Origin of the sequence: Anabaena catenula FACHB-362 (assembly GCF_014698735.1) — a bacterium.
GTDB classification, from domain to species: Bacteria; Cyanobacteriota; Cyanobacteriia; order Cyanobacteriales; family Nostocaceae; genus Anabaena; species Anabaena variabilis_A.
The window spans coordinates 1-45,654 of sequence record NZ_JACJTQ010000042.1 but is presented as its reverse complement, the minus strand read 5'-3'; the positions used below and the strand labels follow the sequence as shown (position 1 = coordinate 45,654).

Sequence of the window (45,654 nt, the reverse complement as noted above, 5' to 3'; positions counted from 1 at the left end):
GGCATCTCTAACGCTTATTTTAGCGTACCAGCCAGCTACCTTTGCATTGGGGCATCTCACTTTTAAAAGCAGTGGCAGTAACACTTTAGCTATTTCCGGAGATGTCTATTGCATTTGCAATATTTCGGCATTTATTTGCAACAAGCTGATTTTTTCTCGAAACCCGTATAATTCGGCTGCTACTAGGAAACTACCATTTTGTAGCCATTCCAGCAGTTCTATCATATTTTCTTCAGTAGGTTCTATGCCACCAAAGCCAGATAGTAGATGTTTGAGAATTCTTTCTAAACTGGGTCCTCTACCACCAGCTTTAGGTTTACGCCAATGGTTATTAACTTTGACACCATAAGGAACAGTAGCACTATCAAGGTAAGCTACTGGTTGTCCCCCTGAAAAAGCATAACCTTGGGGTTGCTTAATCCGGCGTTCCCACTCAGCAGCTAAAGTATATTTGGGACAACTGGGATGGGCTGGGTGATAACGAAGTAACTCACGGTTAAGACAGCCACGAGTGCGAATTTCATCAAGCAAGCAACGGCAAATATATTCTAAATGCTCTTGCGAAACACCAAGATATCTAGCAATGTCTGCGCCTTGTGTCTGCACATATTCATCTAGGCGATGGTACTTAATTTGCACTAAACCCAAATTCATTAAAGTGGCACGATATCCAGCAGTGATAGCGATTTCATCTAATAGGGGGGCTTCTTCCCAAGCGCGAATTCTTTCTTTAGCTTCATCTGTCAACCAAGCCTGAGAATTGGCGGGTGCATATTTGTTGTCATGTTCGTCTATACCTATTTGCCCCAACAATTCCACAACGCGCTGCAAAGAAAGTGTCCCTTGAGATTTTAATAGTTGCACTACTCGTCGCCGCATTCTGTCATAACGACTAGCAAAAACAATAAATCTGGCTTGGTGAGCAGCATCTTGGCGACTGTCACTAAAAATTAGCAGCCTTTCTTTACCATCATATTCCGGTTGACCCCGGTTAGCAGTAGCTAAAGCTTCCACTAATCCCTCACTTAAAACTTTGACGGCAGCGGATGTTCCTAAAGCAACAGGGGTAATAACGTTGCGGCTACCTGCTGTACCGTTACAACATAAACAACGAGTCCGCGCTGGGGCAAGGGTAACGCGCCAGGAATATTCGTTGGCATCACTACTAAAGAACAGGGTACTTATATCAAAAGAACCGTACAAGATGGGTCGTTTTTTCATCTGTTTGGGTTGCTTTTGGCTACTTTTAGCAGTGGGAGAGGGTGGTGCTAGTTCTTCATCGTCTTCTTCATTATCTGTATAACTATTTAAACGATTGGTATCATAAAGCATCCATTCTGGCTCATCCCCTGGGCTGGCGCTAGGTTGCAGAGGTGCGGCTGTGGCTTCTCCGGCAAACCGCAGGTAATCTGCTCCACAATTACGGCATAGGTAGAGAGGAGCGGTTTGATAGCCACAATCACAACGTTCTTCACCCATTGGATAAAGTTTGCCGCAGGTGGGGTTAATGCAACGGTGGAATTGCCAGCCACCCCTAATCAGGCGATGAGCGCGGAGTTGCAAAGCGGCGGGAGTTCCTTCTGGTAAGGCGGCACCTACTAATAAAGCAGTTTTTATCTCAGTTTCTAGTTGTTGGTTGGTAAAGTGGGAATAAGTAGTTATTTCTTGTTTGACTTTTTCGACAATTTGTGATATGGATAAAGGGGAGCGAATCAGCCAGCGATTTAAATCCCACAGCAGCCGGGAATGATAGACGGCCTTGTTAATTGGTGTATTTGCAGGTTGTCCGCCTAAAGCACAAAGAGCAAGTCTAACAGCTTCTGCATTACTGACATCAACATCTGGGAGTGTAACTGGTTGGGAAGAATATACTGCTTCTAAAGGTATCTGAATTTCTGCCAATTCTTCACCAATTACCCGAATAGTAGAATTTATAGCACCAGATATTTTACTAAAAAATTCTTGAACGGCTTCATCCCTACGGCTAATTCTGTCAGCTTGAGATATTGGGTTTGCATCATGCAAGTTTCCTTTTTGAGACATTTCTGCATCTACACTTTTAATAGTGGCAGAAGTGCCAACGGGGATAAGTTGGGGATAGCGTTTTAATTGTATTTCTGGGGGAATGTTAAGACACCAATCTTGTTTAGCATTAGCTAGATGAGTTTTGAGTCGTCTTACCAGTAAAGCAATGTTACTACCCAGAGTACCCCGATAAGTATGGACTTCATCAAGTACCAAAAAACGACAACGATGGTTAGCAAAGATATTTTCTCGATCTGCTGGACGAACTAACAAATATTCCAGCATCATATAATTAGTTAATAAAATATGTGGTGGGTTTTGGCGTAAAGCGTTACGTTGTGATTGAGAAGTACCCCGGTCATATTTAGCAACAGTAATAGCACCATCCCAACCAGAAGATTTTAAATATGTTTCAATACGTAAGAGTTGGTCATTGGCGAGGGCATTCATCGGGTAAACTAAAATGGCGGTTAGTCCCGATTTTTTAAATTGAATAGCATCTTCAATAGCATTTTGAATAACTGGTAATAGGAAAGTTTCAGTTTTACCGCTACCTGTACCTGTAGTAACGACTAAGGGTGTAGCTGACTGACTCAGCAGGTGGGATATGGCTTGACTTTGGTGTAAGTAAGCAAACTGGCTTTTAGAACGTTGTTGCATTACTTGGGCTAGTTTGCCATCAATGGGTAATGAATGCCAAGGTGCGCCAGTTTTAAAAGGACGATGAGCTTGATAAAAGGGTTCTTGGGCTAAAAATAAAGGTTCGTCTAAGGCATTTTCTAAAGCTACTTTTAATTGGGAGTCTTTAGCACGAAACTCTGTTAATAAATAATCACGATATTCAGCAATTACTTTATCTAAAGCTTTGATAGGATGGAGGGGGGAAAGAGGCTGGGGAGAAAAGGCAGGGAGCAGGGAGCAAGGAGCAGGGGAGGGGGGAGAATTGTTGGATAAGTTTTCTAAATTATCTTGAGGTTTTATATCTGGTGCAAGGTCTGATTCAACTAATGTAATTCCCTGGCTATCATTAAATCTGTCATTAATAAATTGCTGAAATTGTGCTGTTAATGTAGGGGTGAGAGTTTGTTGTTCTAGAACTTGGCTAAATTGGCTAAAATCCCAAGTTGGGGGAATGGCAGAAAATAAGGACGTGAGTTGTTCTGGAGTCAGATTTTCTATGTTGGTGCAGTCGAGAAGAGCAATATTTTGTACTAAAACTGAACTGATGACAACTAGGGCGTTTTCTCCTTGTAAGATTAAATTTTGCAGTTGAAATGTAGGTTTATTCATAGATGTTAAGGTAGATTAATGACCCGACAGCAACACGACCAATTTGCGAAACAATATTTAGAAGAACTTCTGTCACCTTTGGGAAAAGTGGAAGTCAGTCGGGAAGTGACTGACGAAGTTCGTCAAGTGGATATTTTCTTTTCTCCTGTACCATCACCCACAGTAAATCCTCAGTCTTTAGGGTTACTGGGTAGAATAGCGGCAAGTACGGCTTTGTTAGAGCCTTTTCGCAACCAACCTAGTAAAACTGAGGTGCGTAATTGTATCATAAAGCTTTTTTCTGTCTATGGGGAGTTGCAACGCAAAGCTAAACGGGAAAATACTTCTTTACCAGAGGGTAATTTACCAAGTCTATGGGTTTTCGCTCCTTCTGCTTCTACTGGTTTACTGGAGAGTTTTGGAGCTAAACTAGATTTAGATAATTGGCTACCAGGGGTATTTTTTCTGCCTGATGCTTTCAAAACGGCGATAGTGGCAATTAACCAGTTACCTGTCACTGATGAAACGCTTTTATGTAGGTTATTAGGAAGAGGAAAGGTTCAACAGGAAGCGGTGAAAGAATTGGTTGCACTACCACCGGAAAACCCGTTGCGGCACAACATTCTAGAACTGGTTTTTAGTTGGCGTGTGAGTGTGCAAACTCAGGAAATATTAACAGAAGATGACCAGGAGTTAATTATGATGTTAACAGAGGCTTATCAAAAAGCAAGGGCTGAGGCTGTACAAGAAGGTGTACAGCAAGGACAGCGTTTAGTTTTGGAAAATTTGTTGAGGGCAAAATTTGGAAATTTGGATGATGAATTATCCAGAATTATGGATAATCTGCTAAATTTACCAACAGAGGAATATACTCGTTTGTGTTTACAATTATCCCGTGAGGAGTTGTTAGCAAGATTCAATAATTAACTATTTTTAGCAGGTTGGGTTCAAGATACAACCCAATCTAAATTATATAATATTTTTTGTCTGAATCAGGATATCCAGGATTAAAGGATTTACAGGATGAAAACTGATTATTTTAACTTTTTTCTCCCTGCTATTTTTTGCGTCGGGTTTTCTTGGGTGGTTCGCTGGTGAGTTGAAATGTTCCATCTTCTGTGGAAACTTGATTTTCCTTGGGAAGGGGTAATTCTATGACTGGTTGGGGTAGGTTTTCGTTGAGGGGAATATCCCAATAGGGATCATATTTTTGGGTAAATTCTTCTATTCCTATTGTTTGCAATGCGTCAAAATATGTAAGGCACAATTGCGGTGCTTTGGGGTAACTTTTGTGGCTGAATGTTGATAGAATATGGGCGTATTGTTGGCGGTTTAATCCATAAGCTTGGGCGACTACTGCATCAATGGCGGCGCGAATTTCCCAGCGTTCATCATCAGTTGATAAAACTGGGAAGGTGAAGGGGGGTTTGTTCGGTTCTCGCCATTCTTCGTTAAGTTGTTCACGCCATAGAGGTAAGTAACCGGTATGGTTACAGGTTAGGCGTAAAGCGGAATGAGAGAGGAAAGATTTAAAGAAGAAATTTTGTTTATCAATCAAAGAAAAAGGAATAGGAGTTGTGAACAGAAGATACTGGGTAACATTAGCTGCAACCATTTGTCTTAAGCACCAATCAAAAATAAAAGAATTAGCAATCGGTATCACAAATATAGGTGCAGAAGATATTCGCTGATTAGAATTTTGTTCAATTCCTACTGAATGACCACAAGTTATCCCAGCAGGTAATAAGCTAAATATAGCAGTTCTTTCATTTGTAGCACTAGCAATAGAACGATACGCAAGACGAATATATTTGCATCTTTCTGTATATATGTATTTATCATTTAGTTTAGTTAATGAAACTAGATAACGGGGTGAATCATCCCATCTATCATCGTAATGCCAAAAAGTTTTACCTTCATGTAAGATAATATAACCCATTTCTAAAAGTTGCTTTGCAACATCTGGATCTCGCGGATCTTTACCTTCTGGTAAAATTTCAGAAGTGGGCGTAAATCGCCAAGCATCATCGGTCATGTGTAATTCACGACCTAATTTAATATTTAATGAATCACAAACTTTACCGAAAGATTCGCTATTAGCAAAGCAAGTTTTAGCAACATCTAAATCTTTTTCTGAACGCAATTCTAAAAGACTTAAATATTTACCTCCAGTTTTTTGAACAAAATCAAGAGTATAATTAAGTGATTGATGTTTACTTGTTCTATCAAATAACCATTCATCATCATGAAGATAAAAAGCACAGGGGAACTCGGTTGTAATTTCTCCACGTTTAGCGATAATTGCGGCAAATTTAAAGCGAGAGTCAATTTCAAATAACTTGCGTCTATTTTCAAATGAATAACAACACTTTATCGCCATATTTTCAAAATAAAGCTGACGAATTCCTGTAGCACCTTCATTTGCATGAAAACCAGAAGGAATTACCACCCCTGTTAATGCAGAATGATGTAAAAGTTGTGTATTGCGTTCTATAAATAATTTTGCTGCGTCTGGATCTCCTCCAGTCTTATCACCATTTATCCGAACCACTTGAAATTTATAAATTACATCATGAATTCGATGTTGTTCTGTAAATTCTACTTCATATTTTTTATGTAAATCTGCAATTTTATTATCAGATTTTAATTTATTTTCTATTTCTGTACGTTCTCTTTTTGTTGGTGCAGCCAAAATATCAAAATCAAACGCTGCAAAAAATTCTTTAGCTTTTGGACGCACAGCATCCCAAGGTGGATTTCCTAAAACCGCATCAAAACCGCGACGATTATCTAAACTCCCAGTGGGATAAAATACCTCAGCAAAAGCCAAATCATAAGGAAAAGCCGACACACATTTACCAGATACTAAAACCGCTAATAAATCCTCACGTTGTGAGGGGACATTCTCCACATCCAAACCCCGTGCAATCATTTCTAATAACTTAGGTTTATCCGCTAAATCTTCCGGTAAGTCTCCCGTTGTCCCCACAATATTGACTAAATTAGAATAATCAACATCGCCACTTTTATCACCCAACATTACCCCGCCAGCCCAAGCCGCCGCAACGATTTTAAAGGGTGCTAAAGCAATATCTAATTTTTGCTTGGCTGCTTGTTTAAATATTAAATCAGAAATATCAATACCAATAGTGGCTTCTAAATCTCGAATGTGTTTTAATGCTTCATTAATTGCCTGTTTAAACTGCTGATTGACATTTTGCCAAAGCAGTTTTTGGACATCATGTTGTGTCCCCGGTTCTTTCAATAAATGCTCAAAAAATGGACCTGTGAGGGAATCTCCCACTACTAACCGATGATCTAAAAATGTTAAAGGTAAACCTTCTGCATGAGATTCTAACCAGAGAGATAATTTAGCCAATTCTACTGCTAATGGATTCTTATCTACACCATAAAGACAATGCACTGCTACCAACCGCCGACAGATGGCTTTTGCTTCATCTTGAGAATAACCAGATTCTTCCCCCTCCGGTGCAGATGAAGGCAGATATTTAACTAATTTATCATCCGTATCTGGTAAATCAATTACTCTTTGACGGTAATTTTTGGACAGGAGAGACATTTTTGTAAACGTCTCTAAATCATTGTTGAATTTTGCTTGTTCTGCTTGTTTTTCCGCCTCGTTTGCTAACTCATCACACAAACGACAAGCTTCATATAATTTATCACCTAAAAACCGACAAGCTTCTACTAAAAAGTGTCCGCTTCCCATTGAAGGATCTAATACTTTTAATTTAAGAATTTCTCCGGGTTGGGGATCTTGTTGGGGAGAACGTTCATTAATTTGCGGTTCTAGAGTTTCTTTAACTAAAAACCGCACAAAAGAATGAGGTGTATAATAAGAACCACTGGCTTTTCTACCTAAACCCACCCGCAAATAAAAACGGTTGGGGGGAATTTCTTCTATCCATTCAACTTTAGTTTTTTTACCGCGTTTTGGTGTTTCTTCTTCCTCTTCGCTTTCTATTTCTTCGTCGTCGTCTTCTATGTCTTGAGGAGTGAAGTCTTCACTACGAACTGGGCGATATTTTTCACCTTGAGAAATGGGTAATACTACTTCTAATTTTTGTCGCCGTAAACGACACATTGGTTCTGTAGTAATTCCTGGTTCTAATTCTAATAATGCTTCATAAACTCGCCCTAAATCTTCCACGTTTAAAGGTCCATAATGTACACGTTCCCGTGTTTTTGTACCGCGTTGGGCTGTTGTCCATAATAACTGGTCGAGTAAATGAGCGATCGCTCTCTCTCCCCAAGTTAAACTAGATAAAATGGGTGTACTATCAACGCCAAACAATGCGCCACCCAAGGGTTTTACAGATAATTCGCTGCAAGAAAGTCCTTCTGCAAACATTTTAAAAAGCGATCGCATTCCAGATTCTAGCAAACTTCCTGTTTCCCAACCATCATCTAGGACATTTCTGGCATAACTCGCTAAGGCTGTACTGGGAGAAAAACTATTCCGCCATAAACTTGTGGAAGCAAAACTAAACGCCTGTGCTGTATTGTCGCTAGTTTCCAGTTTCAAGATAAACAGCAGTCGGTAAATAATAATTAACCCCTCTTTCCATAGCTGCTTCGCTAACCCCTCCCAACTTTCAGTATCCTCCAAACATCCTTGGTTTGCTGGATGATCTAAAATCTCTTGTATAAAGCTTTCAACTGCACGCCGCGCCTGTACTCGCAGTTCCTTTGTTACCCGCGCTTGTTGTAACCGCGCTTTTTCCACCAAATCTGGTAACGCTTTTACCCCGCTAGGAGATGCTAAAGCTAACAACAGCAAAAAAGAATCAGGTAAATTGCGGTTACGCTTCCAATAGGGGTCAATAGCAATGGTAATCTGAGAATCTGGCCGTGCTGGATCAGAAATCAACAACCGTAATTCTACACCGTTTGTCAATAATCCCAACCGTTCGCCACAGGTGAGTAAAACCCGCTGGGCGCTGCGTAAATGGCTATAACGATAAGCACTACCCCTCCGTGCTGGGGCATCTAAATCAATTTCAAAGTCAGTACACCAAACCCGTAACTTGGTTTTTCCATCCGCTGTGACTAATACTTCACCTCCAGACTCTAATCCTTCACGGGTTGAAACTTCCCCTGCTGACTCAATGTGGTCATATTCCAACAACTTCAGCAAGGGTAAAATTACATGATTTCTCACCCGCACTGCACCACCTCTAGTCGCCAATTCCCGCAATTTACGGCAATATGTCTGCCAAGTTGTTTGCAGTGTTTCCGCTTACGCAAAGGGGCGGCACGATCTGGACGCAAATCACGAATTACTGGCTCTACAGATTCAAAAGGATAGAGAATATCAAATTCACTACCTCGTAATTCTCCCTCCAAGCACCGCAGACGGTAGAGAGTTTGTTGTCCTAATTGGGTAGTGCTAACCACTTCCCAGCGCATATTTCGCGCTTGGACTTCTGTTCCAGCCAGCAAGTTTGTCATGCTCGTTTTTTCATCCCTTCCATCCAGGAAATATAACAGAAAACCGTAGTAGCCAACTTAGCTTATCTTCGCATTTTTTGCGCGAGTAAAGCTGGAATGGAAAGCGCAGACAAAAGAACTACGTCAATCAACGAGATCAAGACAAGTTTTAACCAAATTTATCTGACTTCAAATTTAATGCAGCACTTCACAGAAGCACTGATTGGGGTAGAAATTGAATTTAGGAATAATCAATCAAAATGAAATACATCAAAAAGCCTACCACTTTACATCAAATGATGGTTTTTAAATAGCTAAATAAAGTGTAAAAATACAACTGACACATTTAATAAAAATCGAAAATAAAATTCAACCGTAGTTAATTATAACTTAACTCAGATAAAAGGCAGTTTGCAGTTTATCTCTTTGATTACCAGAATATCTTCAAAATTGAAGCAAATCATTGCTTAATTTATGACTAGAAAAAGGAAAAAAATCACCGTGAATGAAAATGAACAGAATCAATCAAATGAAGATACTACACAAAATCAACAGGTAACAACAGATACTGAAACAGTAGAAAATCAACAGTTAGAAACAACTGATCCAACAGGAAGAATAGTAATTATCACAGGGGATAAAGGAGGTGTAGGTAAATCCACATTTGCAAGGGGATTGCTACATTTATATATCAACAAACAGTTAAAATATTTGGCTTATGACTCAGATCATCGCAATGCCCAATTATATAGACACTACGACTCCGCACAACCTGGAGTCAAGCTACTTGATATTTTCACAAGAGGTGGTGCAGATGACTTACTAATAGACTTAGAAAAAGAACTTCCCCCACTGGTATTAGTAGATTTACCCGCCCAATCAGGTCTGTTTTTTGAGAATTTTGAGAAAGACTTGGGTGTATTTGATGCTGTCAAAGGCTTAGGATACAGAGTCACTATGGTGAGTGTACTATCTAGGGTAAAAGACTCAGTGAATATATTACGAATTCTTCACAAATATTGTGGCGATCGCGTTGATTATGTAGTTGTGAAAAATCTATTCCACGGTGAAGCTGATAAGTTTGAACGCTACGACAGTTCTGATACTCGCACTAAACTTTTAGATGCTGGTGCGGTAGAAATTAAAATGCCAGATTTGTTTTTCAAACCTTATGACTATATAGATGAAAAAAACTTGACTTTTAGTGAAGTTTTAGAAGATAAACAAGCCAACATTGTCATTAAATCTCGTGTATCAGCTTGGTTGAAAGAATTTGAGCAAAGCGTATTGAATGCTAATGAATTATTAGGGATAAAAGAAAATGCAGTCATCACAGATCAAGCCGCATAACCCCAACAATCCAGAGATTATCCCCAATCCTAAACGACTGGTAATGACTGTTGGCGATGCTAGGGTAGGTAAGTCAACAACAGCAAGGTTGTTACTAGAGTTTTATCTAGAATCACAACTAAATCTCAGAGTTTACTACAGTGGTAATCGCAATAAATTGTATGCTTATCAGCTGTTATTACCTATTGCTCAATTGCCCTTAACACAAGGTGGTGCAGACCAATTATTAATTGATTTAGAGAGTTTTTCTGATGTGCAAGTAGCTCTGAGTGACTTACCCGGACAAAGTTTTGAAGAATTCCGACAATTTGCCGAAGAAGTAATGCTGTGGGATGCAATTGCTCAATTAGGTTATCGTATCACCTTTGTACATCCAATTTCTTATCGGAGAGATTGCACAGATTATCTACAAGAGCTTTTTAATTGTTATGGAAATAAAGCAGACTACATCATTATCAAAAATCTGTATTTTGGTGATGAATTTCCTTACTATGATGGTTCGGATATTCAACAGCGTATCCAAGAAAGTAGAAACAATGAATTATATTTGGGTAAGTTATGGAGAGATACTTATGAATTATTAGAATCTCTGGATTCACCTTATCACTATGCCCTCCAAAACTCTGAAATAGATTTTATGAACCGTTCTCGTGTCTTTAACTGGATGGAAGAATTTGGTAAACAAATTAAGGATAATAAACATATTGGGGAATTATTGGGTTTATTAAACATTACATCAACAGTAGATTTACAAAATTACTTAAATAGCGATTTTTAAGCTTTTTTGTAAATATTCAAAATTAGGAATAAATAGGAATAAAATTATGCGTAGAAAAAAAATCATAATTTAGAAAGATTTTAGGATTTATACCCAATTAATATGAAGTTGCATATAAATAATCGGACAAAATTAATTACACAAACATCTGGGCTGAAATTGTTGATTAACACAGAATTGGTAAATAACCAATATGTAATTAATTCTGTCCATTTCAGCACAATAAAAAACTGACATATAGGAATCATATTTGATTCCTACGAGTAGGTGAACACAATAAAACCAATTTGTGTAAAGAAAAGTAAAATTACCCAAAACTTCTTCACTTTTTCCTCTTGCCCTGCCATAGGTTACTGAGCGGAGTCGAAGTAACGACAATTTTCAACGCCAACCTACTTATCATCTCTATCAAGAAACTTAAAAAAGGCACATAAACTTATGAACACCTCTGTAGAAGCTTCTTTAGATACAACATTAGCAGGACAATCAGATCATTTTAAACAGAAAGTTCTAGATGTGGTTAGACGTTCTGGTATCAATCCTAAAGATCCGTTGTTTTTGGTGTTAAGTTCCCTGGGTAAATTTGAGGTCTTGATGGAAGACATCCCAGGAAAACTTAACACTGTAGTAGAAGGTTGGACAACAGAAATAGATGACAAACTTGATAAAGCATCAAGTGTAGCCATTGTTCAACAAAAAAGCGCGATCGCCAAAGCAGTATCAACATTGTTAAGCAAAGCAGAACAGAAAAAATCTAGATCCGTCTTTAATCCTTTAATAGCCACTGGTCTGGTATTATCTGGTGTGTTTGGTGTTGTTATGTTGACTGGTAATATAATTTTTCTTTGGAGAGGTAGAAGTTTAACAGAACCAGTTCGCTTGACCTTAGAAGAACAAGAAATTCTGAATTGGGCTAAGTCAAAAGACGGAGAATTTGCTCGTCAAATTATGAAATGGAACGATTTTGATTTGAGTGTTTGTCGAGCCAAAAAAGCTCAATTAAAAGGCAGATGTATGATTTGGGTTGTGAATAATGACGAGCGACAACGTTATCTAGATCAATTAAATCAAAAATCAAAATCAAGCCGTTAAACTGATTTGATTTGTTTCTGGACTATCTATCAGTCCCTCTACAATTGCTTTTGTAGCAGCTTGAGCGCGGTTTTGACAATCGAGTTTAGTTAGAATGCGATGGACATGAGACCTCACAGTACCTACACTCAAAAAAAGTTTGTTGGCAATTTGATTATTTCTATCACCAATAGCAATCATTTGCAAAATCTCTAATTCCCTAGAACTAAGCGAATATTGCCGGCACACTCGTTTTATTTTCAGACTGGGAGTAACTACTAATTGTTGAAGTTGCAAATTTTGAATTAATATTTTAGCGATCGCAGAATCTAACCAATTTCCTCCTTTGTGTGTCACATAAATAGCTTCTGCTAACTTTTCTTTAGCTATCGTCCTTGTGCAATATGAATCTGTACCTGCTGCGAAAGCTTCTCTAACAGAGTCTTCCATAGCTTGAGCATTAAAAATCACTATTTTAGTGATTGATGATACTTGTTTAATTCGTTTTACGACTTCAATACCACTATCATCTTGAAGATGCAGATTAACAAGAGCTATGTGTGGAGTATAAGTTTTTATTAGTTTGAGTCCTTCTGATGCTGTTTCAGCTTCCCCACAAATCTCGATATCATGAGCAGCCGTAAGTAACACATTGATACCATATCTACTCAACTCATGGTCATCGATAATTACTGTTTTTATCATGTTGTTCACCTACTATGTTTGCGGTTTCTTCTGATTTGGCAGTATTAATGATGATATTTAGAAATGCTAACTTATCTATTAAGTTAGATAGATGACAAATATATTAATTTAATATTTTCTTAAGATTTACCCATAGAGTAAACTCTATGGTGTATTTAATAATTATCAGAAAGAAAAAATTTAAATAATTTCCATATCAAAATAAAGATAGAAAAACAACATCCAAAAGATTGAATTTTATTAAATTTCTCTAGGTAAGGCTAGATTAGCCCTCTATATCTTGGGTGCTATTTTTTTGAATGGCATTTATATAAAGATTAGAGAGAAATTACCTAATAAAAATCAATCTTTGTACCTTTACCTGGACAGAACAGGATAAAATACAGCCAAGTTATTTTGGGTATTTTACAATACTGGACATACCAATATAAAACCACAACTTAGCAAATGGAACTTGACATCAAATTCCGGGTTATAAAATTTTTATACCTTTTTTATATCTTTTGGTAGTGGTACAATTAACAGCACAAGCTATACTATTAATAATTAGCTTATGCTCTTATAGCTGGCTTGCTACTTTCTGCTAAAAATTTTACACTTGTGTTGATTATATCAGCAATATCTACTGGATCTAGGGTATAAATTCGTGCCATGACTTCCTTCTTAATTTGTTCAACAGGATATTTATTGCTGGTTGTAACAGTATTTAATGAGTTTTCGTCCAAATCAAAATTTTGAAGGTAAGTAGATAGAGATATATAACCTTCTAAGTATTGTTCCAGAGTTTCACTATCACCACCACTCAATTTTGCTAAACGCAAGAAATTTTTAGAGTCAGTTTCGGGAATAGCTTTACCTTTCAACCATCTATATACAGTTGAAAAATCAACACCAATTTCTACAGATAAAGTTGTTTGAGTCCAGCCTTCTTTTAATAAATGTTCAATTAACTCGACTAATCGTTTATGACGTTTTTGCATAGTAGAAAACCTGGTTCTACCAGTTATAAAATTTACTTTTGCTTTTTCAACAAGTACAACAGTTTATTTTTATCGCACGTTTTACTTAATTGATAGGATTGGTGAAGACAAATAATGTTCTAATCAAACAGGTAACAGGTAAATCATTATAAGAACACGATATGTTTCTTTCATCCCTAACAGGTGTTGTAAGTAAATAAGCGATAAAAAATATGACAAACCTAACCCTCCGACTCCTTGAAAAGGAAGTGAAAGCTCCTTATATCACAAGATAAAGGTTTGAAGAGAGGTTTTTTATTAAATTGTGCCTAACTACTCAATTCTAGTTGGGCTGTTCCTAAGAAATACATTTTATCACCCTTATTAGGTAAGAAGTTAAAATTTTGTATTAGCTCAATAATTAGGGAAAAACTACCGTATCGGTAACGATTTTGCGTCTTTTGAGGTTTTTCTTGAGCTATTTACCCATTAGCTATTCGCTCTCTTCACCTATCTTCAACAATAAATCAAGGGGTTCAACAATTTTAGAGGGGGGAGTGAACAATCATTTTTCCCTAAATTATTGAGCAATTACGAAATTTTCCATACTTTCTGTACTTATCCCTCTTCGGTCAAAGTAGGGTAAAACCTTAATTCTTCGTTGGCTAAAATAACGCAACTTCATTAATTTATCTAATGTTGATAAAAGAGGATTATGGCAGTGTGCGATTGAGTGAATAAAGACAAAGCCTTTCTCAGTAAATACTATAGTATATATAAGCATATTTTATCAAACTCCAGTCCGCTATATGAAAACTTGAACTGCATCCACTAGAAATGGTTATTGCATCTGTTTTAGTGGGAGACCTAGTGCCATATTAGTCAACATCAATTGTTAAGAAATTATAAATTTAGATGCAACTTATATTGCGCTGTGCAAGATTATTAATATTGCAGGGGGCAAGTAACAAAATCTACTTGAGAAAGCATCTGTCAATAAACAAGGTGTTATCACTCTCAAATCTAAAGTTATGACGTACACAATAGACTTAAATCGAGTCTCTATGAATGGAGGAGAGAACCAAGCAGGGTTATCTTCTAATTCTAACATCTTTTTGGATACACAAAATCTTACTGTTGCCGAAGATATTGATCCAATGGAGACGAACTCTGAACAAAATCAGGCAGCTAATCAATACCTATCAAACAGCGCGGATCATCTGAATGAAGGTGATAGCCTGCGTGGCGAAGCCATAACAGTCGAACTAGGTAGATTAGAGGACAGAATTGAAAAGGGTTTAAGAGCTTTTTGGGACATCGGACAATCTTTGGGTCAAATTCGAGATAAACAGCTTTATCGGCAAAGTTACAAAACCTTTGATGAATATTGCCTGAACCGTTGGGAAATGTCCCGACGGTCTGCTTATCGCTTGATACAAGCTGCATTGGTTTATGAAAATGTGACCCGTGGATCACAAAGTTTTGTAAATGTGACCCATGGATCACAAAATCCTGAAACTCTAACTTGTGGATCACGAAGTTTTGTAAATGTGACCCATGGATCACAAAATCAAATTCTGCCTACGAACGAACGTCAAATCAGACCCTTAGTAACACTACCCCCAGAAAAACAACGCGAAGCTTGGGCTAAAGCAGTTTCTACAGCCCCCAATAGTAAAGTCACAGCTGCTCACGTTGCGCAAGTAGCAAGAGAGTACCACCGAGAGAACTCAGCAAATAAATCTAGGCAAAAGCATTCTTTTGAACAACAACACCAATCAACTGATAATTCTGAGCAATCATTAAACCGTAGTTGCTGGAATTGCCGTCATTCTAGTCAAGAGTTGATAAAAGATGATCACCAAAGTTTTTATTGCGATCGCCTGGGTAAATTAAGCTTTGTTGAGAAAGACGGCAACCAACGTGGTGCAGAATGCGAATACTGGACTTACCGCTTTGGAGAATCTTCTCAAGTCAGAAAAAATGTAATTCCATTACGAGAAACCTTTAACCTGACTTTACAACTTCCAGCACAGTTACAACCTCTCCTCCAAGATGCTGCTAAAGATTCAGGTTTAACTGTTATGGACTGGTTGACAAAACTGGTAGAAGAAAAGCTTTCACACGAAAATAAAAAGCAAAATACAGATATTGATGAAAATTTCGTAGGTACTGTAGTTTCAGAAGTTGCTTAATATTCAGGATTTTAAGCCAAGAGACAATATCTGAGGCAAATAGAAGTGAAAATCAAAATAAAAACTTTTAATAGCTTGAATGGCGTAGCCATAGCTTAACCAACATCAATCAACATTAGTTGTTGCAAGAGGCTTATAAGTAGCAGGTTTTAAAAAAGTAGCAATTCATTAATAAATAACAAATTTAAAGGTATATGGGTTTTCCTTGTATGCCTATAAATCTTGTGCTTAGGAAAATAAGTTTAAACAGTATTTTCAGTATTAACAGCGAAAAGCAACTTCTAATCATGTCAACATTTGGTAATTTGGGGGAGGACAGTTTTGGTGTCAGTAAGAGAGAATAATAGAAGATATCCAAAACCTGAATTATCAGGCTATCAATTAGCAATACCTTACCCAGCAGATGCTACACGCAAAACTGGAACTGGCGCTATTGCTAATCCACAAATACCAACAACTACTAAGCAGCTCAGAAAAGCTAAAAACCTTCCTTTCACAGAACAACCGCTATTTATAAACAACAACTACGAGATGACAGCAACAAGTGCGCCAATTATTAGTGCTACCCAAGCATACCTTAAACAACCTGATTGGAATAAGTATACTGATGGCAAGCTTTACTTCTCAAAAGAATTTGGTAAAGGTCGTTATATCGAGTTCTACATACTTCACCAACAAGCACATCAACCACAATATATCTTGGATGGTGCGGAACATCAAATTCTGGAAAAGTACGGTGTAATGGCTGCTAGATTACACGCAGTATTTGCTACTTATGCTACACAACAAAAAGAACCTTGGAAACAGCCTTTTATCCTGCGTGGTTCAGAACTAATTAAGACACTGCAAATATATAAAAGTAAAAAACTCAGTAAATCACAAAAACTCAAAGCTATAGCAGATTTGGCTATGGTAGTTGGTACTTTAGGAGCGGTAATTCAATGGTACGAAGGCGATTTAAATCTTAGTATTAAAGAACGTTGTTTACTGTGGATGGTCAGTGTACAGGAATATAGTCAACCGAATTTATTTCAAGAACCAGAAGATTTATTAGAAGTTATCATTCGTGTACAGCCTGGACTTTGGACTTATAATTTTCTCAATGCTGAAGGAGAAAAATCAAAAACTGCACTCTATCAATGTGGGTTTATGCCTAAGCAAGTCTTTGATTTAGATGCACATAAACATAAACTAGCTTTTGAACTTGCTTTATATATTATTCAAAATAATCGCGCTCATAAAAATGGTACTTACACAATTCATAATTTATTGAGTAATATCTTACCAGGTTCTCAAATTGAAAAAGCAGTCAGTGATTATCGGTATGGTTGGCGATTGAGAGAAGATTTAGAAGAAGCTTTTCTGCTATTAAAAGATAAAGTTAATATGACGATTGAGTTTGATGATATAACCTACCCAATGTGGTTAAGACCTTTGTGGGCAATACCAGAAGAAGTAGCTCATTTATCACCTCAAGAAAGAAATCAAAAGTTACTGGGGAAGAAGAAGTTACCAGATAATTATATTCAAAATATTTTATTACCTGCTAAGTTAAGTTTTAAGTTACCTTCTTCACAGATAAATAATAATAAATCAGTAAAAAATCAAAAAAATACAAAATTTTACATAAAATCTCATCAAGCTGGTGTAAAAACACAAAGTCAGGTTGATGTTGTCATAAATAATTCTGGCGTAGCTGAAACTTCGGGAGTACGTAATGGTAAAGTAACAGTTAGGAATATACCTGTTATCAATAAAATAACTGGCAGCTTGGTTAAACAAATGAGAACAGCTAAAAAAATGAGTCAAAGAGATTTTGCTCATGCTGTAGGTATGAGTCAAAGCTGGGTCAGGGATATTGAGACTAAGGGTAAAAATGCACCTATTCCTGAAAAGTATACTGCTATAATTAAAGAGATTTTAAATTTTAGATAAACTGTTGAAAATAATTAGGTAAGAGCAATGGCTTATAGTGATTTTAGCTTAACTAAGTTTAGGAAAAATTTTAACATTACAATTGATGAAGAAGCTGATTTATTTTCTGAATAATTACTATATTAAGGAGTTGAATAAAATTTTAAGTATTTTGTGTCAAGGTGTTGAGTGGTCAAAATTAAGAGAGTTTGGATTGATATATACTAAAGTCATAAATAGATAGAACCAAAACCTATGACTTCACCATTTCCAGGGATGAATCCCTATTTAGAAAATCCTGATTTATGGTCAGAAGTACACCATAGATTAATTACAGCAATTGCTGATGATATATCATCTCATCTGAATAAAAAATATTATTCCCAACTTCTATAAACCTCATTCTTTCGTTGAACTATAAAACCTGCTTATGGTTGCAATGAGATGACTAATTACAGGTATAATCCACAGCAATTATTTTATCTAGTAGCATCTATGAGAAAATTATTGATGCCTTGGCAATAAAATATGTGTAGGCATCAAAAGCTAAAGTTCAGATTGTCAAATGTATAAACCGTTTTATGAATTTATTCGGCAGATTTTGCCTGAATTTAAAATTGATGTGGCCGTTGTTGAGCCACTGCTAGAGTCAAGAAAGGTTTACAAGGGAGAATTCTTGTTTCGGGAAGGCGATGTCTGTGATTTTGTCGGCTTGACACTCTCTGGTTGTCTGAGAACATTTTTCCTCAAAGACGCAAAAGAGCTTACTCTGTTCTTCCACGCTGAACATCAACCGCTAGGTGACTATGAAAGTTTCCGCAAGCAGCGACCCGCGTGTTTTTCCTGTCAGGCAATTGAGGACTCTGAGGTACTACTTGTTAATCATCAGGTAATTCACGCTTTTGAAGTAGCACCAGATGGTCAAAAATTTCTTCGACTCCATGCTGAAAGCCTTGCGTTTATGCTGCGCTCTAAATTGCTTTCTCTTTTCAGAGATACGCCTGAACAGCGTTATCTCAACCTGATTCAAACTGAACCTTCACTCTTGCAGCGCATTCCTCAATACTATCTAGCATCGTATCTTGGTATCGAGCCAGAATCCCTGAGTCGATTGAAACGCAGAGTCCATCGTGAAGAAGCTTTCTTAACTTAAGTCAATGCAGGCTAGGGGCTTATGAGGTAGATTCGCAACGAAACACTTCCAATACAAAAATCTGCAATGTCATTAGAACAAAATAAATCCATTGTCCTGCAAGCATACGAATCCTTTGATTTAGGAGACATCAAAAAAGGTAGAGCGTTTGTTGCCCCAGATATTACTGGCTGTGTGATGGGGAACAATAAACTCCTTGGGGCTGATGCCTTCTTTAAGTATGCACTGATGATGCGTGCTGCTTTTCCAGATGGTCGCCACACGTTTTCCGATGTGATTGCTGAAAACGATCTAGTCGTCACCCGTGGGACGTTTAGTGGCACTTATTCTGGAGAAATTATGGGCATTCCCCCGACAGGAAAGCAAGTTACGTTTTCAGTTATTCATATTGATCGTGTAATGAATGGCAAAATTGTAGAGCATTGGGGACAAGGTGACACAATGGCATTAATGCAACAGTTGGACGTAGTACCTAAATATTAATTGCTGGAATGTAGACCAAGTAATCCACAGGCGAATGATAAATTGCAAGTATGGTTTGCACCAAGATGCAATCGCTATAAGTCTGTTTGTGTCTCACCCGCAAGGGGCTTTTTTTCGGAATTGGTTTTGGTGGAGGATTGCCGCTTAATTTATCTTTTTTAGATGGTCGCAGCCCAAGGTGTTTATTCTTTTTGGGCTGTTGCTGAACTGTGGCTTTATCTTGTTTAGAGGCTTTGAGAAATTTAGGTGCAGTCTCAAGGGGTGGTGCGGTGAGTGCCGATGGCGGGCGATAAACATCTAGCTTATTGACAATAATAAAGCTCAAAACCATTGATATTACGTTTAAAAATAATAACTACTCACCCTTATTGAGAATAAAAAAAGGGCAATTTTCGACTACTCACTAACTCCCCCTCAAGGAACTATCACCAACACCAAATTGAAAGGCATCGCTAAATCCCCCACTCGTGATAAACATCCAGCTTATTGAAAATAATAAAGCTCAAAACCATTGATATTACGTTCAAAAATAATAACTACTCACCCTTATTGAGAATAAAAAGGGGCAATTTTCGACTACTCATTATCTCCCCCACTTGTGATAATTAACTCCCCCCCTTGTGATAATTGATTTTCATAAAACCCTTACCCAATAAAGCTTTAACCCCTTAACCACCAAAATCACCTAAAAATTGCACATTATATAGATATGGCCGAAAAAAAACTACTCAAAACGGGGTTGTATGCTAGTCAGAACATCCATTCCAGCCCTGCGGGGACTACTCACCTAGTTTTGAGTGCGCTGCCATGAAACGTCAATACACCACCAAACGCAATCCTTGTCCTGTCTGTGGCAACCATCACGGTTGCGCTATTCGCCCAGATAATCTAATTGAGTGCCTACGGAGTTTCAGCCAACATGATGCCCCGGCTGGTTATCGCTTTATCAAGCCCCTGCGTAACGATATGGGCGGTTTATTTGTTCTAGATGACCAAAATGACCAAAACCATGATAAGCCTCTATATTCGCCTCAAAAACGGGCTGACAGTAGACAAACAAACAAGGGGTTGAGTATTGAGGAACGCGATCGCATTCTGCACTGCGCGGAGCGCAATCGCCAAAACCGATTACTTTTAAACTCCACAGTGAGTAGTTTGGGTACTCAACATATCTCCCATCTCCAAGAACAACGACAGTTGACTACTCAAGAAATTAACTGGCTCAAAGACTTAGGCTGGGTGAGAAGCTGGGAACCTGGAGCTTATTCCCCTGCGGGTGTAACGTCGGCTCTTACAGGTATTTCACCTGAAGGTAAACTATTGGGGAGAGAAGGAATTGCGATCGCAGCCCTTGACCCCAATTTTCAAATCACCGGCTTTCAAATTGCCACCTTGCGAACTCAACCCAAATACATCTGGTTGAGTAGTGCCTACCAGGGAGGAAGCGGACCCCAATTACCAAATGGCGAACTACCTCTGTTTTGCTGGAAACATCCAAACGCCAAAAAGGTGAAAGTAGTAATTCTCTGCGAAGGTGCAGAAAATCCTATTTGCGCTACTTGTCACTTACTAGAAGCTTGTCGTGGTGTTGCTGGAGCAGGTTTTGGACATCGGTATTTGAGAAAAGAAACTTTCAAGAGCGATCGCATTCGTTGTCATCCTGATAGCGCACCCCAACCAGAAGATTTCGACTGGTCAACTAGCGGTATTTTCTGGGATGAAGTTATGCAAACAGTACAACCAATTAATACTATAACTGCCAATTTACGGGACATTGACCGAGTAATGGCAGAGTTAATGACTAATTCTCCAGAAATCAGTCTGCAATTACAACCAATGTGGGCAGTTTTAAGAGAATGTATCACAGGAGATATTCAACAACCTTACTACGGTTGGAATGATGCTGATGTCCGAAGAATGTTGGGTAAACCACCTGAAAATTTAGATGCAATTATCACAAAAGCGATAGAAGTTTTACAACCAGATTTATTACCAATCTTTAACTCCACCAGCAAGTATGGAATAGATTTAAGTGATTTACCAAAGAAGATGCGAAAACAATTTGGTAATCCCATCTCTGAATTAGTGGAGAAAATTCAAGTAGAGATAATAGTTAACTGGTTTATACCGTTTTTACAAGTTTGGGGTAAACAAATTCCTGGTACAATTCGCATTGAATATGGAAAGCTAAGTATTACAACTCGTAACTCACGTCATAGTGCGATTAGTCAATCAACAAAATGGAATGTTTACTTAGATGCTACTACCAAACCTGAGTACATAGCTTGGTGGTTTGATATTAACCCACAAGAAATTTTAACTGTAGAGCAAGAAATAAATAAAACTAACAATTTACAAATTATCCAAATCACCGGATTAGGACAAGTTTCTAAAAATCGTTCTTCCTACTGTCAAGAAAGAGTCAGCGTGCTGCGACAAGAATTATTATCTCATCACAGTAACATTAAATTTATTGACTTTGTAAAATGCTGTGAAAATGAAGATGGTGGTTGGTTTAGAGACAGTCGCGGTTCTAATGATTTCCAAGAAATTACAGCTTTAGCTACTTTTGGGATTCCGTATCAGAATATAGGTTATTTAGAAACCTTATATCTGACTTTAAAACCTAGAAAAGATAATAAGTTAGTTAGTTCAATAATAAATCAAGATTTACAAAAATTTATAGATTGGGTTACGCAATCTGAGATTATCCAAGCTATTGGCAGATTAAGAGTAAATAATCGTCGGGAATCAAATCTTTATTTTTATTTTTGTGCTGATTACGATTTGAGCTTTTTAAAACATGAAATCAGATATGTACAAGCAGCAGAGATGACAATTGAAGCTGGTTCTAAAGATGAGAAATCTTGGTGGAAAATTGAAACCGCAGTTAAGGAACTTTGGTTACAGGAACAAAAGATTACTCAACCAGTTGTAGCAGCAGTTTCTGGTATGAGTCAGGGTTATATTTCTAAGTTAGCAACTGAGTTTGGAGGAGGTTGGAAACAATGGTTAAAAATATTCCTTTCTCTATTAAATAGTAATAATAGCAAAAGGAATAATTTGGAAGATATAAGCGATGTTTTAAAAGAGGAATTGGAAATGATAAATATAGATTTTAGTCTGCAAGATTTAGAGATGAAATCTAATCAGGAAATAGTTAAAAAAGTGTTTGCGATAGAGAAACATTTAGATGATACAGATTGGCAGTATTTTTTAGATAAAATGCCAATAAAATCGCAGTCTAAAGTTATCGCTTCTTTACTTTCAATCTTGCCTAAGTGTTGGGTTCAGGAATTGATAGAAGTTGATTCTCTGTTTCCTGGGTAGCATCCGAAATGTGTAAGTTTATTTTTATCATAAGCATTCAACCGTCAGTAAATGGCGTAGCCGTTGACTGATTGCTGATAGCTGAATATTTGCATATAATTGAACCACAAATAATGACCGCGCGTATAGCTAAAGCGTTCACGTAGTCTGCCGTAGGCATAAGCTCTGCTTTTCTTGTATGCCGCAGGCTTTACACGCGACGTGATACAGGCTTTTGCCCGTTGTTGTAAGCCTGCTGTTAGGCATAGCGCTGTAGTAAACTAAGGCAAGAGAATTCCAGAGAGTTTTTGGTGTGGCTACGTTTATTTTTCTCAAAATTGTGATGCTCCCGTTCTCTGTTTCTTAACCGAACAGATATAATAAGTGTATCTCTAACGAGTAGTGAAACTCACAAATAGAAATGATATCATTCATTTTTTTAATGAACTGTCAACAGTTAAATATTTATAGGAATTCAGTTTGATTCCTGATAGCGTTCACGTTCTTAGAGTGTGGTGTAAGCCATAATTTTCGTGAAAACAGGAAATACGGAATAGGGAACAGGAAAGAAGGAATCAAGATGTACCTAGTTTCGCCAAAATTAAATAGGAGTCCTATATGTTAAATTACAATACATTACATTGTTTACCTTCTTCAGCAGAATTACCAGATTCAGACGATACCCCAGTGGATAACGAACTACAAATTTTAATTCCCAACTTATTATTAGCCATCCTAGTCAATATTTGGCAAAAGCGAGATGACTGGTTTTTTGGTATTAATATGGGAGTTTATTATGCAGGAAGTAAACCTGCCATAGTCCCAGATGCTTTTTTAAGTTTGGGAGTGGAACGCTTTGTTGGTGAAAATGGGCGTTCTAGTTATGTACTTTGGGAAGAAGATGGTATTCCCCCAATTTTAGCCTTAGAAATTGTTTCTCAAACTTACAATTACGAATATGAGCAAAAGAAATTAGACTATGCAGAATTAGGCATTTTATATTATGTCATTTATGCCCCTACACGCCTACGTCGGAAACGTCAACGTTTAGAAGTTTACCGCTTAGTCAATGGTGAATACATCCTTCAACCAGGGGATAAAATTTGGATGCCAGAGGTAGGTTTAGGTATTAGTAGGGAACAGGGAACTTATCAAGGTAGAACCAGGGAATGGTTATATTGGTATGACGAAAATGGTAATAGATATTCTACCCAAGAGGAAGAATTGCAAGCTCTTTTAGCTAGGTTACAAGCAAGGGGAATTGACCCAAATACACTGTAAATTTTTGAAACTCTTTATTAGTCAAGGTTTTGGATTTATTGATTAAGTCATAAATTATATTGATCTCCTAATTCTTGTTCTCTTTTATATGATTGATTACTCTGATTATACTCCATTAAGGCTATCAGTTTAAACTTTTCTATTTCCACCTCTGTTAATTGATTTGTGGTAACTTGAAACTGGGCATAATTTGTTTTTCTAACAGCATTTAAAGCAACCTCGGCTTCAGAATATAAATGTTGTTTTCTTTTCAAGATTAAAATTTGCTCCTCTGTCGCTGTAACTTGTAGAGAAGCAGTAAATTCATCTGATTGATAAACCCTAATCTCTCCATCTTCACTATCTTCTACTAAACTTCCTTCGCTCATTAACCTTGTCATTATGAGAGGAATAACATATAACATGATGTCTTCTTCATATATTTCTGCTTGGTTTTCTTCTTTTTCATCTTCCAAAACTATAATCGAATCATAATTGATTTGAGTGAAATTATCTTGTCCATATTCCGTTGTTTTATTTCCAGTTAAATCATCTACGAACATTACTGCTGATTCAGGAACAAACTCTGGATTTTCTAACTGGATATCGTCTGCTTCAAATTCTATTAAAATAGATTCTTCTACTGTTTTTCCAGAATTAAGACTAGCAATAATAGATGCCAGGGTTTTTATAGCATCATTTTGTTCTTCAATACTTACTATTTCTGTTGATGGAATAGATTCTAATTCATCGTAACCAACATATTCGAGAAGTTGGCTGAACATATAAGCAGTTTTAGCAGAGGAAATATCAGGGGATATTTTACTTGATTCTTCAGTGAGTATAGTTAAAGGATTAGTTGTCATAAATTTATGCCAATCAATTGAATAAAAACTAAATTGATTAAATATTAAACTTGAAGATATTGATTTTTGACTGATGCCAAAGATTGATTGATATTATTGTTGATTTCCTCAAATACATCAATAACTTCAGCCGATATTCGATTCTGATTAATTTGTCCTAATTTAATATCGAGTAAAACAGTTCCATCTTTTTTTATAATCGTTAAATCTTTGTGAGAGTTATTGATTGAAATCAAGTATTCTTTACCTTGTACTATCACGTCTCCATTATCTTGAGGAATGCCAAATACATCCCCCATTCGTTGAGCAATTTTGGTAAGACGATTGATAGAATGTAGTTCTTGAAAATCATTATTCATTGCTACGACTGCTTTTTCTGTTAATTCTACACCTGATTTAAGTTCACTACCAACCTCTGTAATTCGCTGAATATATTCTGCTGACTTACCCAATTTTTGTGCAGTCAAATACCAAGTTCTTAATTTTTCTAATGTTGTTTCTTGATCCTGAATAGTTTTATCAGTAACTACCTCTTTTTGAACAATGTTGGATGAGGAAATGGGTTTAGAATTAGGCGAATTTATTTTGTCAAATAACTCTACAGATAATGGTTGTGTAGGTACTGAAGAAGATACTGTTGAAGTAGTTTGTGAAAAAGATTTTGGTTGTTGGTTAGTAAGTGTAGTATTTTGTTCTAGCTTGACTGCGCGTGTGTACCCATCCTTGACAGCTTCCAGCTTATATCCCTGTACTTCTAAATATTGTTTTACCAGTTGGTCAGTACCAGCAGCATTACCCACTATAAAAGAACTACCAACAGCGATCGCTCTATCAATTAACGGTACATAATGATTATTGAAGGTGTCCAAAATTTGTTGTTGAGTAACACCCCTCCAAGGACCAGAACCTGAAACCATAATTGTGTCATTAGCTGAGTACACCCCCGTATTTGCCCTTTCCCCCCAAGCTTGTTGATAATTACGGGTGCTAGAGAGTGTTTCAGGTGGTGCAGATGATATACCAATGAATTGAGTAGCTACTTCAGCCATTGCCACATCCTTTTGCATATGTGTTGCTACAGCAGCATTTAGGGGTTGAAGATTAGTAAGTGGGTTGGAAGTTTTGGGATAAGTAATAATTTTTTGGACAGAATCTTTGGCTTGAGGTGTGGATAAAGTCGTAGTCGTTAGTACAGGTTCTTTTGGTGGTACTTCTGAGGATGCTTGGGTAATAGTCTGAGAATTTTCCAACACTTTAGAATATCCCTCAATCAAAGCGCGAATAAACGGAGATTCTTTACCCTTCCCTTCCCAGTAGTTATCTCTGCTGGAGGTGACATAGTGAGTACAGTTTTCCAGCCATTCCACTCCTCCCCTTTGCGTGATAGCTGCAAACAACTTGGGGTGCTGTTCTAACTTAGCTTGGATGATTTCTGCCATTAGCTGTATTCGTGGTTCTCCCAAAGGTACTGTAGTTTTGTAGTGTTGGTAAGCTTGTTCAGCAGAGACAAAAGGCACTCCAGCAGGTTTATCTTGGGCATAAGTTTCTGGTTCATATTTGCCGGCAGTTACTGCGGCGTTATCACGGAAAGATACAGGGTACTCTCCTTGAATTTTGCCTAACTCCTTGGCTTTAACAGTAGGATTAGTCACAGCCGCACCTAGAGGGTCAGAACTTCTCGAACCGATATTCACCGGAGAAGTAATAACAGTAGCTGGGGGTGTAGCTGTAGATAAAGGTGGTGGTATAGCAGGTGTAACTAATGACTGTTCAAGGTTTGCACTGGGGAAAGGTACGATTTTACCGTTGACATAATCTCCCAGTGGTTCCATGTTCAGTCCCCACACTTCGGGTTTATCCCTAAAAGTGGCCAGTTCTCGACTGCTGTGTTTTTCCATTGCTGCCCATTGTTGCTGGTATGCTGGATCTGCAATCATTTCTGCGGTGATGCGATACTGTTTACCTACTCGAAAGGCAACTTTTTGAGAATCGGAAACAGGAATATTGGAATGCCCACCGGAGGCGATGGTATAACTTCCACTTTCGGCGATTGCGCGGAGCGCAGTGCCGGAGGCAATCGCATTATTAGACATACCGGAAGCGATAGCGAAGCGCTCCGTAGGAATCCCAGAATAGCCACCTACAGCGTTCGTCAAAGACTTGCCAGAGGCGATTGCGCTTCGCGCACTGCCGCAGGCGATCGCAATATCTCCCTCTTTAAAACCATAAGCTTTGTATGGTTCATAAGTCCTGGTTGTATGACATCTACCATATCCGCGCATAGCTTCAATAGTAGTGCTGACAGGTAAAGGATTGGGTTCACCGTGCATTTTCAACAGAAACACCATTTGCACAGGTTTACCCGAAATCACAATATCCTTCTCTTCCGGTTTGGAGACAATAGTGCTATTAGCAGGTAATACCTCAGCTACTGCGAATATAGTTTGTAGATTTTCAGGAACTACAATTGTTTGCTGCGGTGGATTGTTATTTGATAAATTGGGTGTAATCTTAACAGGTATTGTAGTTGTAACTAATTCCTGAACTTTATCGAGTCTTTCCCCTATTATATGTGGTCTATTGGGAAGGGAATTAAGATATTGATTGTAAGCACTATTTTTTCCGTCAGCACTTAATGGTTCTCCAAACTTTGCCTTCAAAGCATCAAAGTCATCAGATGGAATTGTACTACTAACCAAGTAAATTACAGAAAGACCTTTTTTCGTTTCTAGTGGTATATCTTGTGGAGGTAAAAGATTAAATTCAATATTTTTAGATTTAAACCAATTCTGAACTAATTCTGTTTTATTGTTGTCCACTGTTATTCCTATTAATCCCAGTACCTTATCTTCCTGACTAGTGAATAATATTGTCGGACGTTCTTTGATCTTCTCCAGCAATAGTCCACTTTTTTCAACCATTACCTCTTGCTTTGTTACCATATTTGATTGGGAATTGTCTTGAAAAGCTTGAGATTCCTTTGTCCAAATTTGGGGATATTGTAATGTGCTGGGTTCAATATTAATAAAAGTGTGAGAAAAATTGCTTTGTAAAGTACAATTTACAGAACCTTGTTGACCATGTTTAAGCACTCCCAAATTTTGTAGCGCTTCCTTATCTTTTTTATAGTGAAGAACTCCTAATAATTCTCCATTTAGAAAAACAGCATCCCTATTTTTACTGGTTGGTACTTCTAAACTAACGCTTTTATATTCTTCTCCAGTAAAAACTTGTCCTTTAAAATCATAAACATTAATCTTATTAATTTTCAACAAATTCCCATGAGGTGATTCAGCAATAATAAAACCACCTTCATGTTGACTATCACCAATAGACTTTAATTTAAGTTGTAGCGGATTACCATTAGCTAAATAATTTATTTTTCTTAATTCTTGAATTGAATCATTATCCAATTCTCCTAATATTTGACCAGCCAATTTAATTTTAGCTGTGTCAATAGGAACTGCTACATTACCAATAGCGAGTGTGACTGGTTCACCATTAAAAGTTTTACCTGCATGAGAAAATTTACTAATTTCTCTGATAGTAATGTTGATTGGTGGTTGTGATGGTAAATTAATAGTTGCCGTAGCTGTATAAGATTCACCTGGTTTAATATATGCTTGTGCCTGAGTACCAATTGCTAATTGGCCTGTTCTTTGTTCCAAAACAGCAAATTCTTTGTATTTTCCATCATCATCTTTGACAAATACCAATCTAGAATTATGTCTTTCATGTCCTGGAGGATAGCGACTGGCTTGTATCTCTATCGAATATTTTTCCTGCGAATTCCATTCCCTACCAACAAAATTATCTCCTTCCTTACCAATTCCTAATACTTTGAGTTGTGAAAATTGTAACTCATCTAATTGGCTAACTATTTCTTTACCAAAAGTTGCAAATACAAAGTTAGAAACTTTCTTACGAGAGTTCAAACTTGAATTATCTCCTTGTTCTAATTCATCTTGTCGAGAAGCTGATATATTCCATGTTGCGGCTGCGGCTGGTAATTTTTGGTCTTCAGGAATTAAATTATAGAAATTTTCAGCAACAGCATAAGCTTCTTGAAACAGTAATTTGATTTGACTTTCTCTCAGTTCAGGTTTCAGTTCAACTAATGTTGCTCCCTGAGTTATCATTCCTGGTTTAAGTTTATAGTCAATTACAGATTGTTGACTAACTGTTCCCAGTTTTGAATATTTAGCTTCTCCATTTTCTGTTTCTCCATCAATTTGTGCTATTACTAATAAAGTATGGGGACGTTGCGAAGACCGATATTTTTCTGGTATTTCTTCTAAACGGATGTTGAGTGTTGAACCTTTCCAAATTCCTGGATGTTCATAGCGAGTGAGATTAGTGATGGTAATTTCTGTACCATTGCTTGTTTTGACAACAGCATAAGGTCCTTGTTCAGTTTCTCGACGTTTATTTAATCTGGTGGCTACATTGAATTTATCATCAAATTCCTGTTTGGCTAATATAGCCTGAAATTTTTGTTGAGGAGTAAATTCTACACCTTTAAATAAATCTTGAAATTGGATAATAGGACGTGATTCTAAATGAGATGCTTCAAAGTATTTATTAACTTGGTTAATTAGTAATTCCACTGGTGAATAGCCAGTAGTGTTAATACCTTCCTTTAAGTAAGCAGATGAAGATTTTTTATCTTTTATATAATTAACATCTCGATAAAGATAGCGTTTGTTTTCAGCTATTACCTCCATATCAGGTTTTTTGGCACTTTTGAATAAATCCACCGCAATTTGATTTTGGAAACAAGCTGCTTCAATCATTTGTCGGTACATATTACGATTAATTGCCATTGCTTGTTCTATCACTTGAGAATTTCTATTTTGAACAGATGCAAGTTTGAGAAATTCCTGCATCTGTTCTCTGTATTCTTCCCGTATGGCTTGAGGATGGTTTTGATTATTTTCTAAATTGACTAATTTTTTATAATGACTACCAACTTGGTCTAAATATTCTGTTTGTTGTTGAGAATTTCCATAAGTTATTAAAGTTTCAATTTCTGACTCTAAAGCCTCCAGTGCTGTCACATGATTATTGATAATACCAACGCTGATACCATCACTCATGTGAATAGCGATTTCTTCAAACTCAGGTTGTGTACCATCTTCTCTGTAAAAAGATTGCTTTTTCAGTTTGACTGTGGGAGCATAAGCATTTTCAGGCAAGTTTCTGTATTCAGCTTCGGCGGTAAAATTAGGATATTTACTGGCTAATTCCACACCAATACAGTCACCATCAAAGTCTCGACCTTGACGTTCTGATTCTGTTTCTATGGGGTCTAATTCTTCAGTTTCAATACCTTGTGCTTTTAGGGCTTCAATCCTAGCTTGAATGCGTTTGTGGTCTTCATCATTAACTACAATAATTCCTGCCAAGGGGTTGCCATCTGGTCCTAAGTAATCTTCAATATGTTTGTTGATGGAAACACATAAACCATTAGCATTGAGGAAGGGGGAGCGAAAGTTGAGAATTTTTTCCCCCTCAGCTATCCAAGGCACACAAATCTCACCATTTTTAAGTTCTTTGGAGGGAATAATCATTCCCCGGTCAAAGGTGAGGACACGACCAAGGGCAATATCTCGCCATTCATTTTGTACAAATCGTGTAAGTTCTTGTTTAACTTTCTCAGTTTCTAATAGTTGGTTATGGCCAAGTAAGTCTGCTTTGATAATTTTGTACATTAACAAGTCATCTTGTTCAGATTCACTATTTTCTTGCAAATCATCTGGATATAAATTTTCATCTATCTTAGGGTTATCAGTAGATAATTCCACTGCTTCATTTACTAATTGTTCAGTTTTTTGCTGTTCAATAAAAGCTTTACGTTTTTCGTATTTTTCACAATATAACTGTGCTACTTTCCTGGGATCTTGTTGAATTTCTGCAAGTTCTTGGGCTTGTTTTTCTAATTCTTCCGCAAAGTCTTTGATACCTTGGGGGAAAGAAGCCAGTAGTTGAGAAATGGCAGTTTTACCTTTTTGAGACTGTGATTTTTCACCTAACCAAATAGTTTGATTATATAAACCTGGTTTAATTTGGGGTTTAATTGGTGTAGATGGGTTATCTTTATCTGTTCCCTTGAAGCTAGATATGGGGATAATGAGGTCAATCTTAGGTTTATTTCCATAATCTGCGTATTCTATTTGAGATAAGTTTTGAGGTCTTAGTGTTCCTTTACCAAAACGAAATTTACTGTCATCTCCATCTCTTTCTCTCCAACCAAAGCGGTGTTGAATGACAGCGTAACTTTGATTCTTTTCTTTATTACTTTTGGTTATTTGGTGATATAGTTGGGTTGAAATTTGCCCGTAGCAATCTCCAACCAATTTCCAAGCATCTTCATTATTTAGAATTCCTCCGTTTTCTCCAGTGGTATCATCTACCACAAGAATGTTTAGCCTTTCATGTATAGCATTTTGGCAAGAACCTAAAAATATAGAACCGTAAGCACCTCTGTCTTTACGATCTGGACATAATTTTTCAATTACTTCTAAACATTCTTGTGATCCATAAAGTAATCGTGTTTTGGATGACAATAGCAAAATTTGATTATCTGGATGGTTCTTTAGGTCTTCTGCTGTTGTATGTTCGTCCATTTGACCAAAGGAGAACTGTTTATCAGGTAAGAAGAACTCCAGCAGGGTGTTATCTAATTTCTCAGTTAGAATTGAGTTTAAATTCTGAGTATCTCCATCAGTGTGTAACCATTGGTTTAATTTTGTGTCAAAGTGTTTGAATATGAGTGTCATATTATAATTTGTTTGTATCCGTGGATGTAAAACGAGGATTTTACTATGTCAAAGCTAAATCGTTGGCTGTATTTGAATAGAAAAAAGGTTAATACAGACGGAAATTTGAACCCAGATTATATAAATGAAAGATTAACCAAAGGTATTCATCAAGAGACAATTGATGATTATGCTTTGACTCTTAAGGCAGAATATGAACGATTGAAATTATTAGATGAAACAGAACCTGAACCTTGGATAAATTACACTGCTTATGACTTTTTCACAGAAGAAGAGAAGGAGCAATTTAATGGTGATGGTTCACTGAAACCGGAGTATGTAAAATATGCTCATGGTATTGGTATTAGTGTTCAATCGCTGGAAGAAATGGAACGTCGTAAAAAAATTGAAGTTGACAATTACAATAAATTGTCTGCTCGATATGCTGAACAGGGCATCAATTTTGGTGAACAGCAGATGCAAGCAAGAATTACTGATAACAAAACCTATTTACAACGCAGGAAGCAGATGGAAATAGATTTGCGTAATTTTGAGGATGTTGATACTTTGCCCTTTGATCAAGACACACGATATTGAAACAAAGCGAAATTAGTAACTTAGACATCACAGATAACTACTAATAATTCCCTAAAATTAGATTCTAAAAGTTACTTCAGTGATGGTGCTACTGAAAAAAAGTAGAATTGGAGGTAGGTTTTATTTTGTGTTTTATATCATTTGATATAAATCTGAAGCATTGCTGATAAAACCGTAAATTTACGCCAATTCTTCTTGATTTTCTGGTTCTTGCTGCTGGTTGTGATTCAATAGCAACTCTTTGAGTCTCTCCAGTATTATTAAATCTTCGGATGTCAAACCTTTATCTTTGCTTTCAGCACCATCACGGAGGGGAAGTTCTGCAATTTCTTCTCCACTTTTGCGTCGCAGTTTGAGAATATCTCTCTCTAGTTCAAGGTCGTAGTATTTTCCTGAATATGTTTCAGGTTGCCCTGCTTGCTGCCAGAACAGGCGGATAATGGGGCTGATGCTGTTAGCGTAGTTTTTTGGTTTAGTACCCTGCTGGTGTGTGATCAGGGATGGTATTACATCACCTACCCAACTGGAAGTTTGGCTATTTACGTCTACAGAAATTGCACTTCTAGCTTCACTGTCAAGAGCATTTTTTGAAGACTTTTCTGAAGCGATTGCCTTTGGCACTGCGCTCCGTGCAATTCCTGCGGGGCGCTTCGCTATCGCTTGATTAGCCTCGTTGGTATTTGTATTAACTAATGCTATTTCGTCCTCTGGTGACAATGCTGCCATCATTGTTTTGACAGTAGTTTCTGGCATTTCAACCTGTTTTTGACCACGACAGGAATGTATTGCAGCTAAGTCCCGTTCAGGGTTATAAGATACGCCTCGTTTTTTCTGAAGCCCTGGAAAGCTATATGCTGAACCTAATTTATAGCCACCAATTTTGACATCATTCATTTCAAAAGCGATCGCTTCTTTAAACAACCCCACAGCATTAAACTGAGGATAAACTACAACACCTTTTTGCTGAAGTCTGTGTATCAATTGGGTTACAGTTGGTTGGTCTTTCGTAGCTGCATCAATGATGTCAGCCAACAGTTGGGTAATAGGTGGTTGATTAGAAGAGTGATGTTTCTGTTTTTGGGTTTGAGAATGGCGATCGCTAACAGTTGTTTCAATCCCAAAAATCTCTTGAACTCTTTGAGCTACTCTGTCATTGCTACAGGATACAGCCTCCAAACCATAGTCTTTCTCCAATTGTCGTAATATTACTTCACTGCGGCGATAATCCCAGGAATCTGCTACGACTGAGCCATTCATGCGAATACGAGATGCAATGATATGAATGTGTTCGTGTGTGGTGTCATGGTGACGGGCAACAACGTACTGGCTTTGATTTAATTCCTCTCCCAAGAATTTCATGGACTTGAGCCAATGCTGGGCAATTTCTGTGTATTGCTCATCCTCCAAATGTTCATGGTATTCCCCTTTGTCATGAGATACATCGCGGTGAGGAATAGAAAGAATGACATGAGCGCAAGCACGTTGGAGATTGGGGCGAAATCTTCTGGCTGCACCAAATTCTCTGGTTAGTTGTATGGGTGTAGTCCCACCCATATTACTGTCGATCATGGTGGCTTTCTCCTTCCCCAGCACATATTCTAGGGTGGAGCGAAAGCTTTGATTTTTAAACTGCTTACCAATCAAGGGAACTCCTTTCAGTGATGTCTACGACGGGTTGTGTAGGTGGGGACTGAATACTTCGTTGTATTGGAGATTTGGGAAAATGTGGTGAATTTTAGAGCGATAGCGAACGCGAGTGCGTCCCGGAGGGAACTAGCGCTACTGCAAGCAGTTCGCCTCCGGCAGTGCGCTCCGCGCAATCGCCTTCATCATCATGTCTTTGACTAATCAAATAATCTCTTCTGATTCATCAACTGTCACCCCACACTCTAGCAGTTGCATTTGTGTTTCCTTGATGGATGCACGCAGGGATTCTACTAAGTTTTGTAGCTGCTTAGGATCAATATTTACGGATTGTCCTGCTTTCGATGCGTTAGTTGCTGCTGTAGCTATCTGGTTAAGATTCACCCCAATAGCATTCAGTTCTGTGTACAACTTCCAATTTAATTCAGGGGGAGGGGGCAATTCTACAACACGCCGTCGAAATGCAGCACGTCGAATAAATTCTGTGATACTCACTCTGCCTTCTTTTGCTTTCTGTTTAAGTTGCTCGTACTCATCAGCAGCAAAACGAACTGAAAGCCTAATTGTTCTGATAACTCCATCTGTTCTCTGAGTTTTTTTTGGCATGATGATTATTTCCAAAAAAACTTTTTCAGCTAAAAAATGCGGTGAAAATACTATTTTGAGTGGTTGAGTCCGAGTATAACGCATGCACAAAACATGGCTTGCGTCTCACCGGGAATTAAGGCAAACAAAACTAAAGTATAATTTATAACATATAATTATACCTTTCAAACCTTTCTGCTGTAGGTATTTCAAGGTTATTTACTTAATATGTAAATTAATATACAAATATATAGTCCTTACTGAAAATTGGCTAGGATTGGCTAGGATGGGTTGCTTTTTTGCCACCTAAAAAGGTTATTTAGTTAATTTGTACTATTAAATTATCCATCAAGTGGCTGGGATTGGCTAGGATTGGTTGGGATTGGCTAGACTTACTAAAATAAGTATTATTACTCATGATAACAGAAGTACACAATAATACTTTTGTAACCTAATTGTTTTCCATTAGGGTCTAAAATTTTTTGTGTTTTAATTTTTTTGTTTGCTTCTAAGCGTGTTTGCATAGAGATAGTAATCAAGTTATATCAAAAATTATATCTGTTTTATACTTTTTGTTAGTTTTATATTCATACCTGAATGCTGCAATATAGTTTTTATTATTTATTAGATTTTGTGATACCAGATACCTTACCTCTATCAATATTGGATATTAGGGTTTAAAAATCATAAAAGATAAATGGAATGACTATTATGGCAGAGCAAAAACTTATAACCAAGAGACTTAGATTTCAATTTCGAGAAAATACACCAGATGGAATATTGTTGAATTATTTGGTTAATTATCCCCATAAAAATTTTGATGAATTAGTATGGCAAGCAGCTCGAATATGTTTTATGCCATTAGCTTATATCAACGTAAATGGAGTTGATGATAATTTATTGAAGGAAATAACTTTATCATCAGTGTTTGATTGTTTAAACCATTGGAATTATATTCAAATAAAGTTAAATTTTAATTTACCCTTATCTCAAATAATTCTTCAAAGTATGGACAGTTTTAGTACCGCTTTGATTACAAACGATCCTGTAATAAAACAGAATTATGCTACTTATCAAAACCCAATAGAACAAATAGTTACTAATAACACGACAGTTCCCCAATCTCCAGAAACTGACCTACACGATGACTTTTGGGATGAAGATGTAGAGGTACAGATGGAATTAACCGATGAACAAAAGGCTGTTAGACAGGATATTCGTTCTTTATTTGGATAAATACTATAACTAAATAGTTTAGTTACTTCCTGGATTCATACTTAACAAAATTCAATCACAAAAAATATATTTTAGTTAATTGGTGGAAAAGTGAGTAATAAAATGACTAAAACTGCAAATAGTGTAACCCCGGATTTAATGCTGGCTATAGATTTAGGTGGTTCTCAAACTAAAGCAATTGGAAGTGTATCTCATAAAAATGACTTTCCTACTTTGCTGTGTATGGAACCAGAAATAGCAGATGTATCAGTTGCGTCAGTAGAAAACTATGAAAAAACTAAATCAGGTGAAACAGATCCAGAGAATACCTGCTGGGTGGGTATTGGTGAGGAATATTATGCTATTGGTTTCCTAGCGAGAAAAAAATATGGTGGTAACTCCTTACTCAAGCAGTTGAAAGAAGAAAATGCAGTACAAAAAATCTGTGGTGTTTTGTGGGTGGTTAGTCAAAAATTGAAACTGATGAACAAATTCACAGTTTCACTTGCTGTTTTATTACCACCTTCAGAATATCAAGATAGGGAGCGTCTTGAATCTAAATTAAAACAGGCACTAAAACGTTTCAATACACCTACTGGTGAAATCAGGATCAAGTTGATAGACTTGAATGTTGTCCCCGAAGGAGTTGGTATTTATCTACATAGACGCACTATTTTGGGAAGAAACATTAGGAATTGTAATCTTGCGGTAGTAATGTTGGGATATCGCAATGCTTCTGTACAGATATCCAATAAAGGTGCAGTAACTCCGGGGGTATCAAATACCTTTGGGATGTCATGGATGTTGGATGATTTTGTTAGACGTTGTAGTGGTTTATCGAAAGATGATCCACATCTGATAGCTGCGGTGGTAGCAGCAGGATCTGAATGTAAGTCGGAAGTTTTAGCTACCTTATCACGACGTAAAAGTGAAGCTGAGATTTTAGCAGAAGCTCAAGATATGTCTTTTGCTCTCAAACTTAGTCGGGATGAATATTTTCGGGCATTAGTGCGCTGGTTATTACAAGAAATACCCCGTGATATTAATGAGATGATTTTGTGTGGTGGGACTGCGGAATATCTTAAACCAGAATTAGAGGCACATTACAGCAATGTTAAACTGATCTGGAATGGTGGTATAGAAATTCCCCCAGCATTAGATAAAGTAGGAATGGGTGTGCGATTAGCAGATGTGTGGGCGCTGTATCAAGTGTTGTTTGGTAGTGGGAATTTAATTGCTAAAAATAGTAGTTCTGCGACTAATAATGCTAGTTCTGCTGTTTCCGGGAGCAAGGTTGTAAACCTGTCTTCACCAAAGCCAAAGGGCTTTTTGGAAATGCCAGATCGGCTTTAGAGCATCTTGCTCGCTATGTGTCCCTTATAACAGCAACAATCGCTGTAATTAGCATAGTTATTCAGATGCTATTGACAGCAGATATACCTTAAATGATATAGTTGTAAGCTGTTCACCAAGATACTAATACTATAAATGAGTTTTCAATCTGATTATGAAGCATATGTTCAAAGGCTGAATAGTATTGTTTACGAGTCGCTCACACTGAAAATGGGTTGTTACCAATATTTGAAGGAGACATTGCATTCTGGTGATAGAAAAGTACTAGAAGCCTTTCCATTAATGCCAATTCTAACTGAGGCTTTACATATAGATATTGTTATAACATTATCAAAGCTTCTTGAAGGTAAAATAAAGCCGGATGACAAACGTAAAAAAAGGTCGGATCGCAATTTTATTCATTTTATTAATTTTGTGTCATCTAATCGCAAGAAATTATTATGGCGTGGTGAGGAAATACCATCAAAAATAATCGAGGAGCATGACAAACAACTTAATGATTGTGGAGCAATGCGCCATAAGCTCCTTCAACAACGTGATCAATATTTTGCTCACTTTGACAAAGAATATTTTTTAGAGCCAAACCTAATTCTTGAGGATTTCCCTGATTCATATCTTGAAATAGTAGAATTAATCGGTGTTATTCAAGGTATAATTGGAGACCACATGAAGGGCATCTATGGGTATCAGAGTATATCCCTTGATGACTTATCATACATTGGAACCGAACGAATGATAGAATTTCTTTGTCAAGCTTCTGATTCATTTAATAAAAAGTATAGGCAATCCTCGAATCAAGATATATATCCTGATATTTGAGGTAAAATAAATATCGTGAATATTGACAGTTACTTCCAGAAATAATATCAAAAACAAGCTATGAGCAAAAATTCAGAGAATTATTATGACGTTCTTGGAATTAGCAATAATGCTACTGCTAAGGAAATAAGGGAAGTTTATATCTCTTTATGTAAAGACCTTCATCCAGACAAATTGCCATCTGAATCTGGTTCACATTTGAAAAAACTAGCCGAGGAACGTTTAAAGCTGATTAATGAAGCATATCAAATCCTGAAAGATGACAGCTTGCGTTCAGAATACGATCAAACTTGCACGGCTGAAGTAGGGTCTAATGCAAGAGAATCTGTAGATAATATTGAGGATTTGCTTTCTCCATCTGTCTTATCAGAAGGTTTTGAAATATTGCAACAAGAAGAACAAATAATATGGTCAAAACATATGCAAGATATAGATGATATAGAGCATCAATACCACGATTATCTATCCACAGTCAAAGGACATAAACCAAGAAATTTATATCCAGATACTGCATTATTGAAGCTAAACAGATACTTAAGAATTATATATTGTGGTGTTCCGGTCGCATATTTGTTCTCATCATTTATTTGTGGTATTTTCTTACAAGTATTCATTTTTCTTGGTTTCAAGCAACAGAATATTATGATTCCAATTGTTATTAGTTGTGGGTTACTATTTGTTTTATCTTTATGTTCATATATTTTTTCTGAAGGTTCATTGGATGATAATGATTTAGAATATATTTACTATGATAAATTACCTGCTTATTGGATTACATTTAGAGGAATTGGCTCATATTACAGATATAACAAGCTCAAATCCCCTATTTATGAAAAAACCTTTGTAAAGTTAATTCGTGGAATTGTAAAGCAATTAAATAAAGATATTTTGTCTCTACAAGAATCCAGGAAAGTTAAGATAAATAAGTTCAAAAGTATTAATCCTTATCAACTTACTCCCAAATATATTTCTTTATTGTCCCTATCTGAAAGATTTTTGTTGGTTAAAGCACTCGAACAAAAAGCAAAAGATGAAAAAGGTGAAGCTGCTCTAAACAATGCCTTGAAAGTTGCTGGTGCAGTTGGTCTGGTAGCTTTATGGATTGGTACTGGAGGTGGTCTTTGATTTAAAAAATATAGGTTGTGTTTGAGTTAATTTTATCTTAATTCATCCAGATTTTCAAAGTTAACATTATATACTAATAAAATCTATATATAATAATTACACTATATAATTATTATATATCCCATGATTTTAAAAAATAAAAAATAGGTATTAGGGAACTACTTCCCCAATACCCAGTTTTGAAGTAATTAAAAACCCTAACAGTAATCTTAAAACAGAGTTAGTTGCACACCTGCTACCTTCTTTAGACTGCTAGGAAAATCATGAATTTTGCTAATTGTGCTAGATGCAGGAGGTTGGGAATTAATAGGTTTGATAGTCGTGATAACTTGAGAAATATCACTAATCCATTCAATATCTTCCGTGCTGCGATTAAACAACTTATCTACTATTCCTGGGTGAATATGGCATTCTTGAATACACCTTTCATCATTTAGCCAGAAATCATCATCACCGTCTTCACCATTTTCATCACTAGAAGATAATTCTGATGTATCCAAAGCAGCTTCATCTTCTTGTAAAATAGCATCAATTTCCTGCAATCGTCTGGAGACATCATCAATCCTTTCTGAATGTGGAAAAGATTGTCCTACAAGAGATTCCAATCTTGCTTTTTCAACCTTTGCATTTTCAAATTCTTCCTGCAATCTTGGTAGATATTTCGGTAATGAATCTATCATAGTATCAAGACTGATTAAAGGATGAGAACGTTGAAACTCAATACTTCCTTTTTTGTTGTCAATAACCCAGGGGAAATAATACTCATTTCCACAACATTTGATGTAAACACCTAACTTATTATTACCAGGACGATAATAAGCATACACATCAAAACCTCGGTAATCAGCAACCTTTCTTGTCGAAGTATTTTGATTCTGGAAAATCTCTTTACACTCCAGATATATTCGTTTAGAAATTTGCGCTGCTTTTATTTCCTTGAAAACTGGCTTGATTATTTTCAAATCTTCCTGAAGCCAGTCAATCTTGCGTTCTAAATCTTGAATTTTGCGATTCCAGTTATCTATATTCCAACCCAAACTAAATTGTTGTCTTTGATGACTCCTTTGTTGAATGAGTAGAGAATTTAACTCACTACGCAAATTAGACTCCTCAATTAACAGAGAATTTCCTGTAGCCATTGACTTAATTTGAGCATAGGAATAAATCCCTTGATCACAATCTTCAACATTATCCAAATCCTCACCATTGAGGAATTTAGCAGTCATTTCCTGCTTCCATTGTAAAGTTTGCCACCTGAGAGCATCTAGACGTTCAGTAATATACCTAAATATCCACACAAAAGGTAGGGTAAAACCCATAAATTCCCCATTTCCTTGCCTGATACCTCTTCCCTCCCTTTGAGTTAAGTCAGATGGTCGCCAAGGGGCATCTAGGTGGTGTATAGCCCATAATCCGCGACGGTGGACATTGCAACCAGTACCTAATTTCTTCGTGCTTCCCAGTAAAATACGCACCTGACCAGAATCAATTAACTCAAATAGTTTAGTCCGTTTAGATTTATTGAAATCATGGACAAACGCAATTTGTGATTCTGGAATTCCTAATGCTATAAACAGCATTTTCAAATACAAATAAGTGCTGTATTTATCTGGTTTAGGAATACTAGCATCACAGAATATTAATTGAGTTCCCTTGACAGTATTCGTTAGCTTCCAAACTTGCCAACTATTCCAAACACATTCATGCAACTTACTGATATCTGCTTCTTTAGTTTCCCCCAATAAGCGCATAGTTAAAGCAGCTTTTGTGAGATCCGTCGTTACCTTCAGCATATTATCAATGCTGGGTGCGACTTGCCGAGTGTAAATTTTCTCAGACCTTTTGAGAGCATCCCTAAGAAACTGTAACTGTGCTGAAGATGGTTCGACAACAACATCAATAAACTTAGGTTTTGGACGTTTTAAAACATCACCAATGTTATCATTTGTGCGGAGGTCAACAAACTGATCCATTAGCCCTCGGAGAGCTTGGATATTGCAGAAACTCTTAAATCGAGTTACTACTTTATATTTACCACTAGCAGTAACTTCAGCCGAAGAAGTAGGTTCTGCAAATTGACTAGCCCATTCATCGAAAGTTTCTATTCCCAATTCTCGTAATTTGGGAAGTTGAAACATCCGCATCCAATTAAATAATTCTGCCATAGTATTGGACAGAATTGTACCCGTTGCACCAATTACCTTTCCTGTGAATTGGGAACAAGTTTCTGTGAGCATATCTCCCAGAATATGCAGAATCTTCATGTAGGTATCACTAGCACGTTGACTCCAACTTTTGGGAATACCTCTGATGTTGTACATCTTGGTAATAATCGAGAGATTCTTAAATTCATGAACCTCATCTATCACCAACATATCTGTCAAATTATCAAAATCAATGTGATTGTCTTTTCTTGTTGATTCTGTTACCTTGTTGATTTTACTTTCTAGGCTTTTTAACGCCTTTTTCAATTGTTTAGTGGTGATTCTATCGTTTGACTCGTTTCTCAAGAAACTTTGGAGAATTTCTTTTTCTTGATTGTGGAATGCTAATTGATAATCCTCCGATAATGCTAAACTAAAGAATTGGGAATGAGTAATGATAGTGCAATCAAAATCCCCTGTTTGAATGGCAGCAGTGAAGATTTTTCTACCTTCGGCATCTAGCTTTTCAGGAACTAATAAGTTTGCCATTGGATAGAGATATCTAAAACTCTCTTCAATTTGTTTTTCAGTGCCATTCAACACAACTAACATTGGCTTATTAGCTAATCCTAACCGCCGACATTCCATGATAGATGCAATCATGGTGTATGTTTTACCCAGTCCCACATCATGGGCTAGAAAAGTGGCATTTTCTTCAAGGATTCTGGAAACACCATCTAATTGCCAATAGTTCAATTGCACATGAGGATTACTACCTGGAAGTTGAAGGTAATTACCATTATATTTTCGGGCAGAGAAAACATTAATTTGTGTGTTGTAATATGTATATAGTTCCACACATCTTTGTTGATTCTCCCAAATCCAATTTCTAAAAGCAAATTTGATGACTTCTAATTTAGCTCTGGCTTCTTCTGTTGCTTCATTAGATGCTAAAGTATTAATGGTATCCTTGCTTTCGTAAATAATGATTCTGGGGTCTTGACGATTTAATCCTTTTTCCAAAAGTTTGGCACTATCTATATAACTTGTGCCGTATTCTGTAAGGTCGTCAGAATTCCCTCCTATTGTCCAAAAAGATGTGCTAGATGAAGTAATGTGAGATATCGTTACTTTTATTTTCAATATCTCTTTCGCAAACTGCTGGTAAATTTCTGGTTTAATCCAGTTTGTACCCAGCATTATGTGAATCTTCTTGTTCAAGATTTTATCTTTTTGGGAATCTGTGAGAGAATTCCAATCAATATTGGATGTTTCTAGACAAGCAAGTTTGATATCTTCTGTAGCATCTGGAAGCATTGGTAACGGTTGAACTGCTTTGAGTGCTTCTATGTTTTTTGCTAAATTAGCAGCAATCGCTTCTTGCAGTTTCCTGTAGACGTTACCAGATAGATATTGAGCAGCAAGTTCCCATTTCTGCTTAATTGGATTATAAAAGATGAGATTATCAGCATCGAGTTCTTGAATAATTTCCTCTTGACTCAGGTTGCTAATTTCTGAGATATAATCCAAATCTAAGCAACCTTTTATATTCAGAGAATGTGTCAAGGCATCTTGGGCTGAATTGACTTTCGTGGGAGCAGAATATGAACGACAGACTCGTTTAGAGAAAATATCAGCTAATTTGTAATTGCTCTTTTCTAGAGTTCTGACTAAATAATAGTTGGGGTCTTTTCCCAGATGTATTAGGTTGTACTTGCTATTGATTCTGCCCCATTTACGAATGAATGAGTTGTAGCTGTTTTTAAGTTCTTGTTGGAGTTGTGTTAATTCCTGATCATTTACTGTTTGTTGGGCATTGATGACTTTTATTAAACAGCTACGTAGCTGCCAAAAATCCTCAATTCGATTTCTCTCTACAGTTTCTACTAAAACTAAATGGCTTTTTGCTCTTTGATAAATTTGGTTTTCATGAATACAAAAAGCCATTTCTTTAATATGTTGCAGTTCAGGGGGAACTAACAGTAGCTCTTCAGTTTCCTTTCTAGGAGAGTAGTTAACATTTAGAGGTATTTTGCACAGGGATTCAGATAAATCTCTGCCGTCATCTAATAGAGCAAAACCTTCACCGTACAGTTTATTAATGCTTGGTGTACCTAATAAGTGATGTACATGAGGATAAATTCTCTGTTGTAAATGTGTGTATTGGGGAGATTTTTGCAGTTGGTTTTGATAATATTTATCAAAACTTCTGCCTTGAAATTCACTCAAGAAATATTCGTTGAGATGAGCTTTAGTTTTATCACCTTCATTACCCCAATCTTGAGGGACAATTTGTACTTCTTGAGTATTTATCCATTTTGATGTATTGGCATGACGAGGATTTTTTACTCTTTGAAAGATTAGTAGAATGGGGCTAACTTGAGTTCTAGCAATGGTGTTAAATACTCCACTAGGAAGTCTCACAGCCGTTACCAGTTCTAGTTTTTGTCCTAACCAAGCTCGAAACTTGTGAGAACTGGGAGCATCTAAAGTGTACGTAGAAGTAATGACTGCAATTAACCCTTCTTCTCTCACTAAGTCGGCAGATTTGGCTAGAAAATAGTTATGGATGCTGACTCCGAGAAAGTTATATTTTGAGTCATTTACTCCATAGTCACCAAAGGGAAAATTCCCACATACCAAATCAAAATATCCTTCTGGGAAGCTGACTTTTTCAAAGCCCTGATTATAGATTTGAGCTTCGGGATATAAATGTTTGGCTATGGTAGCGGGTGTTTTATCTAATTCAATTCCAAATAGTTTTGAGTTGCATCGTATATCTTCTGGCATTAATCCAAAGAATAAACCAGTACCGCAAGCTGGTTCTAAGATTCTGCCTCCTGTAAATCCTATGCGCGATAGCATTTCCCAAATACTACGGATAATTTTTGGTTCTGTATAATGGGCATTTAATATGCTACTGGCAGCGTTATTAAATTCATTTTGTTCTAGTAAAGTTAGCAATTCTTTTTGTGCTTTAGCAACCCATCTGGTTTGTGGATTTAAGCTAAATATTTCAGGTAAACAACCCCATCCATTGAATTTGGCTAATGTTTGTAGTTGTTCTTGGGTGGGAGTTGTGTTGAGTGTTTGCAGGGTAATAATTGCCTGTTTATTGTTTTCCCATCTTTGTTGGGGTGTGGCTTTTAATTCTGATTCTATTGTTGAGTTGATTGTAAACATATCCCATTGCCAAAAAATAGTTTTGGTAATGGGCGCATAGCGCAAATTTACGAGTTAAATATGTTATGGATATTCGCATTCAAGTGAAGTATGGGCAGTAATAATTGAACGCAGATGGACGCAGATAAACGCAGATAATTTTGTACTTCATTAGACTAGAAATTGCTATATGTGCATTTTTAAAGTCAAATGATATTAGAGAAAAAATATAGCTTACATTCATTAGTAAGCCATATTATTTATAAATTGTTGGTGAATATTTATGGTTGAAAATTTTATATTAACAGGTTGAAAAGCTTGAAAATTTGAATGTGAGACAGTATTAGATATGCCTCCAAAAGTTCTTACTAATAGTTTTCAAGCTGATAACTTTCCTGTTGTTACCAGACTCTGATGTATTTTCACCTTGAATAAATTCATTTCCTAATAAAGAGTTCAGTAATGATAGTTGGTGGTCTACGTCTCCTACATGACGGTATATTAAGGAGGGGATTATTTTCATGCCCAAAGGTGTAGGGACAATTTTGAGATATTGGTTCAAGCACTCTAAATAATTGCTATTTGCAAATTGTCTTTCAGCTACATAAGGGCGTAATATTTCTAGTAATTGGATAGCTCTTTTAATTTCCGAAGAATCAGAAGTATGATCGATTTGAGGCTGGCTTTCTCGGTAGCCTTTCATTTTCTTTTCAGCAACGAGATTGTGAAATTTAGAAACTGCTTGTTGAAAATTACCAAAAGCGTGAACTTTCTGTTGAGATTTGTAGCCTACTCGACCCCATTCAACAGTTAAATTTTCTTGTTCAACTTTGGCACTCCAGAACTTATTGCTATTCTGGGCAGCATCTACGAATACTAAATATATTTCCATAATTGGCCTAGTGATATTTCATGGTGTGGTTGTTCGTGACTTTCTTACTCATGCAGAATATAGTAAAGATAACTGGAAAAATGACGAATGGTTTGATAGCTAACCTGAAATAAAACGCCATTATTGAAAACTAGGATTAATGTTTATTAATCTGAGTTTGATTAACCAAATAATCCCATAAACATGAAATGTTAAAAAACACTAGCTACATAGAATTAATTACGTCTTTTTCTCCTCGTACCATAAAATCTGAAGAAGATTTAGAAAAAACTCAAGCAGTGGTTGATAAGCTTCTTGATAAAGGAGAATTAACCGAGGCGGAAGAAGATTATTTGGATCTGTTGGGAATTTTAATCCATGAATATGAGCAACAACAAGATTTAGTTTCTGATATTTATGGAGTAGACCTTCTCAAAGTTCTGATTGCAGAATTAAATCTCAAACAAAAAGATTTAGTTCCTATATTAGACATCTCCGAAAAAGAATTAAATTATGGTATAAGAATATAAAAGTGTATTTTTTGGTAAGACGTTATGGGCAGTATATTTGAATATATTCAGAGCAATCCTCAC

The 45,654-nt window shown here is 36.8% G+C and carries 29 protein-coding genes and 1 pseudogene; 17 read left to right on the top strand and 13 right to left on the bottom strand.

Features of this window, described 5'->3' with window-relative positions; translation table 11 throughout:
• Positions 1 to 105 precede the first annotated feature (105 nt).
• Positions 106 to 3,315 carry a DEAD/DEAH box helicase gene (locus H6G68_RS21310; RefSeq protein WP_242045350.1) on the bottom strand — a complete coding sequence of 1,070 codons (3,210 nt, stop codon included), beginning with the start codon at positions 3,313 to 3,315 and terminating at the stop codon, positions 106 to 108.
• Between the two features lie 18 nt (positions 3,316 to 3,333).
• Between H6G68_RS21310 and H6G68_RS21305 the strand changes: the two genes are divergently transcribed.
• Positions 3,334 to 4,221, top strand: coding sequence for a hypothetical protein (locus H6G68_RS21305; protein WP_190908432.1), 888 nt, complete (start codon positions 3,334 to 3,336; stop codon positions 4,219 to 4,221).
• Between the two features lie 130 nt (positions 4,222 to 4,351).
• On the opposite strand, the gene H6G68_RS21300 is transcribed toward H6G68_RS21305, so the two are convergent.
• Both H6G68_RS21300 and H6G68_RS21295 read right to left on the bottom strand, forming a co-directional pair.
• Positions 4,352 to 8,503: a hypothetical protein gene (locus tag H6G68_RS21300; protein ID WP_190908431.1), complete on the bottom strand. Its 4,152-nt coding sequence runs from the start codon at positions 8,501 to 8,503 to the stop codon at positions 4,352 to 4,354.
• Positions 8,473 to 8,766, bottom strand: a complete 294-nt coding sequence (locus H6G68_RS21295; RefSeq protein WP_242045349.1) for a hypothetical protein — start codon at positions 8,764 to 8,766, stop codon at positions 8,473 to 8,475. The genes H6G68_RS21300 and H6G68_RS21295 overlap by 31 nt, the downstream gene beginning before the upstream one ends.
• Positions 8,767 to 9,219: 453 nt before the next feature.
• On the opposite strand from H6G68_RS21295, the gene H6G68_RS21290 reads away from it, so the two are divergent.
• The 3 genes from H6G68_RS21290 to H6G68_RS21280 all read left to right on the top strand — a co-directional run bounded on the left by H6G68_RS21290 (position 9,220) and on the right by H6G68_RS21280 (position 11,965).
• Entirely contained in the window at positions 9,220 to 10,095 is an 876-nt protein-coding gene (locus tag H6G68_RS21290; protein ID WP_190908430.1) for a nucleotide-binding protein, read from the top strand.
• Positions 10,067 to 10,873 carry a hypothetical protein gene (locus tag H6G68_RS21285; RefSeq protein ID WP_190908429.1) on the top strand — a complete coding sequence of 269 codons (807 nt, stop codon included), beginning with the start codon at positions 10,067 to 10,069 and terminating at the stop codon, positions 10,871 to 10,873. Before H6G68_RS21290 ends, H6G68_RS21285 begins: the two co-directional genes overlap by 29 nt.
• Positions 10,874 to 11,311: 438 nt before the next feature.
• Positions 11,312 to 11,965, top strand: coding sequence for a DUF6753 family protein (locus tag H6G68_RS21280; RefSeq protein WP_190908428.1), 654 nt, complete (start codon positions 11,312 to 11,314; stop codon positions 11,963 to 11,965).
• Here H6G68_RS21280 and H6G68_RS21275 read toward each other — a convergent pair.
• The 3 genes from H6G68_RS21275 to H6G68_RS21265 all read right to left on the bottom strand — a co-directional run bounded on the left by H6G68_RS21275 (position 11,954) and on the right by H6G68_RS21265 (position 14,392).
• Positions 11,954 to 12,649 (bottom strand): response regulator transcription factor, encoded by a 696-nt coding sequence (locus tag H6G68_RS21275; RefSeq protein WP_015364281.1) that lies wholly within the window; start codon positions 12,647 to 12,649, stop codon positions 11,954 to 11,956. The two genes, H6G68_RS21280 and H6G68_RS21275, sit on opposite strands and share 12 nt — an antisense overlap.
• A 551-nt stretch (positions 12,650 to 13,200) precedes the next feature.
• Positions 13,201 to 13,629 (bottom strand): helix-turn-helix domain-containing protein, encoded by a 429-nt coding sequence (locus H6G68_RS21270; protein WP_190908427.1) that lies wholly within the window; start codon positions 13,627 to 13,629, stop codon positions 13,201 to 13,203.
• Between the two features lie 559 nt (positions 13,630 to 14,188).
• Entirely contained in the window at positions 14,189 to 14,392 is a 204-nt protein-coding gene (locus H6G68_RS21265) for a hypothetical protein (RefSeq protein ID WP_190908426.1), read from the bottom strand.
• Positions 14,393 to 14,639: 247 nt separating this feature from the next.
• On the opposite strand from H6G68_RS21265, the gene H6G68_RS21260 reads away from it, so the two are divergent.
• From H6G68_RS21260 to H6G68_RS21240, 5 genes and pseudogenes are all read left to right on the top strand, one after another.
• A complete protein-coding gene (locus H6G68_RS21260; protein WP_190908425.1) occupies positions 14,640 to 15,803 on the top strand; it encodes a hypothetical protein in 1,164 nt (387 codons plus the stop codon).
• 324 nt (positions 15,804 to 16,127) lie between these two features.
• Positions 16,128 to 17,738, top strand: a complete 1,611-nt coding sequence (locus tag H6G68_RS27815) for a helix-turn-helix domain-containing protein (protein WP_190908424.1) — start codon at positions 16,128 to 16,130, stop codon at positions 17,736 to 17,738.
• A 234-nt stretch (positions 17,739 to 17,972) separates the two neighbouring features.
• Positions 17,973 to 18,095, top strand: a pseudogene (locus H6G68_RS21250) (DUF4058 family protein); the annotation flags it as partial.
• 187 nt (positions 18,096 to 18,282) lie between these two features.
• The gene (locus tag H6G68_RS21245; protein WP_127055558.1) at positions 18,283 to 18,870 is read left to right on the top strand and encodes a Crp/Fnr family transcriptional regulator; all 588 of its coding nucleotides are present in this window, start codon (positions 18,283 to 18,285) and stop codon (positions 18,868 to 18,870) included.
• A 66-nt stretch (positions 18,871 to 18,936) separates the two neighbouring features.
• On the top strand, positions 18,937 to 19,353 hold the full coding sequence (locus H6G68_RS21240) for an ester cyclase (RefSeq protein WP_190908423.1): 417 nt from the start codon (positions 18,937 to 18,939) through the stop codon (positions 19,351 to 19,353).
• Here H6G68_RS21240 and H6G68_RS21235 read toward each other — a convergent pair.
• Positions 19,343 to 19,684: a hypothetical protein gene (locus tag H6G68_RS21235; protein WP_190908433.1), complete on the bottom strand. Its 342-nt coding sequence runs from the start codon at positions 19,682 to 19,684 to the stop codon at positions 19,343 to 19,345. The genes H6G68_RS21240 and H6G68_RS21235 overlap by 11 nt on opposite strands.
• A gap of 476 nt (positions 19,685 to 20,160) precedes the next feature.
• On the opposite strand from H6G68_RS21235, the gene H6G68_RS21230 reads away from it, so the two are divergent.
• Complete coding sequence (locus tag H6G68_RS21230; RefSeq protein ID WP_190908422.1) at positions 20,161 to 22,683, top strand: hypothetical protein; 2,523 nt, start codon at positions 20,161 to 20,163, stop codon at positions 22,681 to 22,683.
• Positions 22,684 to 23,280: 597 nt separating this feature from the next.
• Entirely contained in the window at positions 23,281 to 23,943 is a 663-nt protein-coding gene (locus H6G68_RS21225) for a Uma2 family endonuclease (protein WP_190908421.1), read from the top strand.
• A gap of 47 nt (positions 23,944 to 23,990) precedes the next feature.
• Here the strand turns inward: H6G68_RS21225 and H6G68_RS21220 are convergent, their stop codons facing one another.
• On the bottom strand, positions 23,991 to 24,788 hold the full coding sequence (locus tag H6G68_RS21220; protein WP_190908420.1) for a hypothetical protein: 798 nt from the start codon (positions 24,786 to 24,788) through the stop codon (positions 23,991 to 23,993).
• A 44-nt stretch (positions 24,789 to 24,832) separates the two neighbouring features.
• Positions 24,833 to 31,567 (bottom strand): hypothetical protein, encoded by a 6,735-nt coding sequence (locus H6G68_RS21215; RefSeq protein WP_190908419.1) that lies wholly within the window; start codon positions 31,565 to 31,567, stop codon positions 24,833 to 24,835.
• A gap of 45 nt (positions 31,568 to 31,612) precedes the next feature.
• Here H6G68_RS21215 and H6G68_RS21210 point away from each other — a divergent pair, with 45 nt between their 5' ends.
• The gene (locus tag H6G68_RS21210; RefSeq protein WP_190908418.1) at positions 31,613 to 32,143 is read left to right on the top strand and encodes a hypothetical protein; all 531 of its coding nucleotides are present in this window, start codon (positions 31,613 to 31,615) and stop codon (positions 32,141 to 32,143) included.
• Positions 32,144 to 32,323: 180 nt separating this feature from the next.
• Here the strand turns inward: H6G68_RS21210 and H6G68_RS21205 are convergent, their stop codons facing one another.
• Together H6G68_RS21205 and H6G68_RS21200 are read right to left on the bottom strand one after the other, a co-directional pair.
• Complete coding sequence (locus H6G68_RS21205; RefSeq protein WP_242045348.1) at positions 32,324 to 33,712, bottom strand: relaxase/mobilization nuclease domain-containing protein; 1,389 nt, start codon at positions 33,710 to 33,712, stop codon at positions 32,324 to 32,326.
• 279 nt (positions 33,713 to 33,991) lie between these two features.
• On the bottom strand, positions 33,992 to 34,393 hold the full coding sequence (locus H6G68_RS21200) for a plasmid mobilization protein (protein ID WP_242045347.1): 402 nt from the start codon (positions 34,391 to 34,393) through the stop codon (positions 33,992 to 33,994).
• A gap of 690 nt (positions 34,394 to 35,083) precedes the next feature.
• Between H6G68_RS21200 and H6G68_RS21195 the strand changes: the two genes are divergently transcribed.
• The 4 genes from H6G68_RS21195 (at position 35,084) to H6G68_RS21180 (ending at position 38,884) form a co-directional block, all read left to right on the top strand.
• Positions 35,084 to 35,608, top strand: coding sequence for a hypothetical protein (locus tag H6G68_RS21195; RefSeq protein WP_190908415.1), 525 nt, complete (start codon positions 35,084 to 35,086; stop codon positions 35,606 to 35,608).
• Between the two features lie 102 nt (positions 35,609 to 35,710).
• On the top strand, positions 35,711 to 36,940 hold the full coding sequence (locus H6G68_RS21190; RefSeq protein WP_190908414.1) for a ParM/StbA family protein: 1,230 nt from the start codon (positions 35,711 to 35,713) through the stop codon (positions 36,938 to 36,940).
• A gap of 135 nt (positions 36,941 to 37,075) precedes the next feature.
• Complete coding sequence (locus H6G68_RS21185; RefSeq protein WP_190908413.1) at positions 37,076 to 37,759, top strand: AbiU2 domain-containing protein; 684 nt, start codon at positions 37,076 to 37,078, stop codon at positions 37,757 to 37,759.
• 60 nt (positions 37,760 to 37,819) lie between these two features.
• Positions 37,820 to 38,884 carry a J domain-containing protein gene (locus tag H6G68_RS21180; RefSeq protein WP_190908412.1) on the top strand — a complete coding sequence of 355 codons (1,065 nt, stop codon included), beginning with the start codon at positions 37,820 to 37,822 and terminating at the stop codon, positions 38,882 to 38,884.
• Positions 38,885 to 39,093: 209 nt separating this feature from the next.
• Here H6G68_RS21180 and H6G68_RS21175 read toward each other — a convergent pair whose 3' ends face one another.
• The gene (locus H6G68_RS21175) at positions 39,094 to 44,211 is read right to left on the bottom strand and encodes a DEAD/DEAH box helicase family protein (RefSeq protein ID WP_190908411.1); all 5,118 of its coding nucleotides are present in this window, start codon (positions 44,209 to 44,211) and stop codon (positions 39,094 to 39,096) included.
• Positions 44,212 to 44,533: 322 nt separating this feature from the next.
• Positions 44,534 to 45,082, bottom strand: a complete 549-nt coding sequence (locus tag H6G68_RS21170) for a WGR domain-containing protein (RefSeq protein ID WP_190908410.1) — start codon at positions 45,080 to 45,082, stop codon at positions 44,534 to 44,536.
• Positions 45,083 to 45,270: 188 nt separating this feature from the next.
• Here H6G68_RS21170 and H6G68_RS21165 point away from each other — a divergent pair, with 188 nt between their 5' ends.
• The gene (locus H6G68_RS21165; RefSeq protein WP_242045346.1) at positions 45,271 to 45,591 is read left to right on the top strand and encodes a helix-turn-helix domain-containing protein; all 321 of its coding nucleotides are present in this window, start codon (positions 45,271 to 45,273) and stop codon (positions 45,589 to 45,591) included.
• Positions 45,592 to 45,654: the final 63 nt, after the last annotated feature.

Bases quoted from the DNA above. Each gene is read 5' to 3' on its own strand.
- H6G68_RS21310 (WP_242045350.1), bottom strand. From the start codon at position 3,315: ATGAATAAACCTACATTTCAACTGCAAAATTTAATCTTACAAGGAGAA.
- H6G68_RS21305 (WP_190908432.1), top strand. From the start codon at position 3,334: ATGACCCGACAGCAACACGACCAATTTGCGAAACAATATTTAGAAGAA.
- H6G68_RS21295 (WP_242045349.1), bottom strand. From the start codon at position 8,766: ATGACAAACTTGCTGGCTGGAACAGAAGTCCAAGCGCGAAATATGCGC.
- H6G68_RS21290 (WP_190908430.1), top strand. From the start codon at position 9,220: ATGACTAGAAAAAGGAAAAAAATCACCGTGAATGAAAATGAACAGAAT.
- H6G68_RS21285 (WP_190908429.1), top strand. From the start codon at position 10,067: ATGCAGTCATCACAGATCAAGCCGCATAACCCCAACAATCCAGAGATT.
- H6G68_RS21280 (WP_190908428.1), top strand. From the start codon at position 11,312: ATGAACACCTCTGTAGAAGCTTCTTTAGATACAACATTAGCAGGACAA.
- H6G68_RS21275 (WP_015364281.1), bottom strand. From the start codon at position 12,649: ATGATAAAAACAGTAATTATCGATGACCATGAGTTGAGTAGATATGGT.
- H6G68_RS21270 (WP_190908427.1), bottom strand. From the start codon at position 13,629: ATGCAAAAACGTCATAAACGATTAGTCGAGTTAATTGAACATTTATTA.
- H6G68_RS21265 (WP_190908426.1), bottom strand. From the start codon at position 14,392: ATGCTTATATATACTATAGTATTTACTGAGAAAGGCTTTGTCTTTATT.
- H6G68_RS21260 (WP_190908425.1), top strand. From the start codon at position 14,640: ATGACGTACACAATAGACTTAAATCGAGTCTCTATGAATGGAGGAGAG.
- H6G68_RS21245 (WP_127055558.1), top strand. From the start codon at position 18,283: ATGTATAAACCGTTTTATGAATTTATTCGGCAGATTTTGCCTGAATTT.
- H6G68_RS21240 (WP_190908423.1), top strand. From the start codon at position 18,937: ATGTCATTAGAACAAAATAAATCCATTGTCCTGCAAGCATACGAATCC.
- H6G68_RS21235 (WP_190908433.1), bottom strand. From the start codon at position 19,684: ATGGTTTTGAGCTTTATTATTGTCAATAAGCTAGATGTTTATCGCCCG.
- H6G68_RS21230 (WP_190908422.1), top strand. From the start codon at position 20,161: ATGAAACGTCAATACACCACCAAACGCAATCCTTGTCCTGTCTGTGGC.
- H6G68_RS21225 (WP_190908421.1), top strand. From the start codon at position 23,281: ATGTTAAATTACAATACATTACATTGTTTACCTTCTTCAGCAGAATTA.
- H6G68_RS21220 (WP_190908420.1), bottom strand. From the start codon at position 24,788: ATGACAACTAATCCTTTAACTATACTCACTGAAGAATCAAGTAAAATA.
- H6G68_RS21215 (WP_190908419.1), bottom strand. From the start codon at position 31,567: ATGACACTCATATTCAAACACTTTGACACAAAATTAAACCAATGGTTA.
- H6G68_RS21210 (WP_190908418.1), top strand. From the start codon at position 31,613: ATGTCAAAGCTAAATCGTTGGCTGTATTTGAATAGAAAAAAGGTTAAT.
- H6G68_RS21205 (WP_242045348.1), bottom strand. From the start codon at position 33,712: ATGATCGACAGTAATATGGGTGGGACTACACCCATACAACTAACCAGA.
- H6G68_RS21200 (WP_242045347.1), bottom strand. From the start codon at position 34,393: ATGCCAAAAAAAACTCAGAGAACAGATGGAGTTATCAGAACAATTAGG.
- H6G68_RS21195 (WP_190908415.1), top strand. From the start codon at position 35,084: ATGGCAGAGCAAAAACTTATAACCAAGAGACTTAGATTTCAATTTCGA.
- H6G68_RS21190 (WP_190908414.1), top strand. From the start codon at position 35,711: ATGACTAAAACTGCAAATAGTGTAACCCCGGATTTAATGCTGGCTATA.
- H6G68_RS21185 (WP_190908413.1), top strand. From the start codon at position 37,076: ATGAGTTTTCAATCTGATTATGAAGCATATGTTCAAAGGCTGAATAGT.
- H6G68_RS21180 (WP_190908412.1), top strand. From the start codon at position 37,820: ATGAGCAAAAATTCAGAGAATTATTATGACGTTCTTGGAATTAGCAAT.
- H6G68_RS21175 (WP_190908411.1), bottom strand. From the start codon at position 44,211: ATGTTTACAATCAACTCAACAATAGAATCAGAATTAAAAGCCACACCC.
- H6G68_RS21170 (WP_190908410.1), bottom strand. From the start codon at position 45,082: ATGGAAATATATTTAGTATTCGTAGATGCTGCCCAGAATAGCAATAAG.
- H6G68_RS21165 (WP_242045346.1), top strand. From the start codon at position 45,271: ATGTTAAAAAACACTAGCTACATAGAATTAATTACGTCTTTTTCTCCT.